53 protein-coding genes and 2 tRNA genes (1 of these 55 running past the window's edge) are annotated in these 57,671 nt (G+C 51.7%); 23 read left to right on the top strand and 32 right to left on the bottom strand.

Annotated elements, in window-relative coordinates; translation table 11 throughout:
- The 4 genes from JJU14_RS04645 to JJU14_RS04630 form a co-directional block, all read right to left on the bottom strand.
- Positions 1-902: the 5' end (the start) of a Lon protease family protein gene (locus JJU14_RS04645; protein WP_228611427.1), read on the bottom strand. 1,492 nt of this gene lie to the left of the window's left edge; only the first 902 of its 2,394 coding nucleotides appear in the window; it begins with the start codon at positions 900-902; the stop codon falls past the left edge of the window.
- A 107-nt stretch (positions 903-1,009) separates the two neighbouring features.
- Entirely contained in the window at positions 1,010-1,477 is a 468-nt protein-coding gene (locus tag JJU14_RS04640; protein WP_228611426.1) for a hypothetical protein, read from the bottom strand.
- Positions 1,478-1,533: 56 nt separating this feature from the next.
- Entirely contained in the window at positions 1,534-1,806 is a 273-nt protein-coding gene (locus JJU14_RS04635) for a hypothetical protein (protein ID WP_228611425.1), read from the bottom strand.
- A 359-nt stretch (positions 1,807-2,165) separates the two neighbouring features.
- Positions 2,166-3,083: a hypothetical protein gene (locus JJU14_RS04630; protein WP_228611424.1), complete on the bottom strand. Its 918-nt coding sequence runs from the start codon at positions 3,081-3,083 to the stop codon at positions 2,166-2,168.
- A 282-nt stretch (positions 3,084-3,365) separates the two neighbouring features.
- On the opposite strand from JJU14_RS04630, the gene leuS reads away from it, so the two are divergent.
- From leuS to lipA, 13 genes are all read left to right on the top strand, one after another.
- Positions 3,366-5,954, top strand: a complete 2,589-nt coding sequence (gene leuS, locus JJU14_RS04625) for a leucine--tRNA ligase (RefSeq protein WP_228611423.1) — start codon at positions 3,366-3,368, stop codon at positions 5,952-5,954.
- The gene (gene lptE, locus JJU14_RS04620; RefSeq protein ID WP_228611422.1) at positions 5,955-6,446 is read left to right on the top strand and encodes an LPS assembly lipoprotein LptE; all 492 of its coding nucleotides are present in this window, start codon (positions 5,955-5,957) and stop codon (positions 6,444-6,446) included.
- Complete coding sequence (gene holA / locus JJU14_RS04615) at positions 6,443-7,483, top strand: DNA polymerase III subunit delta (RefSeq protein WP_228611421.1); 1,041 nt, start codon at positions 6,443-6,445, stop codon at positions 7,481-7,483. The genes lptE and holA overlap by 4 nt, the downstream gene beginning before the upstream one ends.
- Positions 7,470-8,111 (top strand): nicotinate-nucleotide adenylyltransferase, encoded by a 642-nt coding sequence (gene nadD / locus JJU14_RS04610; protein WP_228611420.1) that lies wholly within the window; start codon positions 7,470-7,472, stop codon positions 8,109-8,111. The genes holA and nadD overlap by 14 nt, the downstream gene beginning before the upstream one ends.
- 102 nt (positions 8,112-8,213) lie before the next feature.
- The gene (rsfS, locus tag JJU14_RS04605) at positions 8,214-8,534 is read left to right on the top strand and encodes a ribosome silencing factor (RefSeq protein ID WP_091342494.1); all 321 of its coding nucleotides are present in this window, start codon (positions 8,214-8,216) and stop codon (positions 8,532-8,534) included.
- Positions 8,531-9,001: a 23S rRNA (pseudouridine(1915)-N(3))-methyltransferase RlmH gene (gene rlmH / locus JJU14_RS04600; RefSeq protein ID WP_228611419.1), complete on the top strand. Its 471-nt coding sequence runs from the start codon at positions 8,531-8,533 to the stop codon at positions 8,999-9,001. Before rsfS ends, rlmH begins: the two co-directional genes overlap by 4 nt.
- A gap of 2 nt (positions 9,002-9,003) precedes the next feature.
- Positions 9,004-10,866, top strand: coding sequence for a penicillin-binding protein 2 (gene mrdA / locus JJU14_RS04595; RefSeq protein ID WP_228611418.1), 1,863 nt, complete (start codon positions 9,004-9,006; stop codon positions 10,864-10,866).
- The gene (rodA, locus tag JJU14_RS04590) at positions 10,863-11,981 is read left to right on the top strand and encodes a rod shape-determining protein RodA (protein WP_228611417.1); all 1,119 of its coding nucleotides are present in this window, start codon (positions 10,863-10,865) and stop codon (positions 11,979-11,981) included. Before mrdA ends, rodA begins: the two co-directional genes overlap by 4 nt.
- Before the next feature lie 15 nt (positions 11,982-11,996).
- Positions 11,997-12,890, top strand: coding sequence for a septal ring lytic transglycosylase RlpA family protein (locus tag JJU14_RS04585; protein ID WP_300976158.1), 894 nt, complete (start codon positions 11,997-11,999; stop codon positions 12,888-12,890).
- 42 nt (positions 12,891-12,932) lie between these two features.
- Positions 12,933-14,081: a D-alanyl-D-alanine carboxypeptidase family protein gene (locus tag JJU14_RS04580; protein ID WP_228611416.1), complete on the top strand. Its 1,149-nt coding sequence runs from the start codon at positions 12,933-12,935 to the stop codon at positions 14,079-14,081.
- A gap of 84 nt (positions 14,082-14,165) precedes the next feature.
- Positions 14,166-14,447, top strand: coding sequence for a DUF493 family protein YbeD (gene ybeD, locus JJU14_RS04575; protein WP_228611415.1), 282 nt, complete (start codon positions 14,166-14,168; stop codon positions 14,445-14,447).
- The gene (lipB, locus tag JJU14_RS04570) at positions 14,447-15,109 is read left to right on the top strand and encodes a lipoyl(octanoyl) transferase LipB (protein WP_228611414.1); all 663 of its coding nucleotides are present in this window, start codon (positions 14,447-14,449) and stop codon (positions 15,107-15,109) included. Before ybeD ends, lipB begins: the two co-directional genes overlap by 1 nt.
- Complete coding sequence (lipA, locus tag JJU14_RS04565; RefSeq protein WP_228611413.1) at positions 15,102-16,085, top strand: lipoyl synthase; 984 nt, start codon at positions 15,102-15,104, stop codon at positions 16,083-16,085. Before lipB ends, lipA begins: the two co-directional genes overlap by 8 nt.
- Here the strand turns inward: lipA and JJU14_RS16640 are convergent, their stop codons facing one another.
- Both JJU14_RS16640 and JJU14_RS04560 read right to left on the bottom strand, forming a co-directional pair.
- On the bottom strand, positions 16,086-16,220 hold the full coding sequence (locus tag JJU14_RS16640; protein ID WP_300976157.1) for a diguanylate cyclase: 135 nt from the start codon (positions 16,218-16,220) through the stop codon (positions 16,086-16,088).
- 2 nt (positions 16,221-16,222) lie between these two features.
- Positions 16,223-17,605, bottom strand: coding sequence for a sensor domain-containing diguanylate cyclase (locus tag JJU14_RS04560; protein WP_300976156.1), 1,383 nt, complete (start codon positions 17,603-17,605; stop codon positions 16,223-16,225).
- 153 nt (positions 17,606-17,758) lie between these two features.
- On the opposite strand from JJU14_RS04560, the gene JJU14_RS04555 reads away from it, so the two are divergent.
- Positions 17,759-18,115: a PilZ domain-containing protein gene (locus JJU14_RS04555; RefSeq protein ID WP_228611412.1), complete on the top strand. Its 357-nt coding sequence runs from the start codon at positions 17,759-17,761 to the stop codon at positions 18,113-18,115.
- Here JJU14_RS04555 and JJU14_RS04550 read toward each other — a convergent pair.
- From JJU14_RS04550 to pnp, 3 genes are read right to left on the bottom strand one after another with little or no spacing between them, the layout of a single operon-like run.
- Entirely contained in the window at positions 18,027-19,313 is a 1,287-nt protein-coding gene (locus JJU14_RS04550) for a hypothetical protein (protein WP_228611411.1), read from the bottom strand. The two genes, JJU14_RS04555 and JJU14_RS04550, sit on opposite strands and share 89 nt — an antisense overlap.
- Positions 19,303-20,196: a lipoprotein NlpI gene (gene nlpI / locus JJU14_RS04545; protein WP_228611410.1), complete on the bottom strand. Its 894-nt coding sequence runs from the start codon at positions 20,194-20,196 to the stop codon at positions 19,303-19,305. The genes JJU14_RS04550 and nlpI overlap by 11 nt, the downstream gene beginning before the upstream one ends.
- Positions 20,189-22,312, bottom strand: a complete 2,124-nt coding sequence (gene pnp, locus JJU14_RS04540; protein WP_228611409.1) for a polyribonucleotide nucleotidyltransferase — start codon at positions 22,310-22,312, stop codon at positions 20,189-20,191. The genes nlpI and pnp overlap by 8 nt, the downstream gene beginning before the upstream one ends.
- Positions 22,313-22,542: 230 nt before the next feature.
- On the opposite strand from pnp, the gene JJU14_RS04535 reads away from it, so the two are divergent.
- Both JJU14_RS04535 and JJU14_RS04530 read left to right on the top strand, forming a co-directional pair.
- The gene (locus JJU14_RS04535) at positions 22,543-22,785 is read left to right on the top strand and encodes a type II toxin-antitoxin system ParD family antitoxin (RefSeq protein WP_228611408.1); all 243 of its coding nucleotides are present in this window, start codon (positions 22,543-22,545) and stop codon (positions 22,783-22,785) included.
- Positions 22,782-23,081, top strand: coding sequence for a type II toxin-antitoxin system RelE/ParE family toxin (locus JJU14_RS04530; protein WP_228611407.1), 300 nt, complete (start codon positions 22,782-22,784; stop codon positions 23,079-23,081). Before JJU14_RS04535 ends, JJU14_RS04530 begins: the two co-directional genes overlap by 4 nt.
- 158 nt (positions 23,082-23,239) lie before the next feature.
- Here the strand turns inward: JJU14_RS04530 and rpsO are convergent, their stop codons facing one another.
- From rpsO to rlmE, 14 genes are all read right to left on the bottom strand, one after another.
- Complete coding sequence (gene rpsO / locus JJU14_RS04525; RefSeq protein WP_228611406.1) at positions 23,240-23,509, bottom strand: 30S ribosomal protein S15; 270 nt, start codon at positions 23,507-23,509, stop codon at positions 23,240-23,242.
- Positions 23,510-23,609: 100 nt separating this feature from the next.
- Positions 23,610-24,566, bottom strand: coding sequence for a tRNA pseudouridine(55) synthase TruB (gene truB, locus JJU14_RS04520; protein ID WP_228611405.1), 957 nt, complete (start codon positions 24,564-24,566; stop codon positions 23,610-23,612).
- A complete protein-coding gene (gene rbfA, locus JJU14_RS04515) occupies positions 24,567-25,010 on the bottom strand; it encodes a 30S ribosome-binding factor RbfA (RefSeq protein ID WP_228611404.1) in 444 nt (147 codons plus the stop codon).
- Positions 25,011-25,080: 70 nt separating this feature from the next.
- A complete protein-coding gene (gene infB / locus JJU14_RS04510) occupies positions 25,081-27,762 on the bottom strand; it encodes a translation initiation factor IF-2 (RefSeq protein WP_228611403.1) in 2,682 nt (893 codons plus the stop codon).
- A 25-nt stretch (positions 27,763-27,787) separates the two neighbouring features.
- Positions 27,788-29,284 (bottom strand): transcription termination factor NusA, encoded by a 1,497-nt coding sequence (gene nusA / locus JJU14_RS04505; protein WP_228611402.1) that lies wholly within the window; start codon positions 29,282-29,284, stop codon positions 27,788-27,790.
- A gap of 32 nt (positions 29,285-29,316) precedes the next feature.
- Entirely contained in the window at positions 29,317-29,772 is a 456-nt protein-coding gene (gene rimP / locus JJU14_RS04500) for a ribosome maturation factor RimP (protein ID WP_228611401.1), read from the bottom strand.
- Positions 29,773-30,137: 365 nt separating this feature from the next.
- A tRNA-Met gene (locus JJU14_RS04495) sits at positions 30,138-30,214 on the bottom strand.
- 84 nt (positions 30,215-30,298) lie between these two features.
- Positions 30,299-30,383: transfer RNA gene (locus JJU14_RS04490), tRNA-Leu, on the bottom strand.
- Between the two features lie 13 nt (positions 30,384-30,396).
- Positions 30,397-30,723 (bottom strand): preprotein translocase subunit SecG, encoded by a 327-nt coding sequence (gene secG / locus JJU14_RS04485; RefSeq protein ID WP_228611400.1) that lies wholly within the window; start codon positions 30,721-30,723, stop codon positions 30,397-30,399.
- A gap of 6 nt (positions 30,724-30,729) precedes the next feature.
- A complete protein-coding gene (gene tpiA / locus JJU14_RS04480) occupies positions 30,730-31,473 on the bottom strand; it encodes a triose-phosphate isomerase (protein ID WP_228611399.1) in 744 nt (247 codons plus the stop codon).
- A 78-nt stretch (positions 31,474-31,551) separates the two neighbouring features.
- Positions 31,552-32,886: a phosphoglucosamine mutase gene (gene glmM, locus JJU14_RS04475; RefSeq protein ID WP_228611398.1), complete on the bottom strand. Its 1,335-nt coding sequence runs from the start codon at positions 32,884-32,886 to the stop codon at positions 31,552-31,554.
- Positions 32,883-33,722 (bottom strand): dihydropteroate synthase, encoded by an 840-nt coding sequence (folP, locus tag JJU14_RS04470; RefSeq protein ID WP_228611397.1) that lies wholly within the window; start codon positions 33,720-33,722, stop codon positions 32,883-32,885. The genes glmM and folP overlap by 4 nt, the downstream gene beginning before the upstream one ends.
- Before the next feature lie 68 nt (positions 33,723-33,790).
- Positions 33,791-35,719 (bottom strand): ATP-dependent zinc metalloprotease FtsH, encoded by a 1,929-nt coding sequence (ftsH, locus tag JJU14_RS04465; protein ID WP_228611396.1) that lies wholly within the window; start codon positions 35,717-35,719, stop codon positions 33,791-33,793.
- Positions 35,720-35,759: 40 nt separating this feature from the next.
- The gene (rlmE, locus tag JJU14_RS04460) at positions 35,760-36,392 is read right to left on the bottom strand and encodes a 23S rRNA (uridine(2552)-2'-O)-methyltransferase RlmE (protein ID WP_228611395.1); all 633 of its coding nucleotides are present in this window, start codon (positions 36,390-36,392) and stop codon (positions 35,760-35,762) included.
- 83 nt (positions 36,393-36,475) lie between these two features.
- Between rlmE and yhbY the strand changes: the two genes are divergently transcribed.
- On the top strand, positions 36,476-36,772 hold the full coding sequence (gene yhbY / locus JJU14_RS04455; RefSeq protein WP_091342534.1) for a ribosome assembly RNA-binding protein YhbY: 297 nt from the start codon (positions 36,476-36,478) through the stop codon (positions 36,770-36,772).
- On the opposite strand, the gene JJU14_RS04450 is transcribed toward yhbY, so the two are convergent.
- The 5 genes from JJU14_RS04450 to dapB all read right to left on the bottom strand — a co-directional run bounded on the left by JJU14_RS04450 (position 36,754) and on the right by dapB (position 43,231).
- Positions 36,754-37,062, bottom strand: a complete 309-nt coding sequence (locus JJU14_RS04450) for a hypothetical protein (protein WP_228611394.1) — start codon at positions 37,060-37,062, stop codon at positions 36,754-36,756. The genes yhbY and JJU14_RS04450 overlap by 19 nt on opposite strands.
- A gap of 251 nt (positions 37,063-37,313) precedes the next feature.
- Positions 37,314-37,787 carry a transcription elongation factor GreA gene (gene greA / locus JJU14_RS04445; protein ID WP_228611393.1) on the bottom strand — a complete coding sequence of 158 codons (474 nt, stop codon included), beginning with the start codon at positions 37,785-37,787 and terminating at the stop codon, positions 37,314-37,316.
- Positions 37,784-41,005, bottom strand: a complete 3,222-nt coding sequence (gene carB / locus JJU14_RS04440; RefSeq protein ID WP_228611392.1) for a carbamoyl-phosphate synthase large subunit — start codon at positions 41,003-41,005, stop codon at positions 37,784-37,786. Before carB ends, greA begins: the two co-directional genes overlap by 4 nt.
- Before the next feature lie 31 nt (positions 41,006-41,036).
- Positions 41,037-42,167, bottom strand: coding sequence for a glutamine-hydrolyzing carbamoyl-phosphate synthase small subunit (gene carA, locus JJU14_RS04435; protein WP_228611391.1), 1,131 nt, complete (start codon positions 42,165-42,167; stop codon positions 41,037-41,039).
- Between the two features lie 254 nt (positions 42,168-42,421).
- Complete coding sequence (gene dapB, locus JJU14_RS04430; RefSeq protein ID WP_228611390.1) at positions 42,422-43,231, bottom strand: 4-hydroxy-tetrahydrodipicolinate reductase; 810 nt, start codon at positions 43,229-43,231, stop codon at positions 42,422-42,424.
- A gap of 175 nt (positions 43,232-43,406) precedes the next feature.
- Here dapB and JJU14_RS04425 point away from each other — a divergent pair, with 175 nt between their 5' ends.
- The 3 genes from JJU14_RS04425 to JJU14_RS04415 all read left to right on the top strand — a co-directional run bounded on the left by JJU14_RS04425 (position 43,407) and on the right by JJU14_RS04415 (position 50,507).
- Positions 43,407-43,949, top strand: coding sequence for a GNAT family N-acetyltransferase (locus JJU14_RS04425; RefSeq protein ID WP_228611389.1), 543 nt, complete (start codon positions 43,407-43,409; stop codon positions 43,947-43,949).
- A gap of 242 nt (positions 43,950-44,191) precedes the next feature.
- The gene (locus tag JJU14_RS04420) at positions 44,192-44,788 is read left to right on the top strand and encodes a tail fiber protein (protein ID WP_228611388.1); all 597 of its coding nucleotides are present in this window, start codon (positions 44,192-44,194) and stop codon (positions 44,786-44,788) included.
- Positions 44,789-44,873: 85 nt separating this feature from the next.
- On the top strand, positions 44,874-50,507 hold the full coding sequence (locus JJU14_RS04415; protein ID WP_228611387.1) for an InlB B-repeat-containing protein: 5,634 nt from the start codon (positions 44,874-44,876) through the stop codon (positions 50,505-50,507).
- A 31-nt stretch (positions 50,508-50,538) separates the two neighbouring features.
- Here the strand turns inward: JJU14_RS04415 and JJU14_RS04410 are convergent, their stop codons facing one another.
- A complete protein-coding gene (locus JJU14_RS04410) occupies positions 50,539-51,693 on the bottom strand; it encodes an iron-containing alcohol dehydrogenase (RefSeq protein ID WP_228611386.1) in 1,155 nt (384 codons plus the stop codon).
- Positions 51,694-51,904: 211 nt separating this feature from the next.
- Between JJU14_RS04410 and JJU14_RS04405 the strand changes: the two genes are divergently transcribed.
- A complete protein-coding gene (locus tag JJU14_RS04405; protein WP_228611385.1) occupies positions 51,905-52,336 on the top strand; it encodes an NfeD family protein in 432 nt (143 codons plus the stop codon).
- Between the two features lie 26 nt (positions 52,337-52,362).
- Positions 52,363-53,292: a stomatin-like protein gene (locus JJU14_RS04400; protein WP_228611384.1), complete on the top strand. Its 930-nt coding sequence runs from the start codon at positions 52,363-52,365 to the stop codon at positions 53,290-53,292.
- Between the two features lie 56 nt (positions 53,293-53,348).
- On the opposite strand, the gene JJU14_RS04395 is transcribed toward JJU14_RS04400, so the two are convergent.
- A complete protein-coding gene (locus JJU14_RS04395; RefSeq protein WP_228611383.1) occupies positions 53,349-54,263 on the bottom strand; it encodes an SGNH/GDSL hydrolase family protein in 915 nt (304 codons plus the stop codon).
- Positions 54,264-54,721: 458 nt separating this feature from the next.
- Here JJU14_RS04395 and JJU14_RS04390 point away from each other — a divergent pair, with 458 nt between their 5' ends.
- The gene (locus tag JJU14_RS04390; protein WP_228611382.1) at positions 54,722-56,065 is read left to right on the top strand and encodes a Na+/H+ antiporter NhaC family protein; all 1,344 of its coding nucleotides are present in this window, start codon (positions 54,722-54,724) and stop codon (positions 56,063-56,065) included.
- Positions 56,066-56,079: 14 nt separating this feature from the next.
- Here JJU14_RS04390 and JJU14_RS04385 read toward each other — a convergent pair whose 3' ends face one another.
- On the bottom strand, positions 56,080-56,895 hold the full coding sequence (locus JJU14_RS04385; protein WP_228611381.1) for a M48 family metallopeptidase: 816 nt from the start codon (positions 56,893-56,895) through the stop codon (positions 56,080-56,082).
- A gap of 171 nt (positions 56,896-57,066) precedes the next feature.
- On the bottom strand, positions 57,067-57,671 hold a 605-nt coding region (locus JJU14_RS04380; RefSeq protein WP_300976155.1), incomplete at its 5' end, for a DnaJ C-terminal domain-containing protein.

Below are 57,671 nucleotides of genomic sequence, written 5' to 3'. Positions count from 1 at the left end.
AAGGTACGAATATCCAGCTCTTCGGTTTTTTCCGGTTCCGTTTCTTCCGGCAATAGCTCCAGCACCAGCTTTACCAGGTGTGGCCGCATATCACGCAGATAACGCAGCACACCAAGCTCTGCCACATAATGATGTTCCAGCGCTTTAAACAAGGGTTTAAACACCTGCTCGATGGTGGCTTTTCGAAGCTCCCGCAACTGCTCAGAGACATCCCGCTTCCATTGCGGCAATTCAATCAGCTGCTCGTTCAGAATGGTTTCCAGCTCGCCGACCAGATCGTAAAAGTACTGTCGCTCTTCATCACTCAGCTTGTTAAATTCGCTGTCATCAAGGGGCTTGCCATCAATCAAAGGCGCAAAGGTGACAGTACCGCCGTCTTCGTACAGCACCACTTTTTTCTCCAGCGCTTTTTGTTCAACCGCTTCTAAAGCGGCTTCGTAACGCTGATCAAAAGTGCGCTGAATGGCTTTTTTCTGCCGCTGATAGCCGGGGTTATCAAAAGCTGCCGGAAAGGTATCCAGCACTTCATCCACCAGATCCTCGATGCGCTTTACCAGCGTTCGGCCTTCACCAGGCAGCAGACGTAAGGTGGTTGGCATGCGTTCATCGTCAAAATTTCTCAGGTAACACCATTCATCCGGTGTGGCTTTCTCAGCCGCTGCATGCTGCAAAATATCCTGCACCAGAGTAAAGCGCCCCAGGGCAGGCTCTCCCATCACATAGAGGTTGTATCCTGGCATATCCATGCCAATGGCAAACTGCAGGGCAGCTTTGGCGCGCTCCTGACCAATAAAGGCTGGGGTCAACTCAGTTTGTAAGATGCTGTGTTTGAGCCAGTCATTGCGCAGTTGCGGAGCCAGCTGATGCGGGGCAAGCGCCAGCGTATCGAGGGTTTGAGTCATGAAAATCCTTGCAATCCATGAGGTTCATGCGTGATGGCGTTATTATACGCACAGCGTCAAGATGGCGACCAGTGAATTTCTGGTCGCAGCGGTCTGTTACTGACGGACTAATCGAGTGGCACGCCTTCCCGGTTGAAGCTAACGCCACCACAGTTGGTGCAAGCCAGCAATTCAGATGGATGGTAGTAATTGTGGCGCTCACCGCAGTTGTCACAGCGATAGCACCCCATACCAACTCGTTCGCCCTGAAAATACACGCCTTTGTGACGAAAATCTTCCAGAATTTCCTGCCATTCTACCTGGCTGCGATCAGTGATCTGCGCCAGTTCATACCAAAGCGCTTCCGGCCACAAGGATGGCTGCTCATCCGCTTCCGTATCGGTATCCTGCCACTGACGCTTTAAGGTTTCGACAAAGAGACGGGTTTCATGGGCCGTTAAGTCTTTACCGGCCTGAAAATAAGCGCGGATTTGCTTGTTCAGCTCCATCAGTTGCTCGACCGATTCCTTCTCCGCACTGCTGACCATATCTGCCAACTGCGTTAACCAGGCCTGGTATTTCTTTTTCAGTTCCATCCGGACTCCTACTGACTGCATTTGTCTTTAGTATAGCAAAGACTTCGCACTCAGCTTTACCCCTGCTCACGCTCCAACACCTCGCGCTGCCGCCTGGCTTCCTGCCGCTCGGCTTCACGCTGCTGACGCTGTACTCTGACTTCCTCGCGCTGAATACGTTGCTCAAGCATTCGCTCTACCTGAAACGACTCGTCCCAATGGCCACGTCGCACAATACGCCGTACATCGCTGTCGTGGCACAACACCGGATCTTTGACCCAGGCGCTGTAGGTCACCCGTGCAAACAACAACGCGGTATCCGGGCAGCGCTGATAACCATTGGCTGTCATCTGCTGACGATAATAGCTGTTAAGCACGAAGTGAAAAACGAACATTAGAACAAATGAAACTAAAAAAGGAATCATTAAAAATTTATTGAGAAATTTACTCTGCTTTTTAGTGAGCTCTCTCCCACCTAGAATAGAAGGGAGCATATACAAGACACCTAAAAGCATAAAAAAGGCGCCTAAGATACAGCCAAAAATATAGCCATGGGATGAACTGTGAATCACCAACTGTCGCCCACTCTCAATAGCTTCAAATTGACGACTGATATCCTGCGGTCCTAACCACATGAGGCCGCCGAGTAACGTAACCATTAGCAAGATAAGAAACAGAGCGGCGCTTATTTTTTTGAGTCGTGTGTCTATTACCATAAACTTGGATTAACTCTTAATAATTCTTGGATACGGCGTGTTGCAGATCGAGATAGCTGTCGCTGAACCGACTGGCTTGCGGATCTAACTACATAAAACACACCATCATAGATAGAACGCTTTGCTTCTGCTTCTTTTTTTTCTAAGTAGTGAATCAACTGCTCTGTAATGCCATAGTGATTATCAATTGCACTGAGTAAGAATCCGACGCCAACTGCAACTAAGACCCCTGCACCAAGAGGTACAATCGCAATCACACCAGCTTTGGCAAAAATCGCCAAAACACCCACACTTGCAAAATACCCCGCAGCACCGGCAATGGCGATTTTTACCAAATCGGTTGAAATACCGGCCAGCCAGTTGGTCCAGCGGTATTCGTCTTCAAATAACCACTGCAAGCTGTGCAACGACAGCGAGAAAATTACTGAGACTAAAAAGCCGCTTTTCGCGGAGTTCTTAAGCCCTTCTTTACCCACCGCCATATTCACCAGCCCGGTATTGGTGGCGAGATAGCGGGTGCCTTTAATGACCTGACGGGCACGATGGTTGCCTTTAAAAATAATGTACTGGCTACCATTTTGGGTCACAGTCCGGTAGGTTGAGAAAAAACGGCCACCGCGCTGTAAATCCGTCGCCAATACCGCCAAAACCCTGGCATCATTGGTAGCTGCGCCGTAATCACGGCCATATTGCGTTATGGCAGTGGCCAGCGCTACACCAGTGAGCTGTTCGAACAGTGCTGCACTTTGCGCCTGAGTTTTGCCTTCCTGGCGCTGAACGGTTAACCAGAAATCGGTGAGCTCTCTGGCATTCAGTACATAGATATCGACTTGATTTTCAGCCAGTTGCTGCTGCAGTTGTTGTTGGCGCAGCTGCTGGCTGGCCTGTTGCTGGGCAATAAAAGCGGTCATAACTCAACATCCTGTAAAGTAATTAATGGTGATTTGTTCAATTAATGTTTCCTCAATTCTAGCATGTTAATCTTTTGAGTAAATATACAATGCACTTAAAGTTGGCAGTACTTTAATCGGCAATGCGCGAACCAAAGCACTTGGCACTGTGCTACTGACGATGGATTCAAGTTGTTGTAAGCCAGAGGCTGCGGTATCCTATAGCGAATTTTCCGCGCCCTCGAAAAGCTGTATTGATTGCAGCTGAGAGCCCTTCGTTGATGCTTAGTTTGGAAGACCTTAATGCACGAACAGTACAATCCGCAACAGATAGAAACTGCCTTGCAGCAGCAGTGGGATAACGATCAGGTTTTTAAAGTGGTCGAAGATGACAGCAAAGAAAAATTCTACTGTCTCTCCATGTTTCCTTATCCAAGCGGACGTCTGCACATGGGCCATGTCCGCAACTACACCATTGGCGACGTAATCAGCCGCTTTCAGCGCATGCAGGGCAAAAATGTGATGCAGCCGATGGGGTGGGATGCCTTTGGTTTACCGGCAGAAAATGCGGCAATTAACCATAAAACCGCCCCCGCCAAGTGGACCTACGAAAACATCGACTACATGCGCACCCAGTTAAAGCGCCTTGGCTTTGGTTACGACTGGTCGCGCGAACTGGCAACCTGCAAACCGGAATATTACCGCTGGGAGCAGTGGTTCTTCACCAAGCTGTATGAAAAAGGCCTGGTGTACAAGAAAATGTCGACGGTGAACTGGGATCCAATCGATCAGTGTGTCTTGGCCAATGAGCAGGTTATTGACGGTCGAGGCTGGCGCTCTGGTGCCCTGGTCGAACAGCGCGAACTGGCGCAGTGGTTTATTAAAATCACCGATTACGCCGAAGAGCTGCTGGCCGACCTGGATCAACTGGACGAATGGCCAGAGCAAGTGCGCACCATGCAAAAAAACTGGATTGGCCGCTCCGAAGGGGTGGAGATCACCTTTGATGTGGCCGACTCTAATCAGCAAGTCTCTGTATTCACTACCCGTCCTGATACGCTGTATGGCGTGACCTACATGGCAGTGGCTGCCCAGCACCCGCTGGCCCAGCAAGCTGCAGCTACCAACCCGGCGCTGGCTGCATTTATCGACGATTGCAAAGGCGGCAAGGTCGCAGAAGCTGAGCTGGCTACCATGGAGAAAAAAGGCATGGCGACCGGCATCTATGCGGTGCATCCGCTGACCGGAGCCAAACTGCCCATTTGGGTGGCGAACTTTGTGCTGATGGATTACGGCTCTGGTGCTGTGATGTCGGTACCGGCCCATGATCAACGTGATTACGAATTTGCCAGCAAATACCAACTGCCCATCCAGCAAGTGATTGCACCGCTGGATAACGGCAGTGAACTGGATTTAACCAAAGCCGCTTACACCGACAAAGGCACATTGGTGAATTCGGCCGAATTCGACGGGCTGGACTTTGCCGCCGCCTTTACCGCCATTGCCGATAAACTGGCCTCACTTGGCCGCGGTGAAGTACGGGTGAACTACCGGCTGCGTGACTGGGGTGTATCCCGCCAGCGTTACTGGGGCACGCCGATCCCGATGTTAACACTGGAAGATGGTGCTCAGGTGCCGGTACCGGCCGAACAACTGCCGGTACGCCTGCCGGAAGATGTGGTGATGGATGGCGTGCAGTCGCCCATCAAAGCCGATCCGAACTGGGCCAAAACCAGCTATCAGGGTCAGCCAGCCTTTCATGAAACCGATACTTTCGATACCTTTATGGAATCGTCCTGGTACTACGCCCGTTATACCTGCCCGAACAACGATCAGGCTATGCTGGACCCGGCCAAAGCCAATTACTGGCTGCCGGTCGATCAGTACATCGGTGGCATTGAACACGCCATCTTGCACCTGCTGTATTCCCGCTTCTTCCACAAGTTATTGCGTGATGTGGGCCTGGTGCAATCGGATGAGCCCTTTAAACGCTTGCTGTGTCAGGGCATGGTGCTGGCCGAAACCTTCTACCGTGAACACGACAATGGCAGCAAAAGCTGGTACTCGCCGCAGGATGTCAGCGTTGAGCGCGATGACAAAGGCCGTATTCTAAGTGCCACCTTAAACAGCGATGGCCAGCCAGTGCTGTCCGCTGGTATGAGTAAGATGTCAAAATCGAAAAATAACGGCATCGATCCACAAAAGGTGATTGAACAGTACGGTGCTGATACGGTGCGGCTCTTTATGATGTTCACCGCCCCGCCCGAGCAAACACTGGAGTGGTCCGACTCAGCTGTGGAGGGTGCCCATCGTTTCCTGAAACGGATTTACGCACTGGTGCAACAGTTTAGCCAACATCAACCAAGCGCAGCCCTGGATACGGACGCCCTGAACAATGAGCAAAAAGTGCTGCGGCGCGAACTGCACAAAACCATTGCCAAAGTGACCGACGATCTGGCGCGGCGTTATACCTTCAATACTGCCATTGCTGCCATTATGGAGCTGAGCAATAAGTTGCAAAAAGCACCGCTGGAAACCGAGCAGGATAAAGCCGTCATGCAAGAGGCGGTGCTGGCCTTATTGCAAATGCTGAACCCGATCACGCCGCATCTGTGTCAATTCCTGTGGCGTGAACTGGGCCAACAAACAGCGCTGGAAGATGGTAACTGGCCACAAGTGGACAGCAGCGCTCTGGTTGAAGATGAGAAGCTGATTGTAGTTCAAGTCAACGGTAAGGTGCGCGCCAAACTGACGGTGGCGGCCGATGCCAGCCAGGATCAGGTATTGGCACAAGCCAAGGCCGACGACAATGTACAGCGCTACCTGGAAGGCGTCAGCATTCGCAAGGCCATTTATGTGCCAGGCAAACTACTCAATCTGGTGGTTGGCTAAATGGCAAAGGCATCTGTGCTACGGTTGTGGCTGCTGGCCCTGCTGGTTTTCCTGCTGACCGGCTGCGGTTTTCAGCTGCGTGGCCAGTTGCCATTGCAGTTGTTTGATGGCGTCTACCTGCAGGCAGACCGGCACTCCGAGCTGGCCGCCATTTTGCGCCAGCGCCTGCAAAGCCATCAGATTACTCTGCTGAACCAACCCGAACAAGACAGCCCAAGTGTCTACCTGCTGCACGACTCGCTGGAACGCCGCACCCTGTCGCTTTTTCCAAACGGACAGGTGGCGGAATACGAACTAATTTATCAGGTGCGTTACAGCATTCAGACTCCAGGCGCCGAAGCCCAGATGTTCGAGTTTGAGTTGTTCCGCGATTATCAGGACGATCCAAACCGGGCGCTGGCCAAAGCGCGCGAGCTGGAGCTGATGCTGGCAGAGCTACGCGAGCAAGCTGCCCAGCGCATCCTGCGCCAGTTAGGGCGTATCAGCGCATGAATAAGCTGTATGCCAGTCAGCTGTCGCAGCACCTGCAACAGCAGCTGGCAGGGTGTTACCTGGTGTTTGGTGAGGAGCCTCTGCAAAAGCAGGATTGCCTGGATCAAATCCGGGTCAAAGCACGGCAGCAAGGTTTTGACGAGCGCCAGCAGTTTCGGCTGGAAGCCCAGTTTGACTGGGAGCCTGTGTTTAGCGCTATGCAAAGTCTGTCTTTGTTCAGCAGCCGTCAAATCATTGAGCTGGATCTGCAGGCACAGAAACTGACCGCTGCCACTGGCAAAGAGTTGAAACAACTCTTCGATCTGCTGCATCCGGATACCTTACTGCTGTTGCATGGCGAGCGCAGCCCGGCAGAAATCAGCAAACTGAGTTGGGTCAAAGCCCTACCCAAAGATTCTGTGCTGCTCAGCATTTACCCGCTGGATGACCAACAGTTTCAAAAGTGGCTGCAGCAGCAACTGCGTCAGGCAGGTATTCAGTTTAGCCCAGATGCCAGCCAACTGTTTTTGCATCACTGCAGTGGCAATTTACTGGCGGCCCGCCAGAATCTGGATAAGCTGTTGCTGACCTTTGGTCCCTGCAGTCTGGACGAGCCTGCCCTGGCTGATTTTCTAGCCGATCAATCCAGTTTTTCTGTGTTTCAGCTTAGCGACGCCTTACTGGCCGGCCAGCAACAACAGGCCTTTCATCGTTTGCAGCGACTGCTGGGGCAAGATGAAGAGCCCACCCTGCTTTGCTGGCAACTGCATCGTGAAGTACAAAACCTGTTGCAGCTGCAACAAGGCACCATGGCTGAGCGGGCCGGGCTTTTTAAGCAACTGGGGATCTGGCCCAAACGCCAACCGCTGTATCAGCAAGCACTGCAGCGCCTGCCTTTGAACTGGCTGCATTACATTCTGCAAGAACTGGCCAGTTTCGATCGCCAGTTTAAGGGCGGCCAGCTGACCCAGTTGCCACTGGCCTTAACGCACCTCTGCAGCCTCTTTTTGGCCCCAGTGCCAAAAGCATTCTCCTTGCAGCGCTATGAACAACGCTAAACCGATACTAGGGATCTTTGGCGGAACCTTTGATCCAATTCACTTCGGTCATCTGCGCTGTGCTTTGCATGTGCAGCAGGCTTGTCAGTTGGAACAAGTTCGGCTAATGCCTTGTCATTTGCCGGCGCATCGAGCCAGCCCTGGCGTCAGTGCTGAACAACGTGCCGACATGGTCCAGCTAGCCATTGCCGAGTACCCGCAATTGGCACTGGAACTGCTGGAGCTGCAGCAGCATCGCCCCTCGTACAGTGCGATTAGTCTGGCGCAGTTAGCCTTACAGTACCCCGAGCATCAGCTGGCCTTTATACTGGGTATGGATGCCTTTAACCAGTTCACCCGCTGGCATCGCTGGCAGCAGATCTTACAGCTGGCCGATCTGATTGTCTGCCAGCGGCCGGAGCATAAGACACTGACAGCTGAAAGCCAGGCACTGTTGCTGTCACATCAAATCCAGCATGCCGCTGAATTAAAGCAACCAGGCAAAGGTCGGATCCTGCTGCTGGATAACCCACTGCAGGCCATCTCGGCCACCGAGTTGCGGCACAGCTTGCCAAGGCTAAATGCCTGCCCGGCCTGGTTACCCCCGGCTGTATGGAACTATATTCGTTTGCACAAACTCTATAGCTAAAGATAGAGCGAAAGATATGACATAAAGAGTCGGCTAAAGAGGGTACAAGCCGCGTTAAAAAGTGATAAAATTTAGTTTTTAGCCCGTGATAAAGGAAAACAGGTGCAAAGTAGCGAATTACTCAGTTTTGTGCAGCAGAAAGTCGAAGATATGAAAGGCCGCGATATCGTCATTCTGGATGTGCGTGGCAAATCCAGCATTACCGATTTTATGGTCATTTGCTCTGGCACCTCCAACCGTCATACCAAATCCATTGCCGATCATGTTGCCCAGGAAAGTAAGCAAGCTGGCATCAGCATTATGGGCATTGAAGGCGACAAAGCCGGCGAATGGGTACTGCTCGATCTGGGCGATGTGGTGGTGCATGTGATGCTTGACGATACCCGAAGCTTTTATCAGCTGGAAAAGCTCTGGAGCGCATGAAGCTATTGTTGATCGCTGTGGGCAGCAAAATGCCCGCCTGGGTGCAAACCGGTTACCAAGAGTATGCCCGGCGTTTTCCACGCGATTTACCGCTGGAGTTGATTGAAATTCCGGCGCAAAAACGCGGCAAAAATGCCGACATCAAACGTATTTTGCAGCAGGAAGGGGAAAAAATGCTGGCCGCAGTCCCTAAGGGTGCACGCATTGTGACACTGGAAGTAACCGGAAAAAACTGGGACAGCCCAACCCTGGCCAATCAATTGACCCAATGGCAACTGGATGGGCGCGATGTTTGCCTGCTAGTCGGCGGCCCGGAAGGGCTAGCTCCAGAGTGCATAGCCGCCAGTGAAGCCAAATGGTCGCTATCGGCCCTCACGCTGCCTCACCCCTTGGTGCGGGTGGTGCTGGCAGAATCGCTGTACCGTGCTTGGAGTATTTGCACCAATCACCCTTACCATCGCGAGTAGCTATGCGACGTCAACGAGAAGCCATCCAGGATCATGCCGCCGAAGCGCAATTATTCAAGCGACGCGCCCTGGTTGCTTTTAGTCTGGTGGTACTGCTCTTTGTCATCATCCTGTTCAATATGTATCACTTGCAGGTGCGCTCTTACCACGAATATCAAACCCGTTCAGAGGGCAATCGCATCAAGGTGGTGCCGGTAGCTCCCAATCGCGGCTTGATTTATGATCGCAACGGCATTCTATTGGCAGAAAATACCCCTGTGCATTCGCTGGAAATTATTCCGGAGCAAGTGGCCGATTTAACCAAAACCCTGGCCGAGCTGGCCGAACTGATTGAGATCACGCCTGAGCAGCAACAAAGTTTTTTGCAGGATGTGCAACGACAGCGCCGCTTTAACAGCATTGCTCTAAAAGAGCAGCTGACCGAACAGGAAGTAGCTGTGTTGGCGGTGAATCAGCATCGTTTCCCAGGCGTTACTTTAGAAGCTCGCCTCAGCCGTACCTACCCTTTCGGCGATCTCTTCACTCACTCCATTGGCTACATTGGCCGCATCAACAGCAATGACTTGCAGCGGTTGCGCGAACAGGATCTTGCTGCCAACTACGCTGCCAGCCGTGATATTGGTAAAATTGGCCTGGAGCGGTATTACGAGCAATTACTTCATGGCACTGTGGGTTATCAGGAAGTTGAAGTAAATAACCGCGGCCGGGTGATCCGCACCCTGCGCTCAGATCCGGCTATCTCGGGTAAAGATTTGATTTTAAGCCTGGATGTTGGCTTGCAGCTCACAGCGCAACAAGCACTGGAAGGCTTGCGCGGTGCTGTGGTAGCACTGGACCCTCGCACCGGAGCCATATTGGCTTTTTACAGCAACCCCGGCTATGACCCCAACTTATTTGTGCATGGCATCAGCAGCGCCAACTACAACGCCCTGCTGAATTCATTTGATCGCCCATTGATCAACCGCGTCACTCAAGGTATTTATCCCCCTGCATCAACCATCAAGCCCCATATGGCGTTAATCGGCTTGGATCAGGGCATCATCACCCCTACCAGCCGCATTTGGGATCCCGGTTATTATCAGTTGCCGAACTATTCACGTCGCTTTCGTAATTGGCGCCGGCATGGGCAAGGCTGGGTCAATGTATACGGCGCCATTATCCAAAGTAATGACACCTACTTTTACGATATGGCCGTCCGGTTAGGCATTGATGCGATTTCTGATTCGATGAAGCAATTTGGTTTTGGCCAGCGCACCGGTATTGATATTCACGAAGAGTCTGCCGCCATTATGCCATCGCGTGGTTGGAAGCGAGCCCGCTTTAATCAGCCCTGGTTTCCCGGCGATACGGTGTCTCTGGGTATAGGGCAGAGCTACTGGACCACCACCCCCTTGCAGTTAGCCACCAGTACCGCAATTCTGGTCAATCGCGGTGACAGCGTAGTGCCCGCTTTATTGCAAGGCACCCGTTTTCAAGGCGAGTTTGAAGCCAAACCCTATCAGCGTCAGCCGGCGGTTCGTATTCAGGATCCACAGCATTGGCAGGTAATCCTGGATGCGATGGAGCAAACCGTCAATACCCGCGAGGGGACAGCCTTTCGCGCGTTTCAAGGCACAAGTTATAGCTCTGGCGGCAAGACAGGAACCGCCCAGATAGTCAGCATAGCCCAGGATGCCAAGTACGATGCGGATGCCTTGCAAGAGCAGCATCGGGATAATGCCATGTATGTCGGTTACGCCCCTGCAGTGGATCCAACCATAGTGGTTGCCATCGTAGTCGAAAACACCGGGGGGGGTGGCAGTACCGCTGCACCGGTTGCCCGCCAACTGTTTGATTATTATTTCAGCGCCGGGGTGAATCAGTGAATGATGTAATCAGTGAATCTCAACGACCACGCGGTCTGGCTATATTTCACATTGACACTCCCTTACTGCTGGGCTTGTTGGCTCTAATGGGTTTTGGCCTGCTGGTTCTTTACAGTGCCAGCGGTCAAAGTCAGGCCATGATGCAAGCACAACTGATCCGGCTAGGTCTGGCCTTTGCCGTCATGGTGGTGTTTGCCCAAATCAGCCCCCTTACTTATAAACGCTGGGGCCTGCCGGTGTTTTTACTTGGCTTACTGATGCTGGTTGCTGTCTTGCTGGTCGGGGAGATCGGCAAAGGCGCTCAGCGCTGGTTGAATCTTGGTTTTGTCCGCTTTCAGCCCTCAGAGCTGATGAAACTCGCCGTGCCTTTGGCCATTGCCTGGTTTATCTCCAATCATAATTTGCCACCTAAGTTATGGCGTTTGCTGCTTGGTTTTGTCATGTGCGTGATCCCTACTCTGCTGATTGCAAAACAACCCGATCTGGGCACTGCCCTGCTCATCGCTACCTCTGGCATCATGGTGTTGTTTTTGGCCGGTATGAGCTGGCGGCTGATTGTCTTTATCGGGGCTTTGGTTTCTTCCCTTTTACCTGTGATGTGGTTTTTTGTCATGCATGATTACCAAAAGCGCCGGGTACTGACCTTTTTAAACCCGGAAACCGACCCACTGGGCTCTGGCTATCACATTATTCAATCCAAAATCGCTATTGGCTCTGGCGGACTGCAAGGCAAGGGGTGGCTGCAAGGCACCCAGTCACAGCTGGAGTTCTTACCCGAGCGACATACCGACTTTATTTTTTCCGTTTTAAGTGAAGAGTTCGGTCTGGTTGGGGTCGTGCTGCTGATCAGTCTGTACTTATTTGTCATTGCCCGTTGCATGCTGATCGCAATCCGGGCCCAGGATAGCTTTTCAAAGCTGGTTGCCGGCAGCTTTACCATGACCTTTTTTGTCTATGTCTTCGTCAATATTGGCATGGTATCCGGCTTACTGCCCGTGGTGGGTGTGCCACTACCGCTGGTAAGTTTTGGCGGTACTTCCATGGTTACCTTGTTGGCTGCTTTTGGTATTCTGATGTCCATAGCTACCCACAAGCGCATTCTGGCCTCTTCGTAAACAGGAGTTTTCGTGATGTACTTACGCTGTCTGACGCTCTCCTTAGGTATCCTTGCTATCACCGCCTGCAGCCATAACCCGAGCCCGACCCATGATCCTGATAGGGTGTCGCCCAATGCCGGACGTTATCAGTTTGAGCAGGATCACAAACCAGAGCGCTTACCAACCTTGCTGGAAATGATCGATCCTGAACCCAGTATCCAACCGCTAAGCCGGGGCGGCAATCATGCCTACCGTATTTTTGGTGTTGATTATCAACCTAAAACGGATTTAACCGAATACAAAGCCACCGGTATTGCCTCCTGGTACGGCATGAAATTTCATGGTCACAAAACCTCCAATGGCGAGGTCTATGACATGTATAGCATGAGTGCAGCGCATAAAACCCTGCCACTGCCGTCCTATGTCCGGGTCACCAATTTAGTGAACCAAAAAAGTGCCATTGTCCGCGTCAATGATCGAGGGCCTTTTCATCAAGATCGCATCATTGATTTATCCTATGCTGCTGCTCACAAAATAGGCATGCTGCAACAAGGTACAGCGCCGGTTCAGGTAGAGCTGATAGCATCGCCAGCTATGGTAAAGCAAAGTATGGGTTCCGAAGTATTGGTAGCAGCGGTTCGTCCTGAGTTGAGCGAGTCTGTTGTCGCTGGCAATGCAACCACTAACACAGCTGCATCCTGTTACATTCAGGTGTTTGCCAGCCAAAACGACCAAAGAGCGACTGAGCTAGGCAAGCAGCTGGAACAGCAACTGGCTTTTACCACCAAAATCAGTCACCATAACGGCATTTACCGCTTGCTGGTCGGCCCCATTGCTGATCGCCAGCAGGCACAAGACTGGTTGCAACAGCTGCGGGCGAAGCTTTATCCTTCGGCCTATTTTACCGACAGCCAGGCATGCAGCTAGCTGAATCACTATCGTTCCACTGCTGATGAAAAGAAAGGTGCTATGAAAACTGTTATTCGTTGTTTTGCGCTTGTTGTTGCGCTGCTAACCAGTCAGGCTGAAGCTGTCTCCGTGGTACCCGCCCCACCGGAGGTGAATGCAAAAGGCCATATCTTGGTCGACTTTGATACCGGCAAGGTGTTGTCCGAGCACAACGCTGATATGCTGTTGTCACCTGCCAGTCTGACCAAAATGATGACGGCCTACATCATAGGCACTGAACTGAAAAGTGGTAACATCAGTGATACCGATATGGTCACCATCAGTGAACAGGCTTGGGCACGCAATTTTCCTGGCTCCTCTTTGATGTTTATTGAAGTAGGCACTCAGGTATCCGTCGCTGATTTGAACCGTGGCATTATGGTGCAATCCGGCAATGATGCCTGTGTCGCGATGGCCGAGCATATTGCCGGAAGCGAGAGTGCTTTTGTCGATCTGATGAATGCCCATGCCGAACGTCTTGGTATGCGTAGCACCACCTTTGGTAATAGTCATGGCCTGCAGCACCCGGATCAGCGCACCACACCGCGCGACATGGCTATTTTATCCAAAGCCTTAATCCGTGATGTACCGGACATGTATGCCCTGTATTCCGAGCGCGAGTTTACTTACAACAACATTCGTCAATACAACCGTAACTCCCTGTTATGGGATCGCAATCTGGCGGTAGACGGCATCAAAACCGGCTTTACCTCCGAAGCAGGCTTCAGCCTGATTACCTCAGCAACCCGTGATGATATGCGGCTGATCTCTGTAGTCATGGGCACACCAAGCGAACAAATTCGGGCCCAGGAAAACCGTAAATTACTGAACTATGGCTTCCGTTTCTTCGAAACCATACTGCCTTTCCCAGTCGGTGAAGTCTTTGCTGAGCCTCGCGTGTGGCAAGGTGAAGCGGATAGCGTGCGCTTGGGGCTGAGCCAGCAAAGTCTGATTACCATTCCTCGTGGTCAGCAGCGCAACCTGCAAACGGAAGTCAAGTTAGAGCAACAACTGGTTGCCCCACTTGAACGTGGCCAAGTGGTGGGCCGTTTGCAGCTTAGCCTGGGCGGTGAAACGGTTGCCGAGTATCCTCTGGTCACGCTGGATGCGGTTGAGCGCGGTGGTTTTTTCAAACGCATGCTGGATTACCTGAAAATGCAGTTTGACTGATTCCAGCCACGAAACAGCCCTGCCCCTGTTACAACCCGGCGAAATGCAGTAAAATAGTCGGGTTGTTTGTTCTGGAGGCTTGGCATGGTAACCCCTGTAAAAAATACCAACTTTGATGCACTGCTTGATTTTCCGTGCACCGTCGATTTTAAAGTAATGGGTGTCGCGCATGAGCGTCTGGTCGATGACATCATCGGTGTGTTGCAACAACATGCCGAGGCCGCCGATTACAGCCCCAGCATCAAACCAAGCGCCAAAGGCAACTACCACTCGGTACGGGTGGCGGTTCGTGTTGTCGACAAAGATCACATCGAATTACTTTATACCGAATTAAGTAAACTGGAACTGGTGCGCTACGTACTCTAATGACTGCAGCCATCAATACGTTGGTCATTCGCCAACTCGGCATTCAGCCGTATCTGCCAATTTGGCAGGCGATGCAAGCCTTCACCGATGAACGCGATGAATCGAGCCTGGATGAGCTTTGGCTGTTGCAACATCAGCCGGTATTTACCCAGGGCCAGGCTGGCAAAGCGGAACATATTCTGGCCACTGGCGATATCCCAGTGGTGCAGGTTGATCGCGGCGGTCAGGTCACTTACCATGGCCCGGGTCAGCAGATGGTTTATGTACTGCTGGACCTAAAGCGCCGCAAAATCGGCGTGCGCGAGCTGGTCACCCTGCTGGAGCAAGTGCTGATTGATACCTTGGCCAGCTTGAGTATCGAGGCTTATGCCAAGCCGGATGCGCCGGGTGTGTATGTTGATAACAAAAAAATTGCCTCGCTTGGACTGCGTATCCGAAAAGGCTGCAGCTTCCATGGCCTGGCACTGAATGTCGATATGGATTTATCGCCATTTTCACGCATTAATCCCTGCGGCTATGCCGGCATGGAAATGATTCAATGCCGCGATTTTGGCCCGGTTCACATGGCCACTATCGAGCAACAACTGATTCAGCAGTTCAGCCAGAAGCTTGGCTGCCAGGAACTGCATTACCATACAGGATTGGACAGGCAGCATGACTAAAACCGCACGTATGCAACCCGGTGTTAAACTCCGCGACGCCGACAAGATGGCTCTTATCCCGGTCAAAGTGTTACCAACTGAGCGAGAGCAGATGCTGCGTAAGCCAGACTGGCTTAAGATCAAACTGCCAAAAAGCTCTGAACGCATTGATGAAATCAAAGGCGCCATGCGTAAGCATGGATTGCATTCGGTTTGTGAGGAAGCCGCTTGCCCAAACCTACCGGAATGCTTTAACCATGGCACCGCCACCTTTATGATTTTAGGGGCCATTTGCACCCGGCGTTGCCCGTTTTGCGATGTCGCCCATGGCCGGCCACTTCCACCAAGTGCTGAGGAGCCGGAAAAACTGGCACTCACCATCCGTGATATGAAGCTCAAATACGTGGTGATCACCTCGGTAGACCGGGATGATTTACGTGATGGCGGTGCTCAGCACTTTGCCGATTGCATCCGCGAAATTCGCCAGCACAGCCCAGAGATTAAAATTGAAGTACTGGTGCCGGATTTTCGCGGCCGGATGGATACCGCCCTGGATATCCTTACTCAGACCCCACCAGATGTGTTCAATCACAACCTGGAAACCGCCCCGCGTTTGTACAAGCTGGCGCGGCCAGGTGCTGATTACAAATGGTCACTGCAGCTGTTAAAGCGCTTTAAAGCAGCCCACCCGCATATTTCCACCAAATCCGGCTTGATGGTTGGTCTTGGCGAAACCACCGAAGAACTGATTGAAGTGCTTAAAGACTTGCGGGCACACGATGTGGATATGCTCACTGTGGGTCAGTACCTGCAGCCGAGCAAACATCACCTGCCGGTAGAACGCTACGTCCCTCCAGCAGAGTTTGATGAGATAAAGCGTATCGCTTATGAGCTTGGCTTTAAACATGCTGCCTGTGGGCCTTTTGTACGCTCCAGCTATCATGCCGACCGCCAGGCAGCCGGCGAAGAGATCGTCAGCAGTTTTAGCCCTGCTTAATCAGCCTTTCTCAGCAGCTTTCCGCTGCTGCTTGACCAGATACATAGCCTGATCTGCTTGTTGGATCAGGCTTTCCATATCAACGCCGCCAGGTTCCCAGTGCACCATGCCAATACTGGGGCCATTGTATTGCAAAGTTACTCCCGGTAAATCAAGGTACCGCTGGTGGTTTCCATCAGCTTGGCATGCAAACGGCTTGTCGCCAGCTCGACATCGTCGTCGGCAGCCAGGCAAGCCATGACAATAAATTCATCACCGCCATAGCGAGCCACCAGGTCACCTTCCCGCATTACGGCCTGCAGACGTTTGGCCAGCGCCAGCAAAAAAGCATCCCCCACCTGATGGCCATAGTCGTCATTGATCCGTTTGAACTTATCCAGATCAATAAAAGCCAGGAGTAACTGACCGCCATGGCGTTTTTTTTGCGCCATGGTGCGTTGCAAACTTTCGTGCAGATAACGACGGTTCGCCAATGAGGTTAACGGATCATGCAAGGCATGCACGCTGAGCTCTTTGTTCATTTGCTCTAAGCAGCTTTGATCGTACAAGCGTGTTGCCAATAACGAAAGATAATAGCTGCAGCTATGCAACAAGGTGCTTTCTGGCAACTCGTCCTGGTTGCTCAGCAACAAAATGCCGCCCTCCAGCTCCTCATGACTTTCGGCGGTAATGCAGGCTACTGGACCAATAGGTTTCAAGCCAAGGATATCCCGCATTGCATTGATGGCCTCATTGCTACCATCACAGAGCCAGAGCAATTGTTTTTGCTGCACCGCTTTCTGGCTGTAACAGCGAATCAGGTAATAGACAGCATCATGCTGCTCCATAGTAAGTTTTGGCGTCGCCAAAAGCTCTGGCTGACCGGTATGCTGACGAAACGGCAACACCAGCGGCCACTCAGGCAGTTGTTGGAGTAATACGGTGGCTTTTTTTAACACTTCATTCAGTGATGAAGCCAGCAAACACAAATCACCCAACTCAGCCAATAGCGACATGCCGTGTAAACGATGTTCAGCCTCTTGCGCTCGCTTCGATTGCTGCAACAATTGCCGCTCCCGCTCCAGTTGCCAGGCAATCAACTGAGCAAACAGTTGCAATATTTTGCTGTGCTTATCTTCAACCTCGGTTTGTACCGCACTGGCACCGCAGAGGGTACCGAACAGCTCACCATCACTCAAATACACCGGCACACTGACATAGGTTTGCAGACCAAGTTCACGGGCTGCGTCCGAGTCCCCCCATATCGCAGGCACATCCTGGGTGACAAAGCGTTGTTGCAAAATAGCCCGGCGGCACAGGGTATCTCCCCAGGGAACTTTCAGCCCTTCTGGCAGAATTAACGATGCAGTATTCATGGCATAGAGAATTTGTTGGTAGCCCGCAGCCTGATCCACTTTGGTCAGGTAGGTAGAGTCAAGGCCGGTCATTTCCTGCAACAAAGCCAGCAATGGGCGGGTCAGGCTTTCCAGATCCGACGCCGTTGTTACCGACTGCGCCAATTGCTCCAGGTAGAGATTCATACATCCACTATCAGCTTAAGAACAAGCACTTAGGTCATAGATATCAAGAGTGTAATGCAGGCTAAGCTTGTTTGCCAATTCTGACAGGAAAACGGATGCTAAAGCACGCTAAACCAGCTATGCTTAGAGCAGAAAAACTTGCAGAGAACTGCTATGGATAACCGTCGCTTTCATCGTATTCCGTTTCGCGGCCCTGCAAGCCTGAAAGTTGCTGGTGAGAGCTATGCAACTGAATTGCTGGATTTATCATTGAAAGGTGCCCTGGTTAGCATGCCGGCTCACTTTCCGGCACAGACTCAATTATTCGAACTGCATGTACCTTTGCAGGACAGCGTGCTGAATATTTCAATGCAAGTGCGGGTTGCCCACCAAACCGAAACCCTGCTCGGTCTGCGTTGCGAGAAAATCGATCTGGACAGCATCAGTCACTTAAAGCGGCTGGTGCAGCTAAACCTGGGCGATGACCAACTGCTGGAGCGGGAGCTGTCGGAGCTAACTCACGCTGACTAAGCAACCGGCTGGCATCTGGATAGCCCAACTGCTCTGCTAATTGCATCAAGCGCCACCAGTCGGCTTCCTGACCATGGATACGAGCCTTATAGGCCAGGTAATACTGCACTGGCATCAATAGCTCCGGCTGCTGCAATTGCTGCCGAACCAATTGCAGATAATAATCCGGCAAGTCTAACTGATAAAACTCCATGCTATTACTTTCTGAAATCAGCCGATAGGCCTGATAAGGGCTATGCAGGCAGGTGTCCACTGGCGTCAGTACCATGGCATCAGGCAAGCGGCCCCAATGCTGTTGGTAGGCAGCGAGTTGCTGCTTGCCAATCAGAATATTCGGATAGATCTGGTCCGGCTGGCAAACTTCAGCCGCAGCCGCGGCAGGCAACGCATACTCATCCATAAAACGGAAAATGTGTAAAAATTCGTGCCGCAGCAACGATAGTTCGGCTCGCTCCGGCAACTGAATAATGCCATTGTTGTAGCTGGCTTTGCCGCGTCCGGCCAGAATCAGCAGCTGCTGTGCCTGGTTATCACGGATATAGGGGATCAGCTGGTGGTAATCACAGCCAATACGGCTGTCGGAGTCTTCGCTGCAGGCCAGCTCGGTGCTGCTCACCAATTGCAGCGAACGAAAGCAAACCGGAAGCTGGCCAAGCTGCGGATCCTGTTGCCACTCTGCTTGTAGCCTTAGCCATTGCTCGGCGGCAACGCTGTTCACCGCTATCGGCTGAATGGTCAGCTGGCAGCCTTGCACCGGCTGCCAGCCAGGCTGATCGGTCAGGCCGACTTGTTGCCAGTATGGCCAATCGGTTGCTTGCTGATAAGTTAAATGCCAGAGACCAAGCGCAGCTAAATCCACCTCCGAAAGGCTAAGTCGCTTTGCTTGCACTTCTAGCTCCAGCCACTGAGCAGTGGCCAGCTTGCCAGTTTGTCGCTGCCTTAGCATCAGGCTTGGAGTGGCAGCCTCATCCTGCCCCAGTGCCCAGGCATGCTCAAACCAGCGCAGCGCTGCGTCCGATTCCTGCTGGGCTAAACGACGCTGCGCCAATCGATAAGCGGCTTTACCATCGGTATGGGCGGCATCCATCAACGCTTGCTCAGGACCAGGTACCGATGGCTGACACCCCAGCAAAAGACCAAGGGCAAAAAAGCCAGCAAGCTGGCTTTTGAATAAGCAGACGTTGGGTTTAGAAGACATTATCTTCCATACTCAGAGGTTCATCACGTAACCTGGCCAGTTCCAACCGGGCATAGCGATGTTCAAGGAATTCAAATACATTGGTAGCCAGCGACAGCTTGAAGTTGTGCATAGCACGCTCAGTATCCCCTTGCATGCTGTGCCACTTAGCCAGATAAAAATAAGCTTCGCACAAACGCTCAGCCAACTGTTTGGGGCTTTTTAAATTGTTCGTCACACTGTAGAGCAAATCGGCTTCGCTGATAGTACCCAAAAAGAAATCTGCCAGTTGCGTCCCCCAGTTGGTTGCATCCAGTTCACTACGAAGTGTAACGAGCTTCGAGCGGGCCCGTTCAGGGTCAAGCTCCGCATGCGCCAAGTAAATCCAGACTGCACGGTAGGGATCACTTGGATTACGTTGCTGAAACTCGGTAAAATCGTACAGCGATAAATCGATACGTCCAGCATAGTAAAGCGCCAGAGCCCGATTCAGATAAGCAAACTCGTAACTTGGGTCCAGTTCCAGCACGGAGTCAAATGCTTCATAGGCCTGATCAAAATTACCAGCCAGGGTGTAATGAATGCCCATAAAATTATATGCACCCGCCAGATCCGGTTGCAGCCGCAGAGCCCGCATAAAATCAAAACGAGCCAACGAGGTCAAACCCACACTTTCAAACATCACACCACGATCGTAATGCAGCTGTGCCGATTGCTGTTCGGTCAGTTCAGCCCGATGCAAAATTTCCGTTAAACGGGCAATAGCTACTTCGGTACGTTGGGGGACAGGTAAGGGTTCAGGAGTCAACCAGTAGGCAGGGGCATGGCTGTGCTGAGTTGCACAGCCAGTCAGTCCCAGCAGCAAGGCTGCTGCCAGGACACACAGACGGACAGGCTTAGGCATCAGCAGATTCAGCAGGAGCATCCTGCTTGCTTTGCGCTTCTTTGATGCTAAGACGTACCCGTCCTTGCTTATCCACTTCCAGCACTTTGACTTTGACCTTCTGGCCCATAGTCAAATGATCCGATACCGTATTCACCCGCTCTTCCGCGATTTGTGAAATGTGGACCAGGCCATCTTTGCCAGGCAAGACATTGACAAAGGCACCGAAGTCAACGATACGGACTACTTCACCGTCGTAGATCCGGCCCACTTCCAGTTCAGCAGTGATCAGCATGATCTTATCGATAGCGACCTGCGCCTGCTTGCTGTTGGTGGCAGCTACTTTCACGGTACCGTCGTCTTCAATTTCGATGGTACAGCCAGACTCTTCGGTGATTTGACGGATCACAGCGCCACCTTTACCGATCACATCACGGATTTTCTCCGGGTTGATGCTTAAGGTGTAGATGCGCGGTGCATGCTCAGACAACTCTTCACGGTGCTGCGATATCGCCTGATCCATCACTTGCAGAATGTGCAAACGAGCGGCTTTGGCTTGCTTTAAGGCAATCTGCATGATGTCACGGGTAATGCCATCAATTTTAATGTCCATCTGCAGCGCCGTAATGCCTTCGGCCGTACCGGCTACTTTAAAGTCCATATCGCCCAGGTGATCTTCGTCACCCAGAATATCGGACAGTACCACAAAGTTGTCGCCCTCTTTGACCAGACCCATGGCAATACCAGCCACCGAGGCTTTGATCGGTACACCGGCATCCATCATCGCCAGTGAAGAACCACAAACAGAGGCCATCGAGCTGGAGCCGTTCGATTCAGTGATTTCAGACACCAGACGCACTGTGTAAGGGAAGTCATCAAAAGCAGGCATCACCGCTTGCACACCACGCTTGGCCAAACGGCCGTGACCGATTTCGCGACGCTTCGGTGAACCTACCATGCCGGTCTCGCCCACACAGTATGGAGGGAAGTTGTAATGCAGCATGAAATAGTCTTTTTTCTCGCTCAGCAAGTCATCGACGTTCTGCGCATCACGGGCAGTACCTAAAGTACAGGTCACCAGCGCCTGGGTTTCACCCCGGGTAAACAGTGACGAACCATGGGTACGTGGCAGTACGCCGGTCATTACGCTCAGGGCACGTACCATATCCGGCTCACGGCCATCGATACGCGGCTCACCGGCGATAATACGGCTACGTACGGTTTTGCTTTCCAGCTCATGGAACACATCACCGACTTCGTGCTCGTCCAGGCTTTGACCTTCGGCCAGCTCAGCGGTCAGCTTCTCAATCAGATCAGCTTTGATTTCTTTGATACGGTCGTAACGCTTGGCTTTTTCAGTGATCTGATAAGCTTCGCTCAGAGCTGCAGCACAGTGATTTTTTACCGCTTCAATCAACGGCTCGTTTTTAGCCGGAGGCTGCCAATCCCAGACTGGTTTGCCAGCTTCGGTTTTCAGCTCATTGATAGCGTTGATCGCTACCTGCATTTGGTCATGACCATAGACCACAGCACCTAACATGATGTCTTCTGACAGCAGGTTGGCTTCGGATTCAACCATCAGTACGGCATTCGAAGTACCAGCGACAACCAAATCCAGCTTGCTGCTTTTCAGCTCTTCCTCCGATGGGTTCAGCACGTACTGGTCGTTGATGTAACCAACACGGGCGGCACCGATAGGGCCGGCAAAAGGAATACCAGACAGCGCCAGAGCTGCCGAAGTACCCAACAGCGCCACGATATCCGGCTGGATTTCAGGCTGTACAGACACCACAGTAGCAATAACCTGCACTTCGTTGGTGAAGCCTTCCGGGAACAGTGGACGAATAGGACGGTCGATCAGGCGCGACGTCAGGGTTTCACCTTCAGATGGCCGACCTTCACGCTTAAAGAAACCGCCAGGCACACGGCCGGCAGCGTACATTTTTTCTTGATAATTCACGGTCAGCGGAAAAAAGTCCTGACCTGGTTTCGGTTGTTTTCTACCAACTACAGTCACCAATACGGTGGTATCACCAATACTGGCAAGCACAGCGGCATCGGCCTGACGGGCGATTACGCCGGTTTCTAAAGTACAAGTGTGTTGGCCGAACGGGAAAGATTTAATGATGGGTGTCACGTGGGATTTTCCTTACAATTAGCGCCTCATGGCGCATTCTATCTATTTTCATTTCATTCCTCGCTAGTATACTCGTTCATAGCAGGAAAAAGAAGCAGTGTGCCAAGGTTTAACCTGAGTGACATACTAGGAAGGCACTTAAAGCAAATCGAATTTGTTTGTTATGCGCCTTGCTCCAAACCTCAACTGATACCATAATTAGGTATCTTTTGGTACCCGGAGAACTGCACATGGCCAAGAATACAAGCATCACTCTTGGAGAACACTTTGAGGGCTTTATTACAAGCCAGATCCAAAGTGGGCGTTACGGCTCAGCGAGTGAAGTCATTCGTTCAGCGCTTCGCTTACTAGAAAACCAAGAAACCAAACTAAACTCTCTCCGTCAACTACTTACTGAAGGTGAACAAAGCGGTGACGCTAAGTATGACCTCGATAGCTTTATCAATGAGCTTGATAGTGAAAACTCTCGATGAAGCCATTTAATCTGACTGTTGCTGCTAAAACCGATTTACGAGATATTGCATTATTTACCCAGCGTCGCTGGGGGAAAGAGCAACGGAATATTTATCTAAAACAATTTGATGATTCATTTTGGCTTTTAGCTGAAAACCCCGCCATCGGTAAAACATGCGATGAAATCAGAAACGGATATCGTAAATTTCTTCAAGGTAGCCACCTCATTTTTTATCAACAATTAGGCAGTCAACAAATTAAAATCATCCGTATTCTTCATAAGAGTATGGATGTTAACCCGATACTTGGCACATAACCTCTTATTCAAAGGATCTGAACCCGCGAGTTGTTATCAACAAACTCAAGCAAGCATTATGTATTTAATTTTCGGGTAGAGTGGCGGGTATGGTCTGTGGGTGCTGTTTTTCGGGCATAAAAAAGGGCTGAAATTCAGCCCTTTTTCTTTGCGTTGAATTAACGACGCAAGCCAAGACGCTTAATCAAGTCCGCGTAACGGCTCTGATCTTTGCCTTTTAAGTAGTCCAGCAACTTACGACGCTGGCTAACCATACGCAGCAAACCGCGGCGAGAATGGAAATCGTGCTTGTGCTCAGCAAAGTGGCTTTGCAGGTGGTTGATGTTTGCAGTCAGCAAAGCAACCTGTACTTCTGGTGAACCAGTGTCACCTTCTTTCTGAGCGTAATCCGCTACGATTTTTGCTTTTTCAGCAACAGTTAAAGCCATGGTATACTCCAATTCTGAGTGAGTTAATGAATGTATTGTCGCCGATCACTCATTCAGCTAACAATAAAAAGCGCGCGCATTGTACCACGGCAGCGCTGCTTTACAAGTTTTTGTTGGTACTCAGCAGTCGTCTTGGTTTCAGCTCACCCTGTTCGCGTTTGCCAATGCCCAGAAATTGCTGCTCTGCGCTGTACAAGCGCACGGCTTCAGCATCTGGCTGGTCACAGGAAAAGCTTTGGCCATGGGCGATACGCCGTTGTTGCTCTGCACTAAGCGTTAACGCTTCCAGGCCATGCAAGGCTGCATCCAGTGGTAGCAGCAGCTGATCCAGCACCGCAAAATCCCGGCTCTGATGGCAGAGCTCTGCCAGAGTTTCCAGCTTGGGCAGTGGCTGCATGGCTTCGGCCTGAAAAGGGCCGACCTGTGTGCGGTGCAGAGCACTGACATAAGCGCCGCACCCCAGAGCTTCACCCAAATCATCGATCAGTGTGCGGATGTAGGTGCCCTTGCTGCAATGCACGATAAAATCGGCTTCGGTAAAATCGACATGGTTCTGCTCGCTGCTTTGGCGCAGTGCCAGCAACTCAAAGCGAAAGATGCTGATGGGCCTGGCTTCGCGCGGTACGGTGATGCCCTGGCGGGCGTATTTGTACAGCGGCTGGCCCTGATGCTTCAGTGCCGAAAACATGGTCGGCACCTGCAGGATATCGCCACGAAACGCCTGCATCGCCTGCTCCAGCTGACTCTGGTTAAACGCCACCGGCCGGGTGCTGACTACCTCGCCGGCGGCATCGCTGGTGTCGGTCCGAATACCAAACCGGGCGCTGACCTGATAGGTTTTATCGGTATCCAGCAGGAACTGACTGAACTTGGTGGCTTCGCCAAAGCAGATTGGCAACAAGCCACTGGCTAAAGGGTCCAGCGCACCGGTATGACCGGCCTTTTGCGCCTGATACAGCCAGCGGACCTTTTGCAAAATACCATTGCTGGTAAATTCCAACGGCTTGTCTAAAAGCAGAATGCCGTTCACGGCACGGCGTTTGTGTTGCTGTGTCATTTAATCCTGCTTGTCGGACTCAGTACCGTTATCAGTGTCGTGATCTGACGCATCATCTGTGGAGCCGGCCGGGCGCTTGGCTTCATCAGCGCGACGGGCGGATTCTACCAGGGCTGTCAGGCGAATGCCTTCGTCCAGCGTGCTGTCGTAGTAAAACTGCACCTGCGGCACGATACGGGTCTGAATCCGCTTGCCAATCAGGCCACGGATAAAGCCTTTGGCATCGTTTAGGATCTTCAGGTTGTCTTTCACCTTGTCCTGTTCCAGGCCAAGAAAAGTGACGTAAATTTTGGCGTAGGATAAATCGCGCGATACATCCACCTGCGACACCGTAATCATATGGTGCAGCCGTGGATCTTTAATTTCACGCTGTAGGATCACCGCCAGCTCTTTTTGCAGCTGTTGTGACAGCCGGTCGACACGGGAAAACTCTTTATGTGCCATCTTTTTTCCTTTAGAAAAACAAACACCATCAGCAACCTTAGTCCCTGATGGTGTCTGATAAGCGGTCGGATTACAGCGTACGTTCGACCTGAACCACCTCAAAGACTTCGATTTGATCGCCTTCGCGGACATCGTTGTAGTTCTTCACACCGATACCACACTCGAAGCCGTTACGGACTTCGTTGACGTCGTCTTTAAAGCGACGCAGTGACTCCAGCTCGCCTTCGTAGATCACCACGTTATCACGCAGTACCCGGATAGGGGCATTGCGCTTGATCACGCCTTCACTGACGATACAGCCGGCAATAGCGCCAAACTTCGGTGAGCGGAATACATCACGTACTTGTGCCAAACCAATGATTTGCTGTTTGAACTCAGGCGCCAGCATACCGGTCATCGCCTGCTTCACTTCGTCCAACAGCTCATAGATGATGCCGTAGTAACGCAGATCCAAGCCTTCGTCTTCGACGATACGACGTGCTGAGGCATCCGCACGGACGTTAAAGCCGATAATGATGGCTTGTGATGCAGCTGCCAGGCTAACGTCGGTCTCGGTAATACCACCGACGCCACTGCCGATGATTTTGATTTTCACTTCATCAGTAGACAGCTTGCCAAGCGATTCGGTGATGGCTTCCACCGAGCCCTGAACATCGGCTTTCAGCACGATGTTCAGTTCGGACACATCGCCTTCGGCCATGTTGGCAAACATATTTTCCAGCTTGGCTTTTTGCTGACGTGCCAGTTTCACTTCGCGGAACTTGCCCTGACGGTACAAAGCAACTTCACGGGCTTTACGCTCGTCTTTCACGACGGTGACTTCATCACCTGCCTGCGGTACACCGGACAGACCAAGGATTTCGACCGGAATGGACGGGCCAGCTTCGCTGACGTTACGGCCATTCTCATCGCGCATGGCGCGGACTTTGCCGTACTCGAAACCACAAAGCACCACATCGCCCTGATTCAGCGTACCTTCCTGCACCAGGATGGACGCGACCGGACCACGGCCTTTATCCAGACGGGATTCAATCACGACGCCACGAGCCAGACCAGCGCGAACAGCAGTCAGCTCCTGAATTTCGGCCAAATCAAGCACCGCATCCAACAGCTGATCAATACCGCTACCTGCTTTGGCAGACACTGGTACGAACTGGGTATCACCGCCCCACTCTTCCGAAATAACATCGTACTGCGACAATTCATTGCGCACCCGATCCGGATCGGCTTCTGGCTTATCCATTTTGTTGATGGCAACAATCAAAGGCACACCGGCAGCCTTAGCATGCTGGATTGCTTCTTTGGTTTGCGGCATCACGCCATCATCGGCGGCAACCACCAGAATAACGATATCAGTCGCTTTGGCACCACGTGCCCGCATCGAGGTGAAAGCAGCGTGACCTGGGGTATCCAGGAACGTCACCATACCGCGGTCGGTATCCACATGGTAAGCACCGATATGCTGGGTAATACCACCGGCTTCGCCATCGGCGACTTTGGCTTTACGGATGTAATCCAGTAAGGAGGTTTTACCATGGTCAACGTGGCCCATCACGGTTACCACCGGGGCACGAGGCTCCAGCTCACCGGTCTCGCCCCGCTCTGACATCACCGCTTGTTCCAGCTCATTTTCTTTGGTCAGCACGAACTTGTGGCCCATTTCTTCACAGACAATGGCCGCCGTTTCCTGATCAATCACCTGGTTAATGGTCGCCATAGCACCCATTTTCATCATGGTTTTGATCACTTCGGTTGCTTTCACCGCCATTTTGGCAGCCAGCTCGGCTACCGTAATGGTTTCACCAATCCGCACTTCACGCTCGACCGGCTGGGCTGGCTTGTTGAAACCATGCTGCATGCTGGACGGGGTTTTCTTTTTCTTGCTGTGCTTGTTGGCACGGTTAAAGGCTTCGCGATCGTTGCGATCATCTTTCTTCTTGCCTTTGGCCGGCGCCACTTTCTTCGCAGCTACACCACGACGGCCAGCGCGCTCTTCGCGTGCATCGACTTCGTCTTCGGCTTGCTTGGCAAATTCATTGCTGGTCAGGTGATAATCGCCATCTTCGGTCCCTTTGGCTTTTTCTTCCTGCTCCCAACGCTCACGATTCTCTTCGGCCAAACGCTTGGCTTCTTCCGCTTGCTTGCGCGCTTCTTCTTCCAGCTTACGCAACGCTTCGGCTTCTTGCTGTTGCTTTAAGCGCTCAGCTTCTTTGCGTGCTTCTTCACGGGCAGCGCGACGGGCTGCTTCTTCCGGATCATCTTTTTTCTGCTCATCTTTACGCTTAGCTTCAGCAGCTTTACGCTCGGCCTCTTCTTTGGCCCGGCGATCGGCTTCCGCTTTTGCTTTGCGTTGTGCTTCTTGACGCTCACGCTCGGCGCGCTCAGCTTCGGCTTTGGCTTTTTCTTCAGCCAGCCGCGCTTCTTCCTGCGCTTTTAAGGTAGCTTCATCCAGCATCGGCTTTTTGATGTAGGTTTTTTGCTTACGAACTTCCACCGTCACTTCACGACTGCGACCGGCTCCAGCCTGAATGCTCAGCGTACTTTTTTCTTTCCGCTTTAACGTCAGCTTGGAAGGCGTCGCCGCCTCGGCACCATGCTGGCGGCTTAAATGCTGCAGCAAGGTACGTTTTTCGTCTTCAGTGACCATGGCACCAGCAGTCTTGCTGATCCCGGCGTCTGCAAATTGTTGTACTAAGCGATCAACAGTTGTGTTTACATCTGTGGCGAGCTTTTCTATGGTGACATCTGCCATATACGTTGTTACCTCCGTTGATCCATTAATTTTCTTCGCTGAACCAGACAATATTTCTGGCAGCCATAATCAGGGCAGCAGCCTGATCTTCCTTCATTTCGGCTAAATCCAGCAGGTCATCAACGCCCTGCTCGGCCAAATCATCCAATGTAACCACACCTTTGCTGGCGAGCACATAGGCGGTATGGGTATCCAAACCTTCCAGTGCCAGCAATGCGTCGGATGGCTTAGCACCTTCCAGCGACTCTTCAGACGCCAGTGCCTGAGTGGTCAGGTAGGCTTTAGCTCGGTTACGTAATTCTTCAACAATCTCTTCATCAAACCCATCGATGGACAAGAGTTCAGAGACCGGTACATAGGCGATTTCTTCCAACGTGGAGAAACCTTCATCTACCAGTACGGAAGCAAAGTCTTCATCAATTTCCAGCGTGCTGGTAAAGAGATCAATCACCTTGCTGGCCTCTTCCTGATGCTTCTTCTGCATGTCTTCGACCGTCATCACGTTCAGTTCCCAACCGGTCAGTTGGCTGGCAAGACGGATATTCTGGCCATTTCGGCCGATGGCCATCGCCAGGTTGCCTTCTTCGACGGCGATATCCATTGAGTGCGCATCTTCATCAACCACGATGGAAGCTACTTCAGCCGGTGCCATGGCATTAATAACAAACTGTGCATCGTTGTCATCGTACAGCACGATATCCACCCGCTCGCCGCCCAACTCACCCGATACAGCCTGGACGCGGGAGCCACGCATACCAACACATGCACCGACTGGGTCGATTCGACGGTCATTGGTTTTCACCGCGATTTTTGCACGTGAACCCGGATCACGGGCGGCGCCACGCAGTTCAATCATTTCTTCACCGATTTCAGGTACTTCAATGCGGAATAATTCAATCAGCATTTCAGGGCGGGTTCGGCTTAAGAACAGCTGAGCACCGCGCGCTTCCGGTTTTACTTCAAACAACAAGGCCCGCAAGCGATCGCCTGTCCGGTAAGTTTCACGTGGCAGCATATGCTCACGTGTCAGAATGGCCTCTGCATTGTTGCCAAGATCGACGATGATGTTATCGCGGTTGGCCTTTTTCACCACACCAGTGACCAGTTCACCGACCTGATCCAAATAAGCTTCCACCACCTGGGAGCGCTCGGCTTCCCGCACTTTTTGTACGATGACCTGCTTTGCCATCTGGGTAGTAATGCGATCGAACACGATGGACTCAATTTGCTCTTCCACGTAATCGCCAACATTCAGCTCCGGCTGCTCATACTGAGCTGCCGATAAGGTAATTTCCCGATAAGGATGCTCAATCGGTTGATCATCCGGTACCACTTCCCAACGACGGAAGGTATCAAAAGAGCCGGTTTTACGATCAATACTGACACGAACTTCAATATCGCCTTCGTTCTTCTTTTTAGTGGCGGCGGCCAGTGCGTATTCCAGTGCTTCAAAGATTTTCTCTCTCGGCACGGACTTTTCATTTGAAACCGCATCAACAACCAATAAAATTTCTTTTGCCATTTTCTTGCTGCCTCTGTTGGACCTGTCTGCAATCAGAACACAGGTACAATATTTGCCTTTTCAACGTTATCCATCAGCAAACGAAACTGCTTGCCATCGATTTCTATCACCAGCATATCCTGCTCAATTGCCTGCAAGATGCCTTTGAATTTACGACGCCCATCCTGGGGAATGGCCAGCTTGACATCGACTTTCTCACCTACGGCTCTGGCAAAATGCTCAGGCGTGAATAAGGGCCTGTCCAAACCAGGCGACGATACTTCCAGCATATACTCATGTGAAATTGGATCTTCAACATCCAAAATGGCACCGACTTCGCGACTGATGTTGGCGCAGTGTTCAACGGTTACCCCATCCGGATGATCAATGTACAGGCGCACAGTGGAATGCTTGCCTGCACGCAAAACTTCAATACCAAGCAATTCGAAACCAGCTGCCGACACCGTAGGTGCTAACAACTCGATTAACTGCTGTTCCTGCTTCGCCAAGAAAACCTCCAGAGCCACCGGCCGAAATCGATTTCGCGCCAGCTACAGGTGTTAAATAAAAAATGGGCGAAACGCCCATTCCACAAACTCAGTTTGCAGATATAAAAACGCCCCGAACAAGCGGGGCGAATTTACTATCCGAAAGCACTGATTTATCGCCAAAATCAATGCTGAATTAATCGTGGCGAGCATCACTACTGACGATCGCTCCACAGTTCGGTGACTGTGAATTGGTCAAATTTAAAATTATAAAAAAATTTTAAATTTGACGAAATTGGTTGCGGGAGCCGGATTGAGACCTTCGCCCCGTGGTCATAAAGAGGAGCCCGAGGGCGCTTTCTTAATAACCAGACACACAACAAATTTGGTTGCGGGAGCCGGATTTGAACCGACGACCTTCGGGTTATGAGCCCGACGAGCTACCAGGCTGCTCCATCCCGCGTCCGTAATTGGCAACTATTATATAGCTGTGAGGTTAGTACCGCAAGGGCTATGGCATTTTATGCCGGCTCTTGCTGTTGCAATTTGGTGCCGAGAGCGGGACTTGAACCCGCACGTCCGAAGACACTACCCCCTCAAGATAGCGTGTCTACCAATTTCACCACCTCGGCAGATGTGTTCGGATTAATTACCGAACGGGATCTCGTTCTCAGTAGGCAATGTCGGTACAGATTCTGTCATAGGTACCGACAAATCCTGCCATGCATCCACCTGGCTGCTTTGACCCGCTGTATAACGGCCCAGCACAATACTCAGAACAAAGAAAACGACAGCAAGGACTGTTGTGGTTTTGGTAAGAAAGTTACCTTTGCCCGCAGAGCCAAAAACTGTAGAGGAAGCACCGGCACCAAAAGCGGCACCCATGTCAGCGCCTTTACCGTGCTGGATCAGGATCAACCCGATCAACGATAGAGCTACCAACAAATACATTACCATAAAGACTTCAAACATAATTCGTTAACCCTTTGCACTTTGGCAAATGTGTAAAAATTCTTCAGCATTCAGGCTGGCACCACCGACCAAGCCACCATCGATATCCGTCTGGCCAAACAACTCTGTGGCATTCTTGCTGTTGACGCTACCACCATACAAAATTCTGACTGTCGCAGCGGCTTTGCTATCGTACTGTGCCAGCTGTTGACGAACTTCTGCATGGGCTTGCTGGGCCTGCTCCGGCGTTGCCGCTTCACCCGTGCCTATAGCCCAAACCGGCTCGTAAGCAATCACCGATTTGGCGATGAATTCGGGATGCGAAGCATACACCGCAGCCAATTGTTTCGCAAGCACCTGCCCGGTTTTTTCTTGCTGACGCTGCTGTAAATTTTCACCGATGCAATACACCGGTGTCAGGCCATGCGTGATGGCTTGCTGCATTTTTTCTGCCAGTACCTGATCGCTTTCAGCGAACAGGGTGCGACGCTCAGAATGCCCTACCAAGACGAAACGAACCCCAGCTTCTGCCAGTAGGCTCGCACTCAGCTCACCTGTGTAAGCACCCGAGGTATATTGACTTAGATTCTGCGCCCCTAACAAACAATGCTCAGTGCTTGCCAGAGTATGCAACAGGGTCGCTGGCGGACATACCAAGACATCCACGTCGGCTAAATTGACGGTAGCCAGGGCCGCTGTGAGTTCCCGAGCCAAAGCATCACTGCCATTCATTTTCCAGTTGGCTGCCACCAATGGCTTGCGGATTGTCATGCCTGTTCCTTGTTATTGCTGCGGCCAGATAGTACCCAATGCCAGCCGCTATCTCAAGTTTGTTGCAACTTATCACCGTTAACTGGCGATTTTTACCGCATTGGCAATGGCCTCAGCAAAGGCTTCGACTTCCGTGCGCACTTCACCTTCCACCATCACGCGAATCAGCGGCTCAGTGCCTGACTTACGGATTAAAACCCGGCCTTTGTTACCAAGCCTTGCTTCCACATCGGCAATAGCCTGCTTGACGTTTTGCTTTTCCAGTGGTGCCGTGCCTTTCTCAAATTTCACATTGACCAGCACTTGTGGCAACTTTGTCATGCCCTGGCTGATTTCGGCCAGGCTCTGCTGCTCCTGAATCATCGCTGTCATCACCTGCAAGGAGGCAATAATACCATCGCCGGTACAGGTGTGATCAAGGTTCAGCACATGGCCTGAATTTTCACCACCAATGCGCCAGTCATGCTCACGCAGCAACTCCATCACGTAGCGGTCACCTACCTTGCTGCGCAAGAAAGGGATCTTCAGCTCAGCCAGTGCTAACTCAAGGCCCATATTGCTCATCTGAGTGCCGACCACACCGCCATGCAAACGCTTTTGCTTTTGCGCAGCACGCGCGATGATGTAAACAATTTCATCGCCATCAATGACACGTCCAGAGTGATCGACCATCATCACCCGATCACCATCGCCATCGTAAGCAATACCCAGGTCAGCTTTCATCTCAACCACCTTCTCCTGCAAAGGCAAGGTGTGCGTGGCACCACAGTCGGCATTAATATTAAGACCATCCGGACTGGCACCTATTACCGTTACCTCGGCACCTAACTCCCGAAACACATTCGGTGCGATATGGTAGGTGGCGCCATGGGCGCAATCCAATACCAAACGGAAGCCTTTTAATGACATATGGTTTGGTAAGTGGCTTTTACAAAACTCAATGTAGCGTCCGGCTGCATCGTCTACCCGCACCGCTTTACCCAGCTGCTCGGATGGCACACAGAGCATTGGTTGTTCCAGTTCGTTTTCAATGGCCAACTCGACCTCATCCGGTAACTTGGTACCATCAGCCGAGAAAAACTTAATGCCATTGTCGTAATAAGGGTTGTGCGAAGCACTGATCACAATACCGGCTTCAGCTCGAAACGTACGAGTCAAATAAGCCACAGCCGGGGTGGGCATGGGCCCTAACAAGCGCACATCAATACCTGCAGCAACCAGACCAGCTTCTAATGCAGTTTCCAATAAATAACCGGAAATACGGGTATCTTTACCAATCAACACCTTACGAGTGCCGCTTTTTGACAGCACCCGACCAGCGGCCCAGCCTAATTTCATGGCAAATTCTGGGGTAATTGGAAAATCACCTACCTTGCCGCGCACTCCATCGGTACCAAAATACTTTCTGCTCATTCCTTAACTCCATGAAGGGTGGCGTCCAGCACGGCCAACACATCTGCCGTCGCTTTTACGTCATGTACCCGGATTATATGGGCTCCTTTAATGGCGGCTATTGTGGCACAGGCCAGACTGCCTGCCAATCGCTCTGTCACCGGCAATCCCAACAAGTTGCCGACCATGGATTTGCGCGACATACCTACCAATAAAGGCAGCCGAAATACCTGCCACTGTTCCAGCTGCTGCAGAAGCTGGTAGTTTTGCGCCAGCGTTTTGCCAAAACCAAAGCCTGGGTCTAACAGCAACTGCTCCCGTGCTATGCCGGTGGCCAGACAGGCATCAATGCGCTGCTGCATAAAATCCAACACTTCGGCGGTTACATCACGGTACTCTGGCTGTTGTTGCATAGTTTTTGGTTCGCCCAGCATGTGCATCAAGCAAACTGGTACTCCGGCGGCTGCGGCAGCGACCAAAGCCCCATCAGCACGCAACGCATAGACATCATTGATCATATCGGCACCCGCCTGAACGGCAGCTGACATGACAGCCGCTTTGCTGGTATCAATGGAAAGCACACAATCAAAGCGACTGCGGATGGCTTCTATCACCGGCAGCACCCGGTCTAGCTCCTGTTGCAGTGGCACGGGCTCCGAACCGGGCCGGGTAGACTCACCGCCAATATCCAGGATAGTGGCTCCTTGTTGCAGCATGTGCTCGGCCTGATAAAGTGCACTATCCAACCGTTCAAATTGGCCGCCATCGGAAAAAGAATCTGGGGTTACATTTAAAATACCCATCACTTTCGGACGGGCTAAATCCAGCGTGCGCTGACGTGGTAAGGTTAGTTGCATGACAAAGTCTCAGGTTAATCAGCCCAGAAAAAAACCCGGCAAGCCGGGTTTTTTCAATCATCGAACAATTAGTGCAGCTTGCCTTCGGATGGTTCTGCATTGGGGCCTACCGGCTCCTCTGCTCCCGAGTCATCACTGGAGCTGCCTTTATCGCCTTTGTCACGTGGCTCCCAGTTTTCCGGGTCACGAACTGGCCGGCGCTCCATCAGATCGTCAATCTGACGGGCATCGATGGTTTCATACTTCATTAATGCATCTTTCATCGAGTGCAGAATATCCATATTGTCTTTAATCAGACTGTAGGCACGCTCATAATTGCGATCAATGAAGTTACGGATTTCAGCATCAATCGCCTTCACCGTTTCTTCCGACATATGTTTGTTTTTGCTGACAGAGCGGCCTAGGAATACTTCACCGTCTTCGTCGGCGTACAACAACGGGCCAAGCTTCTCTGAGAAGCCCCACTGAGTGACCATTTTACGGGCCAGATCAGTGGCGCGTTCAATATCATTCGAAGCACCGGTGGTGACCATTTCAGAACCGTAAATAACATCTTCGGCAATACGGCCACCAAACAGAGAGCTGATCATGCTTTCCAGCTGTTGTTTGCTGTAGCTTACCCGATCCCGCTCTGGCAGGTACATAGTGACCCCTAGAGCACGGCCGCGAGGAATAATACTCACCTTGTACACCGGATCATGCTCAGGCACCAGACGACCGACAATGGCATGACCAGCTTCATGATAGGCAGTCATTTCTTTGTCTTTTTCGGTCATCACCATGGAGCGACGCTCTGCGCCCATCATGATTTTGTCTTTGGCTTTCTCAAACTCGTCCATCGACACGGTACGGCGGTTGCCTCGGGCTGCAAATAAGGCCGCTTCGTTCACCAGGTTGGCCAAATCAGCGCCAGAAAAACCAGGGGTACCGCGGGCAATGACCGAAGGATCCACATCTTCACCAAGCGGCACTTTACGCATGTGAACTTTCAAAATTTGCTCACGGCCTTTCACATCCGGCAAGCCGACTACGACCTGACGGTCAAAACGGCCTGGGCGTAATAAAGCAGGGTCCAACACATCCGGACGGTTGGTGGCGGCAATGACGATAATGCCTTCGTTGCCATCAAATCCATCCATTTCAACCAGCATCTGGTTCAAGGTTTGCTCACGCTCATCGTGACCACCGCCTAAACCTGCTCCACGCTGGCGACCGACCGCATCAATCTCATCAATAAAGATAATGCACGGGGCAGCCTTTTTGGCCTGGTCGAACATATCCCGTACCCGGGAAGCACCTACACCGACAAACATTTCGACGAAGTCCGAGCCAGAAATGGTAAAGAATGGCACCTTGGCTTCACCAGCTATCGCCTTGGCTAATAGCGTTTTACCCGTACCTGGAGGACCTACCATCAAAATACCTGTTGGGATTTTGCCGCCTAACTTCTGAAAACGGGACGGATCGCGCAGATAATCGACCAACTCGCTCACTTCTTCTTTGGCTTCATCGCAACCTGCCACATCGACAAAGGTGGTTTTGATTTGATCTTCACCCATCAATTTGGCTTTGCTTTTACCAAAGGACATAGCACCTTTGCCGCCGCCGCCCTGCATCTGGCGCATAAAGAAAATCCACACGCCAATCAACAGCAGCATGGGGAACCATGAGATAAAGATGGTTGCCAGCCAGCTGCCTTCTTCCGGCGGCTTACCAACAATACGCACGTCATGCTTGTACAAATCGTCAATTAACTTGCTGTCGTACCCACCAGGGATGACGGTCTCAAAACGATCGCCGTTGCGGCTGACACCACTGATCACGCCAGAGCGTTCGATCTGGACTTCGCGGATCTGACGCTGCTCAACCTGCTTTAGAAACTGATCGTAACTGGTCATTCGCTCAGAACTGTCACCAGGACCAAAGCTATTAAAAATCGACATCAAAACGACGGCGATCACCAGCCAAACGATAAGATTTTTAGCCATATCACTCAAGGTTGTAACCTCTTACTTGCCGTTAAATTTAATCAGGCCACTACTGCGACTTGAAACCTGTTGCCACTATGTAGGCTTCACGGGAGCGGGAGCGCGATGAGTCCGGCTTTCGTGATTTTACTGTGGTAAAGACCTGACGGATTGCTTTCAAGTAATCCTCAAAACCTTCACCATGAAATACTTTGACCACAAAACTGCCGTTTTGCTTCAACACCTGATGACACATGTCCAAAGCCAATTCTACCAGGTAAATAGCTCTGGCCTGATCGGTTGCCAGATTGCCACTCATGTTGGGTGCCATATCTGATAATACCACATCTACGTTACGACCTTCGATCCGGCTCAGTAATGCTTGCAATACCGCATCTTCCCGGAAGTCACCTTGTAAAAAGGACACCCCAGGTAAAGGGTCCATAGGAAGTATATCACAAGCTATCACCCGACCCGAGGGTGTTACCAGTTTTGCCGCCATTTGCGACCAACTGCCCGGAGCAGATCCTAAGTCTACCACGGTCATGCCGGGCTTGATTAGCTTATCCTGCTGTTGAATTTCTTCCAGTTTAAAAGCGGCCCGGGATCGTAGCCCCTGCTTCTGTGCTTTTTGCACAAAATGATCATCAAAATGCTCTTTCAACCAGCGGGTTGAGCTGGCTGAGCGCTTTTTTCGCGTCATCTTACTACTCTGAAATGGCTATGACCTCTAGATGGCGTTACAATAGCATGAATTCAAGATTAAATTGTGGAAATCGTATCAAGATGGCACTGAGCAATAAGCAAAAACAGTTTTTAAAATCCAAAGCACACGACTTAAAACCCGTGGTTTTGCTGGGTGGCAACGGTCTGACCGAAGGTGTACTCGCTGAAGTGGAGCAAGCTCTGGAGCATCATGAGTTAATCAAAGTCAAAGTACCTGGTGAAGACCGCGAACAGAAAGTACTGGTGATGGATGCCATTGTGCGGGAAACAAAAGCAGACAAAGTGCAGGTGATTGGTAAAACTCTGGTGCTGTTCCGGCCGGCTAAAGAGCCAAAAATTCAGCTGCCCAAGGCCTGAATGTTCTTCTCGCTAAGAAAACCAGCTCGCGTCAAAATTGCGCGGGCTTCCTCGTTGTCAGCGACAATAGCACGCTGATAATCGGCTGGCTTTGGCACATCGGTTGCTTTGGTAAATTGCCAACGGAACAGCGGATGTTCCGGTAGCATCACGATGCCAAACTTCAACTGATGCTGAAAGCACCAACTTGAGTTGTCCTGCAGCTTTGAAAATACATCCGCCGGACAAGCCTGCCATTGAGTTCCATCCAACGACATCGCCCAAGGGCTACCGGCAAAAGACAGTGCCATTTGCCGTAATTGTTTTATGTAATCTTAAACCGTTAAGTTGGTCCAGGTCCCCCGGGCAGTCAACCAGATGGTGTTGTCTTCTTTGACCAGTTCAAACTTACCTTTTCCAGAGCGCATCAAACAACCTCACAACCTCTTAGCTAGCCATTTTAATCGATCCTGATTGGTTAGCAGGTCAGACCCGCGGCCATCTTGCGACCAAAGCGCAAAAAAAAGCGGCCGAAGCCGCTTTTCAGATCTGCGTAGTTCAATCAGAGGTACTGTACATCGGTGATTTCAAACTCAACCATGCCTTTTGGTGTGTTGATGGTCACCACATCATCCTGCTCTTTACCAATCAAACCACGGGCTATCGGTGAGTTGACGGATATCAGGTTCTTTTTGATATCCGCTTCATCATCACCGACAATGCGGTAACTGACTTCTTCCTCAGTATCGAGGTTGAGAATTGTGACCGTGGCACCAAAAATCACCTTGCCATTGTTGGGCATACTGCTGACATCGATGATCTGGGCATTGCCCAATTTTCCTTCGATATCCTGAATACGACCTTCACAAAAGCTTTGAGCTTCCCGTGCGGCATGATACTCGGCATTCTCTTTCAAATCGCCATGTTCACGCGCATCGGCGATGGCCTGAATAATCTGTGGTCGCTTAACCGATTTCAGTTCATTCAATTCAGCGCGCAGCATTTCTGCGCCCTGAACCGTCATTGGTATTTTCATCCGTTTACTCTCTTGTGCAGCTCCTGCACCGACGCCACCCGCTCAAAAGCGCTGGCAGCACTGGCTTTGCACGTTGCAAAAGCAGCATTTAATGTCGTTGTATAGTTGGCTTTATGCTGCAGGGCACCCCGACGCAGCACTTTAGAATCTTCAATCGCCTGACGGCCTTCGGTGGTATTCACAATGTAACTGTACTCACCGTTTTTGATTCTATCCAAAATATGAGGTCGCCCTTCCAGCACCTTATTCACCACGCGGCATTCAACACCAGCTTGCTGCAGGGTGGCTGCTGTGCCTTTGGTTGCATCCAGCTCAAAGCCTAATTCCAGCATACGTCTGGCCAGCTCGATTACACGCACTTTATCGCTGTTACGCACCGAAAGTAAAGCCCGGCCACCGGTAGGGATCACGGTACCACATCCCAATTCAGCTTTGGCAAAAGCTTCCTCGAAGGTATCACCAACGCCCATAACCTCACCGGTAGAACGCATTTCCGGGCCAAGGATAGGATCCACGCCAGGGAATTTGTTAAATGGGATCACTACCTCTTTCACCGAGAAGTACGGTGGAATGACTTCCTTGGACACCCCTTGCTCCGCCAGGCTGCGACCCGCCATGCAACGGGCACCAACTTTCGCAATTTGAATGCCGGTTGCTTTAGAAACAAAAGGCACGGTCCGGGCAGCACGCGGGTTTACTTCAATCAAATAGACTTCACCGTCTTTCACGGCAAACTGGGTATTCATCAAACCGACCACGCCCAGCTCAAGTGCCAGTTTACGCACCTGCTCGCGCATCACATCCTGTATGGCTGCCGACAAGCTGTGCGGTGGCAAGGTACAGGCTGAGTCGCCTGAGTGCACGCCAGCCTGTTCGATATGCTCCATAATGCCGCCGATGACCACTTCTTTGCCATCACAGATGGCATCAATATCCACTTCAATTGCATCATCGAGGAAGTTATCCAGCAGTACCGGTGCTTCATTGGATACGCTCACCGCATCGGTCATATAACGCTTTAAATCAGTCTCATCGTAGACGATTTCCATCGCCCGGCCGCCAAGTACATACGAAGGCCGAACCACCATTGGGAAACCGATATCACCAGCTTTAAGCAGGGCTTCTTCCAAACTGGTGACGGTGGCATTTTTCGGCTGTTTCAAACCAAGGCGATCGACCGCTTGCTGGAAACGTTCACGATCCTCGGCCCGGTCAATCGCATCTGGCGAAGTGCCAATAATAGGCACGCCTGCTGCTTCCAGCGCCCGCGCCAGCTTGAGTGGGGTTTGACCACCATACTGCACGATCACACCTTTGGGCTGCTCTTTGGCCACGATTTCCAACACATCTTCCAGTGTGATCGATTCAAAATACAAGCGATCAGAAGTATCGTAGTCGGTCGACACGGTTTCCGGATTGCAGTTGACCATAATGGTTTCATAGCCATCTTCACGTAGTGCTAAAGCGGCATGCACACAGCAATAGTCAAACTCAATACCCTGACCAATCCGGTTCGGGCCGCCCCCTAAAATCATGATTTTATCGCGATTGGATGGCGCCGCTTCACACTCTTCATCGTAGGTGCTGTACATGTAGGCAGTGTTGGATGCAAACTCAGCCGCACAGGTATCCACCCGCTTGTACACCGGGTGCAGACCAAAACCGTGGCGTTTCTTGCGCACTTCGTTTTCACTAACACCTAGCAAGTCGGCAATGCGCTGATCAGAGAAGCCTTTGCGCTTATAGCGGCGTAAGCTCACTTCATCCAGACCGGAGAAGCCAGCATCATGAATCGCCTGCTCTTCGTGCACCAAATCCTCAATTTGCACTAAGAACCAGGGGTCAACTTTGGTCAGTTCAAAGATTTCCTGCTGGCTCATGCCAAAACGAAAGGCATCTGCAATGTACCAGATACGATGCGCACCAGGCTCCTTCAGTTCACGGATCAGCCGCTCTTTGGCATCGGGTGCGGTTAGATCTTGCATAGGATCCAAGCCCGAAACACCAATTTCAAGGCCGCGCAAAGCTTTTTGCATCGACTCTTGCTGATTACGGCCAATGGCCATCACCTCACCGACCGATTTCATTTGAGTGGTCAGGCGGTCATTGGCACCCGCGAACTTTTCAAAGTTAAAGCGGGGTACCTTGGTTACCACATAATCGATGCTTGGCTCGAATGAAGCAGGCGTAATACCGCCGGTGATTTCATTGGCCAGTTCATCCAGGGTGTAGCCGACCGCCAGTTTGGCAGCCACCTTGGCGATGGGGAAACCTGTCGCTTTGGAGGCCAGAGCGGATGAACGCGATACCCGCGGATTCATTTCGATAATGACCATGCGGCCATCTTCCGGGTTGATACCAAACTGCACATTGGAACCACCGGTCTCGACGCCAATTTCCCGTAATACCGCCAGCGAGGCATTTCGCATCAACTGGTATTCTTTGTCGGTCAGGGTTTGCGCTGGTGCAACTGTGATGGAATCACCGGTATGCACACCCATAGGATCGAAGTTTTCAATCGAACAGACGATGATGCAGTTGTCGTTTTTATCCCGCACCACTTCCATCTCATACTCTTTCCAGCCAATCAGAGATTCATCAATCAACAACTCTTTGGTGGGTGACAGATCCAGACCACGGGTACAGATTTCTTCAAATTCTTCACGGTTATAAGCGATTCCACCACCTGAGCCCCCCATGGTAAAAGACGGGCGGATGATACACGGAAAACCGATGTCTTCCAGCACGGCATAGGCTTCTTCCATCGAGTGAGCCATACCTGCACGCGGACATTCCAGACCGATGGAACGCATGGCTTTGTCGAAACGGCTGCGGTCTTCGGCTTTATCAATTGCATCGGCAGTGGCGCCAATCATTTCGACATTGTATTTCTTTAATACTCCATGACGCTCCAGATCCAGTGCACAATTCAGCGCTGTCTGGCCACCCATGGTGGGTAATACTGCACAAGGCCGCTCTTTTTCAATGATCTTTTCTACCACCTGCCAGTGGATCGGTTCGATGTAGGTGGCATCGGCCATTTCGGGATCGGTCATGATGGTGGCCGGGTTCGAGTTCACCAACACCACCCGGAAGCCTTCTTCACGCAAGGCTTTACAGGCCTGGGCACCGGAGTAGTCAAATTCACAGGCCTGGCCAATCACGATTGGGCCGGCGCCAAGGATAAGAATGCTTTTTAAATCAGTACGTTTTGGCATAATTTACTCTGTCTTTCCTCGCTAGCCTGAATTAATGCTGACGCTGACGCATCAGATCGATAAAGTGATCGAACAGCTCGGCCGCATCGTGTGGCCCCGGGCTTGCTTCCGGGTGGCCCTGAAAACTAAAGGCCGGCTTGTCGGTACGGTGAATGCCTTGCAAGCTGCCATCAAACAAGGACTTGTGCGTTGCCCGCAGATTCGAAGGCAAGCCCTCTTCTTCTACCGCAAAGCCGTGGTTCTGAGCTGTGATCATCACTTTTTTGTTGTCGAGGTTTTGCACCGGATGGTTACCACCGTGATGGCCAAACTTCATCTTGGCCGTTTTTGCGCCACTGGCAAGCGCCAGCAACTGATGGCCCAGACAGATACCAAAGAGAGGGATATCGGTTGCCAGCAGCTCTTTGATTGCCGTGATGGCATAATCACATGGAGCCGGGTCGCCAGGGCCATTGGATAAGAAAATACCATCCGGATTCAGCGCCAGCACGTCGCTGGCGGAGGTTTGCGCCGGCACCACCGTCAGTTTACAACCGCGGTCAACCAACATACGCAGGATATTACGCTTCACACCGTAATCGTAGGCAACCACATGAAAGGGAGTTTGTTCCGGGTTAACAAAGCCTCTGCCCAGCTGCCAGCTGCCTTCAGTCCAGCTGTATGGTTCGGCAACGGTGACTTCCTTCGCCAAATCCATGCCTTTTAAACCAGGGAAAGCTTTCGCCTTTACCAAAGCTTCAGTGGCATCTAAGCCGGCACCAGCCATTAAGCAGCCATTTAAAGCACCTTTTTCACGCAGGATGCGGGTAAGTTTGCGGGTATCGATATCGGCAATGCCCAAAATGCCACGTTGTTTTAAATAGTCGGAGAGCGAAGCCTGATTGCGGAAGTTGCTGGCTAGTAGCGGAAGGTCACGAATAATGAGGCCTTTGGCCCAGATCCGGCTGGATTCTTCATCTTCATCATTGGTGCCGGTATTGCCAATGTGCGGGTTGGTCAGTGTGACCATTTGTTCAGCATAGGAGGGGTCGGTTAAGATCTCCTGATACCCGGTCATCGAGGTATTGAATACCACCTCTCCGACTGAAACTCCTTCGGCACCGATGGCCGTACCATGAAATACAGTGCCATCTTCTAAAACCAGCAAGGCAGACGTCGTCAAAATAACCTCCAAACAGCAAAAAACGGGCTTAAACTTGCTCGTTCAACACCCGTTTTTAATCCAAAGCAACTAGCGGCCCAAAGCTGAATAAATACACTAAAAAAATGAATATAAATTCAGCCTTGAGGAACTCTCAATTCGCCCAGGCAAATTCTCGATATTTTATGCCAACTTGGCGAATTCGTCTAATGCTTTTTTGAAGTTCAGAGGAAATCATCCCTTTTGCGTTTTTTTTACCACTAAACAGCAAAACTCTAATTCAAATCGGTCAATCCAAGCACTTGTTGCATGGAATAAAGTCCCGGCTGTTTGTTTTGCAACCACAGGGCAGCCCTGATGGCACCTTGGGCGAAGGTGGTTCTGCTGCTCGCTTTGTGCGTTATTTCTAATCTTTCGCCTAAATCAGCAAAGAGAGCGGTGTGATCGCCAATTATGTCGCCACCTCGTACCGTCGCAAAACCTATGGTGTTGTGATCCCGCTCACCGGTCATACCTTCCCGGCCATAGACGGCACAGTCGGCCAGATCCCGCCCTAATGTCTTAGCAATGCTGGCACCTATTGCCATGGCTGTGCCGGACGGCGCATCTTTTTTAAAACGATGATGCGCTTCGATGATTTCGATATCGGCCGTCTGCCCCATCACTTTGGCGGCTGTTTGCACCAGGTGCAGTAATAAATTCACGCCAACACTCATATTGGGGGCCCAGACGATTGGGATCTGCTGGCTGGCTTGCTGCAGCTCTTGATACTGCGCATCGGTCAGGCCGGTGACGCCAATCACCATAGCTTTTTTGGCCGCCACCGCCAGAGCCAGATGCTCCAGCATTGGTTCCGGCATGGTGAAATCTACCCACACATCAGCCATTGCTAAAGCCTCAGCCGAGGTAGTCTGCAGCGGCACATTCAATTTACCGCAGGCAGCCACTTCGCCGGCATCCAGACCAAGCCAATTGGAGCCGGCACGCACTGTGGCAGCACCCAGCGTTAGTTGCTGCTCCTGACAAACCTGCACCAGCGCCCGCCCCATCCGGCCATTGGCACCAAAAACTCCGACTTTTGACATCACTTTGTATCCCGCTGACTAAATAAGGGGGTATTAAAGCAGAACTGAACCCTGCTGAAAAGCAAGGCAGGCGTTCAGCCAGTTCGCCATCAACACGCAGCTTGCTCTTTTAAGCAAGCAATGCTGCAGCTTATTGACCTCCAGCATGCTTCATGCACTAATAAGCATTCTGCTAATGACCATCGTGATCTTGTGCATGCTGACTGCATCGGCTTTGAACTCCCATCTCACCTTGTCGGGACTGACCTTTCGGCAAGCAACTGAAGCAGATCAAAAGTTTTTGTTAGCTCTGTATGCGACCACCAGGCAAGATCTCCAGCAACTACAACTACCACCGGCACTGACTGAGCACCTGATCACCATGCAGTTTCAAGCAAAATGTTCTGGCTACCGCCAACAGTTTCCCAAGGCCTGTTCTTTGATCATTGAACACGCCAACCGCGGTATTGGCAGAATCTTGCTTGATACAACCAACACAAATATCCGGTTGATTGATATTGCTTTATTGCCTGATCATCGACGACAAGGCTATGGTCGGGCATGCATCCGGGCTCTGCAAGATTTCGCTATTCAACGAAACAAACCTGTGCAACTGTCGGTGCATCAAGACAATATCGCCGCTCATACCTTATATCTGGCGCTTGGGTTCAGCCCTATCCAATCTACCCCACCCTCCCTGTCATTATGTTGGCTTCCTACTGGTACAGGCGGGTTGTAATTCCATCAAGACGGCCCCGCATGTGTTAATTATCAGCCCCTATTGAAGGCCCAGTCATGACTTGGCCATAATGCAATTATCAGAAAAAAGTCATCGTTTCGTCAGGCATATCAACCCTGTAATCACTATAGTTACATGGGGCTATAGACCAGCTAACCTGAAGCACATACTCACACCATGGTAGCTCCTATTCACCCCAGGTGAGCACTCAACGCTTAGACTTAATCATTGGAGAATGATAGATGGCAGATCCCTTTCTTGGAGAAATCCGTATGTTTGCCGGCACCTATGCCCCTGAAGGTTGGGCTTTTTGCGCTGGCCAAGAGCTTCCGATCAGCAGCAATACCGCGCTTTACTCAATTTTAGGCACCACCTATGGTGGCAATGGCACAACATCATTCAGACTGCCTAACCTGCAAGGACGAGTACCGCTCTGTGCAGGCCAAAGCCCTGGCTCGAGTCGTTATCAAGCCGGTCAAACCGGAGGCCAGGAGCAGCAAACCCTGACACAGGCACACATCCCGCCTCATACACACACCATCGTTCTGGATGCAACCGCCTCTTTGACCTTGGCACAGCAAGCGTCCACTGACGCCGCTAATGCCAGTACACCCGGTGAGACTGTGGTGCCGGCCAGAATCTCAACTGGTATAACTGCCACCAATGCTTACAGCAACAATGCCAATACAACTCTAAAACCGATGACAGGCAACGCCACTGTGAAGCTGGAAGGTAACAGTGGCACCACAGGTGGAGGTAGTCCTGTCAGCGTCATGCAACCCTATACCGCAGTGAGCTTTATTATTGCGCTGGAAGGCATTTACCCAAGCCGTAGCTAGCTAAAGCGTGGTGCTTGCCACAAGCACCACCTTCATAATTGCATCGATCATGATGATCGTCAGCTTAGTACAAGGATACAGCGCTATGTGGTCACTCTTGTTTAGCCCCATCAGAACATGCAGCAAACACCTGTTCAGTCTGCTTATACTCAGCTATGCCCTGTTAATTTCAACCGCAGCAAGTGCTACAGATTGTACTATCACTTCCACGGTAGCTCAAATCTCTGACATAACCCAGTCGAATTTTGACAATGAAGCTATTGGGCAAAGCTTTACCGCCTGCAAAGATGGCCGTATTAAAGAGCTACGGTTACTGAGCTTTTTAGATGGAACAATCTATCAAGGGGCAGATCGTAATGAACTGACTATCACCCTGTATCAAGGCGATGGATTGGCGGGTACCGAGCTGGGTACTTTTACTTTCAGCACTAATTTGTTGCATGAACACTCAGCGCTGGATGATTATTCCATTATACCCATGAGTGACGGCAACTTCGTACTGAGCAGCGGCGAACTCTATACCTTTTATTTTGCCGGTGGAGGTGTGAATACCTTCTTTGGTATTTTCAATCATGGTGGGGTAGCGGCCCCTTATGCCGGGGGACAGTTCTATCTCGATGGAGATAATTTTCCGGATCGCGATCTGATGTTCCAACTGGTGATGGAAGATGCGCCGGTCGCCAATGATCCCCCCACCGATATTCTGCTAACTAGCAACAGTGTCAATCAAAGTGCTGGTGTCAATGCGGTGGTAGGCAGCTTAAGCTCTGTCGATCCCGATGATGGCGATACGCATACGTACAGCTTAGTAGCCGGTGCTGGCGATACCAATAATGGCAGCTTTAACATCAGCGGCAACCAACTGCGGGCCAACAATGCATCCAGCCTGGCCGCAGGCAATTACAGTGTTCGAATTCGCACTACCGACAGTGCCACTAATACCTTTGAGAAAGCCTTTACCCTGACGGTGCTGGATGATGTGCCTCCTATCGTCAACTCGGTGTCTGTTCCACCCTATGATATCTACAGCGCCGGGAACACACTGGACTTCACCATCAATGCCTCAGAAGCTCTGACTGTGAATACGGCAGGAGGCACGCCCCGCATCGCTCTGGATATCGGCGGTACCACCCGCTACGCCAGCTATATCAGCGGCAGCGGCACCACCGCTGTGGTATTTCGCTATGTCGTGCAAGCAGGTGATAACGATCTGGATGGTATTGAGGTGGGCATTTTAGAGCTTGATGGTGGTACTATTCGGGACAGCGCAGGCAACGACTTGAATTTAACCCTAAACAGTGTCACCGATACATCCGGTGTTTTGGTGGATACCAGCCCTCCCTCAATCACTGCCATTGCCAATCAGACGGTCGTGGTTGGGCAAAGCACCGCGGCGCTGGGATTCACCATTGGCGATAATCTGACAACAGCCGCCAGCTTGTCGGTAAACCGGGCATCCTCCAATACCATTGCCGTGCCGCTAGCCGATGTGGTACTGGGCGGTAGCGGAGCCAATCGTACCATCACCATCACCGGAGGCGATACCGGTACATCCACCATCACCATTACCGTGATGGATGCTGCCGGTAACAGTGCCCAGCAAGCCTTTCAGGTGGAAGTTACGCCCCCCAGCTACACCGTCAGCTTTGTGGACTGGGATGCCACCGTACTAAAAACCGAAACAGTGAACCATGGCAGCGGCGCAACAGCACCGGCCAACCCCAGCCGGACCGGCTACAGCTTCACCGGCTGGAGCCCTAGCGATTTTAGCAATATCACCGCCGATACCACCATCACCGCACAATACAGCATCAACAGCTATACGCTGACTTTTGATTCTGCCGGCGGCAGTGCGGTCGCCTCTATCACTCAAGCATTTGGCAGTGCCATCACGCCACCAGCCAACCCTAGCCGAACTGGCCATAACTTTGCCGGCTGGAGCCCGAGCATTCCTGCCAGCATGCCAGCTGAAAACCTGACCCTAACGGCACAATGGACCGCGCACAACTATGCCATCCATTTTATCGACTGGAATGGCATTGTGCTCAAAAGCCAAACGATTGCTCATGGCAACAGCGCGACTCCGCCAGACGACCCAAGCCGCACAGGTCATACCTTCACCGGCTGGAGCCCCAGTGACTTTAGCAATATTACCGCCAATACCATCTTTACGGCCCAGTTCAGCATCAACAGCTATACGCTAACCTTTGATACTGCCGGCGGTAGTGCAATCGCCGCCTTCACTCAGACCTATGGAAGTACCATCACACCACCAGCTGACCCCAGCCGTGACGGGCATACCTTCACCGGTTGGAACCCGACCATTCCTGCAACCATGCCAGCAGAAAACCGGACCTTAACGGCACAATGGGCCGCGGACACCTACACGGTCAGTTTTGTGGATTGGGATGGCACCTTACTGAAAACTGAAACCGTCAATCACGGCAGCGGTGCCACCGCACCGTCCAACCCCAGCCGGATCGGTTACAGCTTCACCGGCTGGAATCCCAGCAACTTTAGTAATATCACGGCAGACACCACCGTCACCGCGCAATACAGCATCAGCAGCTACAGCGTCAATTTTGTCGACTGGGATAATACCGTGATAAAAACCGAAACGGTTACTCATGGCAACGGCGCCACAGCACCACCCGTTCCCAGCCGGACCGGTTACAGCTTCACCGGCTGGAGCCCGGCAGATTTCAATACCATTATTGCCAATACCACCGTCACAGCGCAGTACAACGTGAATAGCTTTACCCTGACATTTGACAGTGCTGAAGGCTCAGCCGTGGAACCAATTACTGCTAACTTTGGTACCACCATCAATCCACCGGAGCCACCAATCCGGGAAGGTTTTGCATTTACCGGTTGGCAGCCGGAGCTCCCCATCACCATGCCTTCGGAGGATAAAACTTTCACAGCGCAGTGGACGCGCAATCGCTTTACAGTTTCAACCAGCCTGAGTGGAGACGGCAGCGTCACCCCGGCCAGCCAGCAGATTGTTCTTGGCAACAGCGCCAGCTTTGAACTCAGTGTGGCGGAAGATAAATTTGTGCAGATTGATAGCAACTGCGCCGCCAGTCGCTCGGGCAATGAAATTGTAACCGCAGCGATCAAAGCCGACTGCAGCATCAGCCTGACGGTTCATACAGCCATGACGCTCGAAGTTGAAGACAGCAGCCCGGCAGCCAGTCAGGAGACTCGCCGTTTCCGTCTGAGCAACGGAGCGGGTGAGCAAGTGCTAAGCGCTTTGCAACAGACCCGCAGTGGCACCACGGAATGGTTGGATCTGGCCGATGCCGGGATCTTGCTCACCTTGCAGGACGATGGCAGCTATCTGTTTAACGCTGAACGTACCGGGCGTTATAGCTTCGAATTTACCGATTCAGTCTCAGGTGAACAACTGATGGTCAGCTTCGATGTGCTGCCTTTTATTGCCTTTACTGCCGCCAGTCAGCCGGTGCAACAGGATATTCCTGCTCAACTTCGCATTTGGTTAAGTGATGAACCGATTGACTACCCAGTACAGGTTCAAGTGCAGGCCAGTCAGGCTCAGGTGATAAGCAGCTTCGAGCTCAATGCAATGGATAACCTGCGCCGGGCATACAGTGTCACCGCAATAGCAGGCAACACGGCAAGCATCACATTGCTAAACGATGGCCTAGAGCAGGCCTTGCTGGGCTCGCCCCACAGCCATCAATTGCTGGTACAAACCGAGCCACCACCTTTGTCGCTGCAGGCCGCGGTGATACAAGATGGTATTGAGAGCCTGGTGGTGCAACGCAGTGGAGGCATCGTCGAACTAAGCGCAACAGAGCTTTCCGGTATAGCAGCCGAGTTTAACTGGCATGGTATGGGACTTGCCATCACTCAAAGCGGAGCCTCGGCCCATTTCGATCCAGCCGGGTTACCGACTGACCGCCATTACCTGCAACTCAGTGCTGAAGCCGGCGAGCGCAAGGGCGAGCTGGAGCTGGCACTAAATGTGATTGCTGAATGCCCAGTGGCTGATTGCAGCAACAGCGGTGTGAGCGGTATCCCTGCTAGTCAAAACCAATACAGCAGCCACCCCAATCGTTTGCCGCTGTGTCCGCAAGAAAATGGCAACAGCCGGGTGGCTCAGTGCCAGAACCAGGCAGCACTCTTTGTCGAAGTACCGGCCCTGTACCAACTGACGCTGGGCTTGTACAGTGAGCTTGCATCCTGGCAAAGCGGTCAATTTGGCCTGGCACTCAGTGAAAGCAGCATACATGACATCGGCTATCGTCAGCTCGGTTTTATGGTTAATTTTGACGTGATTGGTTTACAAAGCCCTGGTGAGTCGGTACCGATAGCCATTCCGATGCCTGCAGGGCAAAGCATTCCGGCCAATGCAGTTTGGCGAAAGCTGGTCAATGGTTTGTGGCAGGATTTTGTCGAAGACGAGACCAACCGCATCGATAGTGCTCCGCGCAATGCTCTCGGTAATTGTCCCGTAGTATCTTCGGACAGCTGGCGTGCCGGTTTGAATGAAGGCGATGCCTGCATCCGGCTAACCATTGAAGATGGCGGACCGAACGATGACGATGGCCGAGCCAACAGTGTCATTCGGGACCCCGGTGTGCTGGCACAGCAGCAAGTAGCTAGGATCTCCTTTGCCAGTGCCGGAGGCTCTGAGATCGCTGACATCACGGCCTTAGTGGGTAGTACACTGACAGCACCAGAGCCGCCGTGGCGCGAGGGCTATACCTTTACAGGCTGGCAGCCTGCCTTCCCGGCTACCATGCCAGAACACGATGTGCAGCTCACTGCTCAGTGGCAAATCAACCAATATGTGATCCGATTTGATGTGAATGGAGGCGAAGCCATACCGGATCTGGTGCTGGACTATGGTGCCACCATCAATGCACCAACGGCTACACGCTCTGGTTATACCTTTAGTGGCTGGTCACCTGCCCTGCCCACCACCATGCCTGCGCAGGATTTGCAGGTCACAGCCCAGTGGCAACCAAGCAGTGTGACGGTTACTTCAAGTGGAGGCAGTCTGAGTCTACTGAGCGTCATTCTGCTAACCACCTTGCTACTGATGCGTCGCTGCCACAGTAGCTTCCGTCATGGCAAAGGTAGCCTTAAAGTCTTCATTGCCAGTCTGTTGCTGCTCCCCATGGTGGCACTTAGCCAGGATTGGTATATAGGCGTGCAAGGTGGTGAGGCCAGGAGCCACAGCTCTGGTAACTTGGCCAGTGCCGCAGAGCGCAAACTTCATGCGGCAGGTGTCTCAGGAACCGTCAGGCTCCACTCAAACTCGGACACAGCCTATCGTCTGTTTGCTGGTTATCGGTTAAATCACTGGCTGGCCGCGGAGTTCGGCTGGCTGGATTTAGGTGAGGCAGTATTGCACTACGATGGCCTGCCGCCAAATCAACCGTACGCAACGATCAAAGCACAGCCACAACGTGGCCGTGGGGCTGAACTTAGCCTGGTAGGTCACTTTGCTTTGGATGGGCACTGGCAGCCATTTGCCCGGCTGGCATTGTTTGATAACCGCAGCCGCTACCAGTTTGAAGGGCCTGCAGCTCAAGCACCTAAGCGCCACAGCCGCATTCGCCTGGGTGCCGAGCTGGGAATGGGCTATCAGCTGAGCCCACAACTGCAACTTAGCGCTGCGGCTGCGCACTACGATACCGAAAATTTCAACACGCAGATGCTGAGCCTGGGTCTGCGCTATTCGTTCTAAGCGCAAGCCCAGGTGCATAGCAGGGATCGACTTACAAAGCGGCTTGCAAAATAAGGCGAGACACATCCGGCGTAATATCACCATGCTCGCCCAGCTTCACCATCTTATGCTGCACCAGTCGCTCCACCATAGTATCGATGGCACTGGCATCGATGCCATAATCAGCTAATCGGGTCGGCACCCCCATTTGCTCGAAAAAAGCCCGGGTGTGGCTGATGGCTTCATCAATCAGCCGCTCTTCATCCTGATGGGCCAGCTGCCAGACCCGCTTGCCATATTGCAGCAGCTTGTCACGTTTTTGCTGGCGTTGCTGCTGCATCAAAGCAGGCAGCACAATGGCGAGCGTTTGCGCATGGTCCAGGCCATGCAAAGCGGTAATTTCATGGCCAATCATATGGGTCGCCCAGTCTTGTGGTACACCTACCCCAATCAGGCCATTCAACGCCATGGTGGCTGCCCACATTACATTGGCACGTACGGCGTAATCTTCCGGGCGAGCCAGGGCCTGCGGCCCTTGTTCAATCAGGGTTTGCAGCAAGCCTTCAGCAAAACGATCCTGTACCGGCGCGTTCGCCGGGTACGTCAGGTATTGCTCCATCACATGCACAAAAGCATCGACTACGCCATTGGCGACCTGACGTGGCGGTAAACTAAAAGTGGTGGTTGGGTCCAGTATGGCAAATTGCGGGTAAACCAGTGGACTGGAAAAGGCCATTTTTTCTTGGCTACTGTAGCGGGTTACCACCGAATTGCCGTTGCTTTCCGAGCCGGTTGCCGGTAAGGTCAGCACACAGCCCAAAGGCAGCGCTTGCTGTACCTTGGCTTTGCCACAAAGCAAGTCCCAGGCATCGCCTTGATAACAAGCTGCAGCGGCAATAAACTTGCTGCCATCGATGACACTACCCCCACCTACCGCCAGAATAAAATCCAGCTGCTCACTCTTCAGCAGATCCCTGGCCTTTAACAGCGTATCGAAGGATGGGTTCGGCTCAATGCCGGCAAATTCAAACCAGACCTTACCGTCCAGAGCGGCTACAACCTGATCGTAAACGCCATTTTTTTTGATGGACCCGCCGCCATAGGTCAGCAATACCCTGGCATTACTTGGAATAAGCGCTGTCAACTCGGCAATCTGTTGCTCGCCAAACACAATGCGAGTTGGGTTATGAAAGGTGAAATTTTGCATAAAGACTCCTGAACAAGTTCGCTGACAGCTACGTATCAAAACAGCAACAGTATCACTTTTTAGCGCACAACCGTTGAATTTAGCGGCAAACTGCTGCTGTTTTGCCCAGACAAGTGCTGGTTTGCTATACCCTGTTACAAAAAGACAGTAGGGGTTATCGTCAAAGCTTAGTATAGTAGTGTGAACCAAGTTGCAATATAAGGAAATCAAGATGTTGGCATTGGTCTGGCTTATTATTGCCATTGCATTTGGCATTGTGGAACTAATGACAGGCACCTTCGTGATTTTAGCCATTTCGATGGGTGCCTTCTCTGCCGCTATCAGCAGCTGGCTATTTGCTCTAAGCTTTACTCAGTCGCTGTTTGTATTTGCTTTTGGCTGCCTGATGTTTTTACCGCTGTCTTTCTGGCTTCGTAAAAAAGGCCTGGGTACTTCCAAAGCTGTCAATATGGCAGAACCCGGCTACAAACAAAGTGTGGTTTTAGAGCTGCATGGCGATAAGCTGGTAGCGAAGATGAGTGGCAGTTTTTATCCGGTAAAAGCAGAAACAGCCAGTGAGGACACCACTTGGTTGCGGGCTGGTCAGGAAGTGAAAGTATGCCGCATTGATGGCATTACCTTGCTGGTAGCACCCAAAGATTAAATCATAATCACTACAAGGAGTTTGCAATGGACTTAGCGTTGATTTTATTACTCGGGGTGGCGGGTTTTGCCATCATTTTAATCCTCAACAACATCTTTATCGTGCGTAACAGCGAGTGCATGGTGATTGAGCGTTTAGGTACCTACCATCGTACCTTGCAATCCGGTATTCAGATCACGATACCTTTCATCGAAAAACCACGCCCTATCATCATGCTGCGTAACCTGAAGTTCGTGGAAACTCCGCGCATTGATTTACGTGAGGCAGTACTGGATTTTCCAGGTCAAAGTGTGATTACCAAAGACAACGTGACCGTCACCATCAATGGCGTGCTGTATTTCCGGATCATGGACCCGGTCAGAGCCGTCTACGAGGTTGAAAACATCATCCAGGCAGTCGAAGTGCTGGCAAAAACCTCGCTACGGGCTGAAATTGGCCGGATGGAACTGGACTCTATTTTTGAGTCTCGTGAAGAAATCAACGAGCGACTGCGTCTGGTACTGGATGATGCCGGTAATGGCTGGGGCATCAAAGTAGTAAGGGTAGAGCTGCTGGATATTGCACCACCGGTAGATGTCGAAGAAGCGATGCGCAAGCAAATGACCGCAGAGCGTCAGCGCCGTGCCACAGTGACGGAAGCGGAAGGTGAAAAGCAAGCCGCAATAGCCCGGGCACAAGGTGAGCGGGAAGCCGCTATTTTAAGTGCGCAGGGTGAAAAAGAGGCCGCGATCTTACGCGCACAGGGCCAGCGTAAAGCCATTGAGGAAGTCTTGTCATCTGGCAATGGCCAGCTCAGCTCAGATACCGTTATCGGCTATTTGTTGGGACGTGAATACCTGCAAACCTTGCCAAATATTGCCAAAGAAGGGGATCGCATCTTCCTGCCAATTGAAACCAGCAATGTGCTTGGCTCTGTCGGTGCCATTCAAGAATTGCTGAGTGGTAAAAAGTTTTAACGGTTGTATTTAAATACTATCGGGCCGCAATTGCGGCCCGTTTTTTTGACTTACGTTTAGCCTCGGCGACGCAAACGAATCAGCATCAAACCAGAGACCAACAGTAACATGGTGGCCGGAGCGGATACCTGGAAGTTCACGGTTTGCCCTGAAGCCAGTAAGGCATAAGCTTCTCGACCAAGCACCTGATGCGCACGACTGGTTGGATGAATTTCATCCCAAAAAACATAGGTATGCGCATTAGCACAGCTAACTTCTGAAGCAATACCAAAGAAATTTCTACGGATGGAACGACATTCTCCCGTTGTATTTACAAAGCCTTCTGAAGCAGGATCAGCTAAAATCCGGTCAAAAATACCAAATACATCCAGCATAAAAATATCTACCTGATACTGCATTGCCAACCCCAGCAACATCGACTGCAACGCCTGATTCCATAGGGTGCTGACTTCAGTCCCTGAAACACTGTTCGAGCCCGATCTAAATTCCGGAATGCTGCCCAAATCAGGTAAATTAGGCACCAACAAAGTTGCTGCACCACCCAAAATCATCTCGGTCAGCATGGCCTGAAAGTTGCCCATAATGGAAGTAATCATCATCAGTGGCGCAGAGCTCCCCACCAAGTCACGCATGTCATTGCCACCAGCCCATACCACATAGAGGGCTGCCGGATCCAAAGCGGCTCCGCCTAAGCGATTTTGATAGTTGTCCCACTGCCAAAGAACACCAGCAGATACACCAGTCGCATTGTTAATTCGAGCACCACCATAGGCAAAGTTATTGCCGCCGGCTGTAGAGCGTGACGTACTCAGACCCAAGTCATCCGCCATAAACTCATGCCAAAGATCGCCATTCGAAAAACGTCCATTCGGACCGTAGCCGGCTTCAGCAGCGATAGGAGCCAAGCTCCCGAATGGTACTGTTGCGCGGGTATTGCCCGTATCGGATAAACTATCCCCAAAGATATACATATCAGAGAACATTGGCGCGGCGAATGCCGGAGTTGCCAAAAGAGTAAAGACCAACACGGCGAAAAACGTTTGAAGCCTTGCAAGTTGTTGCTTAAATAGTTTTATTTTCATTGTTACCACCCTGTTTGTTGTTTTTATTCAGACGCTAAGCGCGTCTTCGAACATTTGATGGCAAAAACCGTGCCTATTTTTCAAACAACAGCTTTACTCAACATATCGGAGGTCTTATCAGATAGTATGGAGCTATAGCTGTAAAATTTACTGACACCCGCCCAATTTCCCTAAATTTGGTAAAAATGCAGATAATCATTACTGATCAGAGCAGTAAATAGCTAAAAAAGCATTGAATACACAAAGAAAATACCGTAAAGGATAGTGACAGAGATTTACAACTCATTGACAGGACGTCTGGACATCTATATATTCAGCTGATTTTTATGACTGGTCGGAGATCATGCATGCCAGAACACACTATGGTAACCCCACGCCAATATGGCGCCCTCGCCTTTTTACCGCTGGCTAGTTTTGTGCTGCTGTTTTTAGGCGCCGGTCTTTATTACCAAAGCCTGGGGGTGGATTATGCCTTTTACCAGCTACCGGCCCATATTGCCGTATTGCCAGCACTGATTATTGCCATGCTGCTGCACCGCACCTCGATGCAGCAAGCGGTTGAAACGCTGATCCGTGGTGCAGGACAAAATACCATTTTGACCATGTGTTTGATTTATTTGCTGGCTGGTGCTTTTTCCAGTGTGGCGGTGGCTACAGGTGGCGTCGATGCCGTGGTGAATGCCGGCCTGAGCCTGGTGCCACCATCTTTACTGGTACCTGGCCTGTTTATGATTGCCGCTTTGATAGCACTGGCAATGGGAACGTCGATGGGCACCATAGGTGCTCTGGCTCCTATTGCTGTGGTGCTGGCTGAACAAACCGGTTTATCGCCGGTACTGCTGGCGGGTGCCTTGCTTGGCGGGGCTATGTTTGGTGATAACTTATCCATTATTTCCGATACCACCATTGCGTCCACCCGTACTCAGGGCGCGCGCATGAAAGATAAATTCCGCGAAAACCTGAAACTGGCCTTGCCAGCTGCCGCCATTGTGCTGTTGGGCTACATCTGGTTTGGCAGTGTACCGGCCGAGATTACCGCCCAAGCCTTCAGCTGGAGCGCAGCACTGCCCTATGTTGCCATTTTGGTGCTGGCAGTAGCTGGCTTAAACGTCTTTGCGGTACTGGCGCTTGGTATCGTACTGGCGGCTTTGCAAGGGGCCTTGTTTGGGAACTATCCCTTGGGGAACCTTGGCCAGGATATGGCTTCCGGTTTTGCCTCAATGCAGGAAATTTTTCTGCTGTCGATGTTTATTGGCGGCTTGGGTGAGTTTATCAAACAGCAAGGTGGCCTGGGCTGGCTATCTTCCCGGTTAAGCGCCTTCTTTGATAAAGTCAACATGCAGGCTGAGCGCAGCGGTCAGCTCGGCATTGCCAGCCTGGTGTTTGGCACCAACCTTTGTGTCGCCAACAACACGGTGGCCATTGTGATCAGTGGTGATATCAGTCGCAAGCTGGCAGAAAACCATGGTATTACACCCAAGCGCAGTGCCAGCTTGCTGGATATTTTTGCCTGCATCAGCCAAGGGTTATTGCCCTATGGCGCCCAGGCGCTGCTGCTGGCAGCCAGCTTTGGTTTAAGCCCCTGGCAAGTAGTCAGCGCCAGTTTTTACTGCATGGCGCTGGCGGTGGTGGCGCTGCTGTGGTTGCTGCTAAAACCGGTCCCAGCAACCAGGCAGGATATACAAAGTTAACGGATACAACCGTATTAAAGCGGTCCCGGGCTACCACAATTGGGTAAGTTACCCTGAGCCCGGCGCTGCTGATAGGTCGCCGATGCTTGCGGCATCCGTTGTTGTAAGGCCCGGATACGGTTCTCAGGGACCGGGTGGCTGGACAGCAGCTCAGGGCTGCGCTGGCCACCACTGGCGGCTGCCATATTGCGCCATAAATCCACCGCCTGCTCCGGGTTAAAGCCAGCTTGCGCCATCAAATCCAGGCCAATAATATCGGCTTCACTCTCGTGCTCGCGGCTAAAAGGCAGCAATAACCCAACCTGAGAGCCTAAGCCCAGCCCTGCCATCATTTCTTGCTGAAAACGTACATTGGCAGCACGGGTCGCCGCATCGGTCAGCGCCAGGCCAGTGTGAACCAGCTGACTGCGTGACAAACGCTCGTTGGCATGGCCAGCCATCACATGGCCAATTTCATGTCCCATAACAGCGGCCAGTTGGTGCTGATTTTCAGCCACTTTCAATAAACCGGTGTAGACGCCAATTTTGCCGCCTGGCAAGGCAAAAGCATTCACCTGATCATCGGCAAAAACGACCACTTCCCAGACATTGCCCATGTATTGCTCTGGTGTGACTTTCAGCAGCGCATCGGCAATGCACTGCACGTAGCGTTGGGTTTGACGGTCGGTGGAGATGGTCAGCTCTTCTTTCATTTGATCAAAGGTCTGAGCCCCCATGCTGCTCAGCTGGTTTTCATTGAACAACATGATTTGCCGGCGGCCGGTCGGTGACTGGGCGCAGGCCGCCAGAATGAGTACCGCCACGATGGCGAGCAGTAAAAACTTACGCATGGTTATATCCCTATGAAAGACTGTCTATTTATTGTATCTGAGGCTAGCTAGAACACCAATGATAAAAAAACCGCAGCACTTTGGCTGCGGTTTTGGGCTACGGTTTTGGGCTACGGTTTTGGGCTACGGTTTTGGGCTGCGGTTTTCAATCCGCTTAACAGACCAGGTAAATTAGCTGGTCAAATCATCAAAGAACTTTTTCACACCATCGAAAAAGCCTTTGGATTTTGGCCGGTGTTTGGCTTCGCTATCGCCGGCCATGGTCGCATCGAGTTGGCGCAGCAGCTCTTTTTGCTGTTCGCTCAGGTTCACCGGCGTTTCAATCACCACCTTGCACACCAGGTCGCCAACTCCGCCACCACGCACCGACTGCACGCCTTTGCCGCGCAAACGGAACATCTTCTCGGTCTGAGTTTCTGCCGGGATTTTCAGTTTCACCCGGCCATCCAGCGTCGGCACGGCGATTTCACCACCGAGCGCTGCCGTAGCAAAACTAATCGGCACATCGCAGTACAGATTATTGCCATCCCGCACAAAGATTGGGTGCTCTTTGACATGCACCTGCACATAGAGATCGCCTGCTGGCGCGCCATGCATACCTGCTTCGCCTTCGCCGCTTAAGCGGATGCGATCGCCGGTATCGACACCGGCCGGAATTTTCACCGACAGGGTCTTGGTTTTCTCGACCCGGCCTTCGCCATGACATTTAGTGCATGGATCCGGGATGATCTTACCGCGACCATGACAGGTCGGGCAGGTTTGCTGTACGGCAAAAA

The sequence above is a fragment of the Alkalimonas sp. genome, from assembly GCF_020831925.1.
In the GTDB taxonomy this organism is placed as follows: Bacteria; Pseudomonadota; Gammaproteobacteria; order Enterobacterales; family Alteromonadaceae; genus Alkalimonas.
This window is presented reverse-complemented; position numbering and strand designations above follow the sequence as displayed.

What these genes read in the sequence shown, in the direction of transcription:
- JJU14_RS04640 (WP_228611426.1), bottom strand. Translation starts at nt 1,477, where the DNA reads ATGGAACTGAAAAAGAAATACCAGGCCTGGTTAACGCAGTTGGCAGAT.
- JJU14_RS04635 (WP_228611425.1), bottom strand. Translation starts at nt 1,806, where the DNA reads ATGACAGCCAATGGTTATCAGCGCTGCCCGGATACCGCGTTGTTGTTT.
- JJU14_RS04630 (WP_228611424.1), bottom strand. Translation starts at nt 3,083, where the DNA reads ATGACCGCTTTTATTGCCCAGCAACAGGCCAGCCAGCAGCTGCGCCAA.
- leuS (WP_228611423.1), top strand. Translation starts at nt 3,366, where the DNA reads ATGCACGAACAGTACAATCCGCAACAGATAGAAACTGCCTTGCAGCAG.
- lptE (WP_228611422.1), top strand. Translation starts at nt 5,955, where the DNA reads ATGGCAAAGGCATCTGTGCTACGGTTGTGGCTGCTGGCCCTGCTGGTT.
- holA (WP_228611421.1), top strand. Translation starts at nt 6,443, where the DNA reads ATGAATAAGCTGTATGCCAGTCAGCTGTCGCAGCACCTGCAACAGCAG.
- nadD (WP_228611420.1), top strand. Translation starts at nt 7,470, where the DNA reads ATGAACAACGCTAAACCGATACTAGGGATCTTTGGCGGAACCTTTGAT.
- rlmH (WP_228611419.1), top strand. Translation starts at nt 8,531, where the DNA reads ATGAAGCTATTGTTGATCGCTGTGGGCAGCAAAATGCCCGCCTGGGTG.
- mrdA (WP_228611418.1), top strand. Translation starts at nt 9,004, where the DNA reads ATGCGACGTCAACGAGAAGCCATCCAGGATCATGCCGCCGAAGCGCAA.
- JJU14_RS04585 (WP_300976158.1), top strand. Translation starts at nt 11,997, where the DNA reads ATGTACTTACGCTGTCTGACGCTCTCCTTAGGTATCCTTGCTATCACC.
- JJU14_RS04580 (WP_228611416.1), top strand. Translation starts at nt 12,933, where the DNA reads ATGAAAACTGTTATTCGTTGTTTTGCGCTTGTTGTTGCGCTGCTAACC.
- ybeD (WP_228611415.1), top strand. Translation starts at nt 14,166, where the DNA reads ATGGTAACCCCTGTAAAAAATACCAACTTTGATGCACTGCTTGATTTT.
- lipB (WP_228611414.1), top strand. Translation starts at nt 14,447, where the DNA reads ATGACTGCAGCCATCAATACGTTGGTCATTCGCCAACTCGGCATTCAG.
- lipA (WP_228611413.1), top strand. Translation starts at nt 15,102, where the DNA reads ATGACTAAAACCGCACGTATGCAACCCGGTGTTAAACTCCGCGACGCC.
- JJU14_RS04560 (WP_300976156.1), bottom strand. Translation starts at nt 17,605, where the DNA reads ATGAATCTCTACCTGGAGCAATTGGCGCAGTCGGTAACAACGGCGTCG.
- JJU14_RS04555 (WP_228611412.1), top strand. Translation starts at nt 17,759, where the DNA reads ATGGATAACCGTCGCTTTCATCGTATTCCGTTTCGCGGCCCTGCAAGC.
- JJU14_RS04550 (WP_228611411.1), bottom strand. Translation starts at nt 19,313, where the DNA reads ATGTCTTCTAAACCCAACGTCTGCTTATTCAAAAGCCAGCTTGCTGGC.
- nlpI (WP_228611410.1), bottom strand. Translation starts at nt 20,196, where the DNA reads ATGCCTAAGCCTGTCCGTCTGTGTGTCCTGGCAGCAGCCTTGCTGCTG.
- JJU14_RS04535 (WP_228611408.1), top strand. Translation starts at nt 22,543, where the DNA reads ATGGCCAAGAATACAAGCATCACTCTTGGAGAACACTTTGAGGGCTTT.
- JJU14_RS04530 (WP_228611407.1), top strand. Translation starts at nt 22,782, where the DNA reads ATGAAGCCATTTAATCTGACTGTTGCTGCTAAAACCGATTTACGAGAT.
- rpsO (WP_228611406.1), bottom strand. Translation starts at nt 23,509, where the DNA reads ATGGCTTTAACTGTTGCTGAAAAAGCAAAAATCGTAGCGGATTACGCT.
- truB (WP_228611405.1), bottom strand. Translation starts at nt 24,566, where the DNA reads ATGACACAGCAACACAAACGCCGTGCCGTGAACGGCATTCTGCTTTTA.
- rbfA (WP_228611404.1), bottom strand. Translation starts at nt 25,010, where the DNA reads ATGGCACATAAAGAGTTTTCCCGTGTCGACCGGCTGTCACAACAGCTG.
- infB (WP_228611403.1), bottom strand. Translation starts at nt 27,762, where the DNA reads ATGGCAGATGTCACCATAGAAAAGCTCGCCACAGATGTAAACACAACT.
- nusA (WP_228611402.1), bottom strand. Translation starts at nt 29,284, where the DNA reads ATGGCAAAAGAAATTTTATTGGTTGTTGATGCGGTTTCAAATGAAAAG.
- secG (WP_228611400.1), bottom strand. Translation starts at nt 30,723, where the DNA reads ATGTTTGAAGTCTTTATGGTAATGTATTTGTTGGTAGCTCTATCGTTG.
- tpiA (WP_228611399.1), bottom strand. Translation starts at nt 31,473, where the DNA reads ATGACAATCCGCAAGCCATTGGTGGCAGCCAACTGGAAAATGAATGGC.
- glmM (WP_228611398.1), bottom strand. Translation starts at nt 32,886, where the DNA reads ATGAGCAGAAAGTATTTTGGTACCGATGGAGTGCGCGGCAAGGTAGGT.
- folP (WP_228611397.1), bottom strand. Translation starts at nt 33,722, where the DNA reads ATGCAACTAACCTTACCACGTCAGCGCACGCTGGATTTAGCCCGTCCG.
- rlmE (WP_228611395.1), bottom strand. Translation starts at nt 36,392, where the DNA reads ATGACGCGAAAAAAGCGCTCAGCCAGCTCAACCCGCTGGTTGAAAGAG.
- yhbY (WP_091342534.1), top strand. Translation starts at nt 36,476, where the DNA reads ATGGCACTGAGCAATAAGCAAAAACAGTTTTTAAAATCCAAAGCACAC.
- JJU14_RS04450 (WP_228611394.1), bottom strand. Translation starts at nt 37,062, where the DNA reads ATGGCACTGTCTTTTGCCGGTAGCCCTTGGGCGATGTCGTTGGATGGA.
- greA (WP_228611393.1), bottom strand. Translation starts at nt 37,787, where the DNA reads ATGAAAATACCAATGACGGTTCAGGGCGCAGAAATGCTGCGCGCTGAA.
- carB (WP_228611392.1), bottom strand. Translation starts at nt 41,005, where the DNA reads ATGCCAAAACGTACTGATTTAAAAAGCATTCTTATCCTTGGCGCCGGC.
- dapB (WP_228611390.1), bottom strand. Translation starts at nt 43,231, where the DNA reads ATGTCAAAAGTCGGAGTTTTTGGTGCCAATGGCCGGATGGGGCGGGCG.
- JJU14_RS04425 (WP_228611389.1), top strand. Translation starts at nt 43,407, where the DNA reads ATGACCATCGTGATCTTGTGCATGCTGACTGCATCGGCTTTGAACTCC.
- JJU14_RS04420 (WP_228611388.1), top strand. Translation starts at nt 44,192, where the DNA reads ATGGCAGATCCCTTTCTTGGAGAAATCCGTATGTTTGCCGGCACCTAT.
- JJU14_RS04415 (WP_228611387.1), top strand. Translation starts at nt 44,874, where the DNA reads ATGTGGTCACTCTTGTTTAGCCCCATCAGAACATGCAGCAAACACCTG.
- JJU14_RS04410 (WP_228611386.1), bottom strand. Translation starts at nt 51,693, where the DNA reads ATGCAAAATTTCACCTTTCATAACCCAACTCGCATTGTGTTTGGCGAG.
- JJU14_RS04405 (WP_228611385.1), top strand. Translation starts at nt 51,905, where the DNA reads ATGTTGGCATTGGTCTGGCTTATTATTGCCATTGCATTTGGCATTGTG.
- JJU14_RS04400 (WP_228611384.1), top strand. Translation starts at nt 52,363, where the DNA reads ATGGACTTAGCGTTGATTTTATTACTCGGGGTGGCGGGTTTTGCCATC.
- JJU14_RS04395 (WP_228611383.1), bottom strand. Translation starts at nt 54,263, where the DNA reads ATGTATATCTTTGGGGATAGTTTATCCGATACGGGCAATACCCGCGCA.
- JJU14_RS04390 (WP_228611382.1), top strand. Translation starts at nt 54,722, where the DNA reads ATGCCAGAACACACTATGGTAACCCCACGCCAATATGGCGCCCTCGCC.
- JJU14_RS04385 (WP_228611381.1), bottom strand. Translation starts at nt 56,895, where the DNA reads ATGCGTAAGTTTTTACTGCTCGCCATCGTGGCGGTACTCATTCTGGCG.